Source organism: Paenibacillus sp. FSL M7-0802 (assembly GCF_038004945.1).
Lineage (GTDB): Bacteria > Bacillota > Bacilli > Paenibacillales > Paenibacillaceae > Paenibacillus > Paenibacillus polymyxa_B.
Genome location: NZ_JBBOSD010000001.1, coordinates 6,137,989 through 6,195,659, shown reverse-complemented (window position 1 = coordinate 6,195,659; position 57,671 = coordinate 6,137,989). Strand labels below are relative to the sequence as shown.

Sequence of the window (57,671 nt, the reverse complement as noted above, 5' to 3'; positions counted from 1 at the left end):
GGGGAAAGAAGTGGGCAGTATCATTCATGTGGATGCACCCATGGCTGTAATCAAATATGAGTTGCTTGAAATTAAGCTCACATAGTTCATTCCCGATTCCCTTATATGAGGGGGCCGGGATTTTTTTATTTCTCGCTACTTACATACCGTCCATGTGGAGCACAGTTGCACTCCACATACTGGACAGGATTTTCTTTACTCCGCTATAGCGCACTAAGTTAGTCCGTCATCAGGAAGCCTGCTTGCTCCAGTGCAGCGCAGGCATCGTTAATTTTATCTTCATCCGAGGCATTCAAGGTATGCAGGTGGATGCCTCCCGTCAGCTGGGACAAATAAGTGGCCTGGGTGGAACTGATTTTACGGATAAAATCGTCCACTTCCTTGCGAGTTCCAACCCGTATCGGAGCAGTTAGATCCCCGTATACCGGATGCTCAACAATAACATCCTGCACACTTACACCGTAGTCCACAATCAGCTTTAGTTCCTCTTCTGTCTGTTCAGGTCGATGTTTACACACAATAATACGTGAGGCTAAGGGGGCTGTCTGACCCGCAGGCTCCATATAAATGTATCCTTGACTCGTTGCAAGGATAGGCTCTTGGCTTGCTTTTAACAGGGAAATATCCTGTACAATTACTTGTCTGGAAACGGAGGATCTGCGTGCCAGTTCGCTCCCGGTCAGCGGTGATTCGCTCTTCAGCCACAACAGCAGCTGCTCGCGGCGATCCGTACCTGACCGCTTTAAAGATTCAGTCAACGGGATAAGCTCCTTTCTTGTCGATGCGTCAGGTCTGTCAAAATATCTACCAGTACATTCAATTCCTCGATGGTGGTTGCCCTTCCGAAAGAAATACGGATAAATTGTAATGCTTCACGGTCGGATGCTCCAAGCGCTTGTAAGGCAGGCGAAGGATCGTGGTGTCCGGCGGCACATGCGCTTCCGGTTGATATACAGACACCTCTGCGATTACATTCCAGCATAACATATTGTCCCTCGTAACCGTGAAAAAAACATCCAACTATATGATGAAGCACTGCTTTATTCTCGCTTTCCTGTACGACCCAACGTAACGGAATGGATCTTTCCTGAATTTTCCTAATAAAGTGTCTTCTCAGGGTAGCATATCGCTCCTGATGCGACTCCATCTGTTCGGTCATCATTTCTGCCGCCGCGACAAAGGCTGCAATCCCGGGAACATTAACCGTTCCAGGACGAAATCCGTTTTCATGTAGCGTATCAGGGTACACGGGACGCCACGGGGTTCCGGGTTTGAGATATGCAGCACCGACACCTTTGGGGCCATACACTTTATGGCTCGATACAGAGAGTGCATCTACTCCCATGGCTTCTACATCTAAGAGAATATTCCCAAATGTCTGTACCGCATCACTGTGCAGCAAAATACCCCGTTCGTGTAGCAGGGGAGATATGGCAGCAAGGTCCTGAACCAGTCCCGTTTCCGAATTGGCGTGTTGTACAGATACAAGTCCGGTGTTTTCTCTCAGGTGAGGTAAAAGAGCTTCGCGAGTCATTCGTCCTTCCCGATCCGGTTGCACAATGGTCAGTTCATAGCCCTGACGTTCCAGCAAAGTAGCAAGGTTGTACATCGAGTGATGTTCCAAAGCGCTCATGATCCAATGCTTTTTATGCGGCGGCAACCCGTTCAGGATTGATTGCACAATCAACATATTGGATTCTGTTCCCCCGGTTGTAAAATAGATGCCTTCCTTTTGCCCGCCAATCATATTTGCTATTCGTTGCCTGCTGTAATCCAGCGTGTAGGCTGCTTGACCGCCCGCATCATGGAGGCTGCTGGCATTTCCGAACATTTCCTTATTTAATACGTTATACATATTTAAAGCTTCGTCACACATAGGTGTGGAAGCGGCATAGTCCAGATAAATCACAGTAATTCCTCCCTGCTTAAAAATAATTCCATTCAAAAACTCTTGAGATTATTGTAGTCATGTGTAAATATAAGTGTCAAGACACTTGTAAACAGTTATGTACACAAAGCGGTTATCTGTTCGTGAGAGCGGAAACGATCAGCCGCATCGATATGGAGGGATTCTAATGTCTATGCTTGACATTTTACAAGGAAATAGAGGGCTTATACCAGAGCATTATAAGACACTGACGGTTGCTGACATGGAGCAGCGAGTGGCCGAGTTGAAACAAAAATGGGGACCCAAGCTGCTTATACCGGGCCATCACTATCAGAAGGACGAGGTTATTCAGTTTGCTGATATAACAGGAGATTCTCTACAGCTTGCTCAAATGGCTGCACAAAATCAGGAAGCGGAGTTTATTGTATTTTGTGGGGTACATTTTATGGCCGAGACAGCGGATATGCTGACTACTGATCGACAGACTGTTGTCCTGCCGGATATGCGTGCAGGCTGCTCGATGGCAGATATGGCGAATGTGGAGCAGACAGAACGAGCATGGAAGCATTTACAGGAATGGGTAGGAGATACGATCATACCGTTAACGTATGTAAATTCCACAGCAGAGATCAAAGCCTTTGTAGGGCGACATGGCGGGGCTACCGTGACCTCTTCGAATGCCAAACAAGTGCTGGAATGGGCGCTGAAGCAAAAGGAACGTATTTTGTTTTTGCCGGATCAGCATTTGGGCCGCAATACAGCTTACGATCTTGGAATTCCGCTGGCTGAAATGGCCGTGTGGAATCCCATGACCGATCAGCTGGAGACTGAACAGGACCCGGCAACCGTAAAAATTATTTTATGGAAAGGACATTGCTCTGTTCATGAAAAATTCACGGTAGATCACATTCGCAATGTCCGCGAGCGTGATAAGAACATCCGGGTCATCGTGCACCCCGAATGCTCTTATGAGGTCGTACAGCTCGCAGATTGCGCGGGCTCCACAAAATTCATCATCGATACCATTCGCGCGGCAGAGCCGGGAACCCAATGGGCTGTTGGCACAGAAATGAATCTCGTGCAACGAATCAAACAGCAGTACCCTGAACAGCAGATTGAATCGCTCAATCCCGATATGTGTCCCTGTCTGACCATGAACCGGATCGATCTTCCCCATTTGCTGTGGGCAATGGAGCAGTTTGATCGGGGTGAGCCTGTGGGTGTGATTCGTGTGGATGCTCAGATCAGACAGGATGCTGTACTAGCATTGAATCGTATGCTTGCTATCCGTTAACCTTTTGCTGTTCCAGCGAGAATGCTGCTTAAAATCTTTGGTCTTATTTTAAAGAAGCAGGGAGCTTGACGCCAAGCAGACGGTTTCCGCTTTGAATAAATATCATTCCACCGGATTTGAGCGTTGGACCGAAGGAGCGTGAGCCTGTGTTGACAGCAAACACGGGCTTTAAGCTCATCAAATCATAGCCATGAAATACGCCATCTGATTGCCCGACATAGACTCCTTTACCGAATACGTCAGCTTGAACGGTCGGATTATCGCCGTCGTAATGAATGAATTGACCTGAGGACAGCTTCATAGCAGTCAGTCTGGATGTACTAAAATCTTGGTAGAACATGCGACCTTCATGAATAGACAATAAAGGAACAAGTTGATCATAGCCATTTTGCGCCCACTTGCGAGCAGGTTTGCTATCTGGTTTATAGTTCCAGAAGTCATAGGAAGCTAGTATCTTTCCCTGAAAGACATAAAGGTCTTTACCGTACAAAAAAGCAGAACCGTATATGCCTCCAGATTGGAAAGTGCCATCTTTATTTTCAGCCTCAGTCCATCGGTACTGACGATCTCCTTTGGATTCACCTGTCTTGAGGTCGTACTGTGCTATCGTAACTTTTCGATTTACCGGGTCATCATCAATCATAAACGTATTGGCAACAGAGTAGACAATCCCGTCTTTAACGGCCAGTGGAAAAGAACTTCTGAAGCTGTCCCAAAGCTTTTTGCCGGTTTTAGCGTCATAGGCATTAATCTGTTCAAAGGTCAGGCTGCCCTGTACATTATAGTTGCGGATAAGCACACCGTCAGTTTCCATTATTTCGCCCAAACCACTGTATGAGTTCTTATCCTCACTGATTTTCCACTTCACCTTGCCACTGACAGCATCAATGGCAGCCGTTTGCACCGATTGCATAATATATATAGTTGGACCAATGCGCTGAATACCATATGCTTCAGTAAATCCAAGCGGAGTGGACCACACTTTCTTGCCAGCTTCTGTAACGGCATAGATAGAACCGCTTCGTGTCATTCCGTAGATGATACCTTTGTTGTACGTTAAAACAGGGGTAAGTTGATCACCATATTGCCACAATTTCCGACCCGAACTGGCCTCAAGGGCAACCAGTCTATGGTTCGAGTCAACCGCGAATACCTTACCGTTTTCCGCTATTGCTACCGCCTTATCTGGATATCGGTTTCTATCGATTGGGATAACGGGAAAAGACCAGGAAGGTTTGATCACAGGTGCCTGGATTGTGGTGCTATAAGCGGCGTTACTCATGGAGACTGCAGATTGCTCTGCACTTGCCTTTTCAGTGAATCCATCGCTGATTAAGGGCAGCCCAATGCTGGCTAACGCCAATCCTGTAAACAATGTGCTGTGTATCGTTTTTCTCATACGCGCTGGCTCCTTTAATGGTTAATAGGGGAGTAAGGCTTTATAGAAAGTCACCTTTGATTAGACTGTAAATAAACCCAAAAGTTTCATGTTGTATTTACATTTTGGTTGTTTTGAGCATAAATACTTAAATTCAGTTGCTTGTGTCCAACCTGTATCTCTAATTAAAGATTAGTCGCTTGTCCGGTTTTCGTGCTATAATTGTAGCAACAAACCGAAGGAGGTGAATCCCTTGTTTGAGCTCCAGGACCTACTCCCTTATTTATTTACAATCGGCTTGCTGTGCACAGTGACTTATGCATATCTCGCTCATTTGCACGGCAATGTACCCGAATGCTGGGTCGAAGGCGGGCCCGTAAGGTCGCATGCTTCTCCACAGATGCCGATGTCTGCCCGTGGACAGGACATGCCTGTCCGGCTGGCCCGACATATCCGGCGTAAGGAAGCGCCGGATGAAGATGCATCCGATTGTTCTCCCTCGTTGAACGATGGCACAGCCAATCAACGAGGAGGAACATATGAAACGATTCAAGGGATTCACCTTTTGGGGTAAAAAAGAACGGATATTAGGATTAATGGTAGCGTTGGCGGTGGTTATGCTGCTGTCTGGTTGTGGTGCGAATGCTGCGGAGATAAATGCACAGACACCCGGATTTTTTAATCATTACGTGGTGTTCCCGCTTTCTTGGCTTATTCAGCAATTGGCGCAATGGTTTGGTGGAAGCTTTGGGCTGGCGATTATGACTTTGACATTCATTGTCCGGCTGGCCTTACTGCCTCTTATGATGCGTCAAACGCGTGCCCAGCAGGGGATGAAGCGTAAGATGAGCGCCATGCAGCCCGACTTGGACCGAATTAAGAAGAAGTATGAAAACAAGAAAGATACCACCAGCCAGCAGAGTATGCAGCAGGAAATGATGTCGCTTTATAAAGAGCATCAATTCAATCCGCTTAATATCGGTTGTCTGCCTATTCTCATTCAGCTCCCGATCTTGAGCGGTATGTACACTGCAATCCGCTTAACCCCGGAGCTGGCGTCTCACTCCTTCCTATGGTTCCGGCTCGGACAGCCGGACTGGATTTTGGCAATCGTCGTCGCAGTTGTATACTTGGCACAGGCCAAGCTTTCTCAGCTTCAGATGACGCCTGACCAGCGCAAGCAATTTGCGATCATGGGCTATCTTTCACCGATTATGATGGCGGTCTTTTCCTTTAATGCCCCTTCTGCCATGCCATTATATTGGACAGTAAGCGGCACCTTTTTGCTGCTTCAGTCGCTGTGGTTCCGCAGACGCTATCCAATAGAGGAAGCAGAGAGTAAGGTTAAACTTGGAGAAGTCACACCAACCTAAATAGAAGATGATATTTGTTTAACTTAAGATTTGCGCTTGTAGTATGCCACGTGTAATCATAGGATGTCATTCGAGCCGTTTATAAGGCTTAGAATGGCGTCCTTTTTTGATGCTGCTTTTTCGCTACATTCCGCTTGTGATTTTGTAGTCAATATGAAATCCTTATATTATAAAATGATTCTTAAAGTTGGGAGAGGCTATATGAGAACTCCAACCACGTCCATAGAATGATATGATCATCAAATAAAGGAGGACGGATGCTATTGCATGAGAAGCGTGCAAAAAGCACCCGGCTATATACCAACAGGGATACCTCATGGGCGCCTGACCCCACCTTTTCCAAAAAAATGGGTTTCGACATGTGGAGGATGCACCTAGTCTTTGAATGAAATGATAACAGAAAAATGGGTAAAGTAAGATATATACGAAAGCTAATGCTGGACTTTGTTTTATCACGCAATGAATGTTATGGAGGAACTATAGAAAATGAAGAAAACACCAACAAAGCTGCCCATTTCCTTAGCACTGCTCACATGTATAGTATGTGCGCTCGGTTTTGGCTTAATCGCATTATGGGTGAGCGACAATCAAATACGGTATTTTGACCAGAAAATTATTACGGCTATTCGACAGCTGGAGTCGCCCGCCATGACCCGTCTAATGAAATTTTTCACCATGATCGGCAGCGGGATTCCAGTTGTGATCATCATTTTAATTGCCATGTTCGTGCTTTATAGAGTATTGGGACACCGCAGAGAACTGCTTTTTTTGGCGGCTGCTGTGTTGGGATCGGTAATGCTGAATACGATACTGAAATTGCTTTTTCAGCGTGCGAGACCGGAGATTAACCGTATTATTGAAGAGAATGGATACAGCTTTCCGAGCGGACATTCCATGACAGCTTTCAGCATGTACGCTGCGCTGACATTTTTAGTGTGGAAGCATGTTCCTTCTAGGCTGGGGCGTATCCTTCTTATTGTGCTCAGCAGTCTGCTGATTGTAGCAATCGGAACGAGCCGCATTTATTTGGGCGTACATTATCCGAGCGACGTTGTGGGTGGCTATTTTATGAGTGGCTGCTGGATGGCGGCTTGTATTTGGTTTTATCAGCGGTACGAAGAACGACGAATGCTGCCACTTCGCTCCAAATCGACAGCATAATAGGTAGCATAAATAAATGAAGCATATAAAAAAGCAGACGCTTTAGCGTCTGCTTTTCATTTGGACAGAGGAAGTGTGTTCAGTCATCTTAGTTCTGGCCTGTTCACCAGGATTGAGCCCCAGCTTCTGCTCCCATTTTCCATAAAATATAATAGCCGCCTGCATGAAGATGCCAGGAAGCTTCCGGCTTCGAATGAATTGATGAACGCCGACGGCACAACCTGCACCAATAAGCGCACCTGCCAAAATATCCGAGGGATAATGCACTCCGGTCCACACGCGGGATACTGCGATGAGTACAGCCAAGATAACCCAGAGAACACGGAATTTTTGATGATGAAGCCATAAAATGGAAGCCAGAGCAAACGCTCCAAGTGCATGGTTACTTGGGAATGAAGCATTAGGATCATGGTGAACAAGCTGAATGACTGAATGTCCGACAAAAGGTCGATCTCTGTAAAACAAATGTCCAAGGCCCCAACTAATTACAAAACCGATACAAACCGTTATAACGGCTTCTAAAACCATCATCCGATGCGGCATTTTAAAAGTGAACCAGTAAATCAGCAAAGCCACTCCGAATAAATATGGTGCATATTGCGCCAAGAAACGCATGGTTCCATTCAAAAAGGCGAGGGAATTAGCCAGTTCATTGATCCAGTGAAATAAAGCATAATCTACATTAATTAACATGAATAAATTACTCCTTAACATCAAAAAATTGAATAACAAAGTTATATTATAGAGCGACTACACGGATAAAAGCTTAAAATCAAATAAAAAATGAATGTCATTTCCATTACTCATTTGTTTTTTCTATAGAAAATAGGTGGTTTTGCGATGGAAAAGTCGGTGCTGGTCATTGATGATGAAGAGAAGATATCCAGATTGCTTCAGTTGGAGTTATCCCATGAAGGATATGCAGTTGAAATCGCACAGACGGGCAGAGAAGGATTGGAAAAAGCTCTAGCACGTACATGGGATATCATCATTTTGGATGTAATGCTGCCGGAGATGAACGGGGTCGAGGTACTGAAGCAGATTCGAAAAGTGGACAATCATACACCAGTAATTATGGTCACTGCACGTAACACGACTCCTGATAAGGTTTCAGGTCTGGATGAAGGTGCCAATGATTACATTACGAAGCCTTTTGAGATCGAGGAGTTATTAGCGCGGATGCGGGCCAGTATGAGGCATCAAATGGAGCCAACAGCTACCGCTTTACAAGAAGAGGACAAGCCGTCGTCTAGGCTCCAAGTGGATAGTTTGGTGTTGGAACGCAAAACTAGGTCAGTGGTGCGGGAAGGAAACCGAATCGAACTGACGCCAAAAGAATATGATCTGCTTCTTTATCTGATGGAGCACAAAAATCAGGTATTGCAGCGGGATCAAATGATTCAGGACGTGTGGGGATTTGATTTTGTCGGTGATACGAATGTCGTAGATGTGTATATCCGGTATGTTCGCAAAAAAATTGATCATGGATACAAAAAGAAATTGATAAAAACCGTGCGCGGTGTTGGGTACTTCATCCGGGAGGAAGACTAGTGAAGCTTCGGACCAAAATCACCCTGCTCAGTTCTATTTTAGTGATGTCGATACTCCTGTTTGTGGATGTTACAGTTCACCTATTGTTCGTCAAAATCGCTACGCGAAATGAAAGAGAAGTGCTGCAAAATAAGTGGACTGAAATCATTGCCGAAACCGGACCCACGATGATTCTGAAGAATGCATGGGGCCCCAAACTGAAAGATGAGCTTTCTGGAGATACCATTTTGAGGGTATTTGATCAGCAATCCCGACTTTTGTATGAAGTAAGTCGCCAGTCCCGCTTTAAGCTGGGCGATATACGTTTTAACACTTCTCAAAGCTCTCAACTGACAGATGTACAGGGTCATAAAATTCTGGTTATCCATCTGCCTGTGCTTTCTCTGGAGGGCAATCAGAAGGGGACGCTGGAGATCGTGGAAAAATGGGATGCACTCGAAACCAATCTCGATATTTTAAATACGATTCTCATCACATCGACTGTAGGGGCTATGTTGCTAAGCTTGGTAGGAAGCACGATTTTGGCGAATGCCATATTGCTGCCGATTTCCAGTAGTATTCAAACGATGCAGGAAATTGAAAGAAGCTTGAAATTTAAAAAAATCCCCGCTGGCAGTCATAATCAAGATGAATTGTCCCAAATGACCGCCACTTTTAACCGAATGATGGAGAGATTAGAAGAAAGCTTTCAGAGCCAGCAGCAGTTTGTTTCAGATGCCTCACATGAGCTGAACACCACTCTTATGATTATTGAGGGCTATGCCAACATGCTGCGGCGGTGGGGCACGCGTGACGAGGACATTCGTAAGGAATCCATTGAATCGATCTATGAAGAAACTCAGCGAATGCGTACGATGACACAGCAGTTGCTGACTCTTGCCTCCTCACAGCAGAAAGATCCTGAGCCGCATGAGCGGATAGAAATGATCGGTTGTTGTCAACAGGTGGTAGCGCATCTCAAGCCTGTACATGATCGTCAAATTTCTATTTTAACAGAAGAGAACGAAATTTGGCTGGATGCCAATCTGACAAAAATAAAGCAGTTGCTAGTGATCCTGCTGGATAATGCATTAAAATACAGCTCGGATGAGATCGAAATAGGGTTATCTACAGATGAAAAGGATGTCTATATCCAGGTTAAGGATTATGGGATCGGAATACCTGAGGGCGAGATCAAGCGGGTCTTTGAACGATTTTATCGGGTAGATAGCTCCAGGCATCGTAAAACCGGAGGAACGGGGCTGGGGTTGCCAATTGCCAAGGCAATTACAGATGCCCATCAGGGTACGATACGCATGGAGAGCGTAGAAGGAGAAGGAACGGTAGTCATCGTCACGCTGCCCCAAAGACAACAGGAAAGGCTGTCCCTCCAGTAGATATATCTACTAGCGGGACAGCCCTTTTTATCATCTGAAATTTATTCTAAAGGACACGACGTGCTGTTGTGTAATTGCGACTCCACCATCCGGAATTTAGATCTGTAACCGTTACGCCGCCTTTACCATACGTATGCAGAATTTTGCCGTTCCCCATGTAAATGGCTACATGATGAATTGGTGCATAGAAAAAGACCAAATCGCCTTTTTTCAGCTGACTACGCGGTACAAAAGTGCCAACAGTTGATTGCTGTCTAGACGAACGTGGTAGCTTAATGCCATTTTGTGCAAATACATATTGAGTGAATGAAGAGCAGTCAAAAGAGCTTGTATTGCCAGCTGGGGCTCCATGCTCATAACGCACGCCCATAAACTGGGAGCCTTTAGAAATAATCCGATCAGCTTTACTTGCCGAAGCAGCATGAGTGGTGGCTGGTCCAACGACGAAGCTCCCTGCGCTCAATGCCAAAGTCATAGTAAAGCAAATACCCATCCACAATTTTTTAGAAGTATGTTTCATATATAAATTCCTCCGTTATTCGTATTGTGTTGATGTCCTGAAATGACAATAACACAAATAAAATATCCGGAATTTACCACTCATGGTTACAAACCTGTTACCCCAACGCTTTGTCCTCATTTATTAGAAAACGATGAGAATTTTCTCCTTAATTTTGGCTTGACAAATTGTATAGGCTCCACTTATAGATAGGCTCGTATGACAAAAAGCGACTTGCAGACGATTGGCACAAGCAATCACGCAAAATATACATACCTATATACTACAATTTATAACTTGTACGGGAGTATGCTCTGATTCCCGTTGACATTGTAAGGATCACACCGTATTTCCGGTCAGGAAGGGGAATTCGTATGGCTTCAAAGCAGAATAAAGCACTCAAAAAACGGCGTCTAACCATTGTTCAGGTCATTTCCAACTATCCAGATGCACAGCCGGTACCCTCCAACAAGGGCGGAACGGAAAAGGTCGTGCATGAATTAACTGAGGAATTGGTGAGACGAGGGCATCATGTATCTCTTTTTGCCGCTCTTGGGAGCAGGAGCAGTGCGCGGTTGATTACCTATCCCAAGGGTTTGAAACATAGTCAGATCCCCCAATATGTACTCCGGCATATGCCTTCCGACACACATATCATTCATGATCATACCTTTCGTTCTGCTGTAGGGCGTAGGAAGCTGCCTTGTCCATCAGTATGCACCGTTCATCTTCCAGTGAAGAGACACGGTAAAAACCCGGTATATGTCAGTAAACGAGCACGTCAGCTGATGGGCAGGGGCAAAGGATTTTATATCTATAACGGCATTAACACACATGAATACGAGTTCAGCAGTGAGAAGCGTGGCTACTTGCTGTTCATGGGCAGAATTATACGAAATAAAGGTGTATTGCAGGCCATTCAGGTTGCAGAACGAACAGGAAAAAAACTGCTTATTGCAGGTCCTATCAAAGCTCCAGAATTTTTCCGCAAAGAGATTCAGAAACGAATTCAGCGTAATCCGAATATACGCTATGTGGGGGCAGTTGGAGGCGAGCAGAAACAGAAATTGCTGAAACATGCAGAGTGTCTGTTGTTTCCGACACTGTGGGAAGAGCCATTTGGACTCGTTATGGTTGAGGCCATGGCTTGTGGAACACCAGTGCTGGCATTAAAAAACGGCTCCGTTCCCGAGGTGCTCTCGGGCTTTCCACAGTTGATTTGCAAATCGGTTAGCCAAATGGCACGAAAAGCACAGCAAAAAAACTACCCGTCACCAGCGAAGCTGCGTTTGTATGTGACTCAAAGATTTACCAACAAACAGATGACCAGTAACTACTTAAGACTATACCGTGAAATCATCCGTCGGAGAGAACACAAGAGAGGACAACGACAGCCTACACGGAGGTGAGGGGAATGCAGGTTAAACGGTATATGCTCGGAAAGGGCTCTTGGGCAACTCCTTATTATATAGCCACAGGGGCACAGAAAGGTCCGTGTGTGATGGTGGTGGCGGGAATACATGGTAAAGAAATAGCAAGCATACGAGCTGCTGAGAAACTGGTAAAGCTTTTGAATCAGCAAAAACTGCGATTTAGCCAGGGTAAGCTTATAATTGTACCGATTGTAAATCAAGAGGCTTACCGCAAACGGATTAGAGGAATACCTGATCTTAATCGAACCTTTCCGCGCAAAAAAAAGCAGCTGGCAACACAACCACTTTCCGCTGCTCTATTCAAATTAACACAAAAGCATCAACCGGAATGGTATCTCGACTTGCATGAGGCTAACGGATTGTCACAAAAGGATTCCAAGGTGCTTGGTCAAACGCTAATCACCAACAAAGCCAATTCGGTGGTTCCTGCGGTTCGCCGGATTATTAAGCGAATGAATCGCTCCATCCAGGTGAGCGACCGACATTTCAACATTCGGCTGCATGAGCTCCCAGGTTCCTCCCGCACTGCTGCAGCCCGCATTTTAGGTGCACGCGCGGTTACCGTGGAAACGGGTTGGAGCCTGCCCAAGAAAGTACGCATACACTATCAGTTAGAGATTGTCCGGCATTTTTTAAAAGAAGCCGGAATAGTCAAAGGCAACGAGGTATATTTATCTGCCAAGGTTAGAACTATTATCTCAAGAAAATATGGCATCACAAAATAAAATCGCTTCTGGAGCAAGGATTTTTTCACCTTGCTCAGGAGCGATTTATTATGTGCGACCTCCGTTCAGCGTGCTATGTTATATCTGAGGATTTTGCAAAAATCTAATAAGCGACTTCCAATGAACAATATATAGATCGCAATGCTCTAGTTCGTCTATATATTGCACTTTGGAGCGACTGGAATCGAATTTTGCAAAATCCTGATCTATGTGTTGTCAGGCCTCGGATTTATAGAAGGCATTCACCAAGCTGTTCCCCAGACGTACCTCAATCAGCTCCAGTGGTGTATCCAGATCGGCACGGATCGTGTGATACGTATCAACCGGAATGCTAAATACAGAACCGCTTGCGGCAGCAAAACGCTCTCCGTTCAGCATGACCTCTCCACGACCGGACACAATCGTCCATACTTTAAGTCCACTGCCGTGAATACGGCCATTCAAGCGGTGATCTGGCAGTACCGTCAGCCGTATGGCCAGTATATCGTTCAGACTCCGATGATCAAACTCGTCCAGCACCCGGTAACTGCCCCAAGAGGTTTCACCATGCATGGGGTGAAGTTGAAGTTTACCTAGCTGCTCCTTGATTACGTGGGCATGGCTCTTGGACGCAATGAGAATGCCGTCGGGACTCGCAGCAGCAATAATATCTTCCACGCCAATGACATGAATTGGATAGGGCAGCTCATTGACGATGTGCGTACCAAGAGTCTGACCACTAATCTGTCCACGCCCGATCACTTGGCTGCTTAGCTGCTCTGTTAGGGCCTGCCAGTTGCCGATGTCGTGCCATTCGCCATCGTAGGGCAGGACGATGGCATGTTCGGCACGCTCTGCAATCTCCTCATCAAAACTGCGAACCGGGAGGCTATCATACATTGCGCATAATGCTTTATCGTTCAGCGGCAAATAACTTCGCTCCATACAGGACAGCATATACCGTAATGTAAAAGCGTAAACACCACAGTTCCACAGCGCGCCCTGATGAATAAGCTGTTGTGCCCCGGAGAGATCCGGCTTTTCTGTGAAGCGGGCAACTTGCGCATAAGAAGTTTTCCCTTCCCGTATCATTTGCAGACCCGGAACGACATAGCCGTATTGGTCGGAGGGATGAGTAGGCCTTGTCCCAAGCATAGCCAGATCGGCTCCGCTCTCAAGCAATAAGCCGGAGAGCGCTGCTATGCTATGGAAGAAATCCTCCCCTGCATACATGTCCGCTGGAGCAATGCAGAGAACTTCATCCAGCCCCGTGCCTCTGGTGTGAAAATAAGCAGCCGCCAGTGCAGCTGCGGTGAAGGTTCCCCGTTTGGCAGGCTCGCCTAGAACGGGCAGACGACCTTCTGTATGGCGAAAGGCTAGATTTACCTGACTCCGATGAGCCAGAAGCAGGGCTGAGGAATCCAGCCCGGCTAAGGTGAGCTGACGGTACACCCGGCTGAGCATAGATTCCTTTCGCCCGTCAGGAGCGGACAACAACCGGAGAAACAGCTTCGACCGGATTTCGTTGGATAGTGGCCATAGCCGTTTTCCGGCACCACCGCATAACAATACGATGCGCACGGACGTTTCCTCCTTCAATGCAGATCCATTGTACTGCATCATTTTGCAGGATTTTAAGAACTATTTTAGCGATGATTCAATCTTTGTTTTTGGAGCAAGCTGGTACACCTTGCGTTGATGAAAAGATAAGGAGCGATAGCTCTTGGCCAAGACATCCAATTGTTTTTGCGACAGGGAAGAAGCCCGACTATGAAGCGCTTTATTCAATGACTTGCGCAAAATCATCCGAGAGGGTTGATTGCTGTATAAATAGTTGGCATACGTTTCATATTCGGAAAACCCAAACTGTTTTGTCCGGTCTATACTGTGGATAATTGCGCTGTACCAAGGTTTTCCATGTCGGGCCTCGATAACTTGCTTGAGCTGGGTAAGCCGAGCTTTTTCAAAAAGCATATAGTGAGTAACAAAGGACTTTGGTGAGGGAGCTTTAACGCCTATCAGCTTGTGATAGGTGCGAAAATACTCAGGCTGGCTCCAGCTGCGGTAGTAAAAAATCGTTTTTCCGTCTTTACGGAACGTATGTGGACGAATCAAAATCGTGTCCGCGTCAATGACGAGAAAAAAAGAGGCTTTACTGATTTTGTCGCCATTCATTTTGAGCAATTGTTGATACAGCCAGCCTGAGCGGTCCCAGCGCGTTGTCCCGTAATGAATATGTTTTTTGGTGATGGGCAGCACCGTTTTTTCGTCTATAAATGTACATTTCTTGTTTACGCACAGACGGCGAATCCCGGTGCTTTGCGGTGAAACGATATAAATAGTTCCAATTCGGTGCTGCACGTGACGGCGCAGACTGTCAATCACCAGCGGTAGTGTGGCAATATCTTTATCAATTGCGGGAATCAGAATATCGATTGTAAGGGAACCCTCTCGTGGCCCATCCGATTGCGCTGACATGTTATTCACTCCCTATATGTGCAAATATACGCTCCCAGCGTCTCCCAATATCGTATGCTTGGACAGGCGTTTTCGACCGGGCAGGTCAAACGTCCATTTCTATGCAGGACAGGGCTGATGAAGCTTCGAATGGGGAGTTAGCGCATACGATAGATTGATCTTTTTTAACAGGAGCGTTCTACCTGAGAGTAGAGAGGAGAGGGGCAAGTGAATTCTTCACAAGCGCAGGCGTTGCGCAGCAAATGGCATAAAACCCAATTGTTGCTCCAGCATGGAAGCATCAAACCTTATGTACCAGAAACTCGCAAATATAACAAAGCAAATTTGAAGTCAATGCTGGAGAAATACGGTATGGTCTATGTAAAACCCGAGCGAGGTACCTTTGGTAAAGGTGTAATGAGAGTAGAGCAGGAGGCCGGCCAGCGTTTCGCCTATCAATATGAGGAAACGCGTCAAGAATTCAAACATTTGGATGCACTATATACCAGCCTATCGAAACATACGGGGAAGAAAAGTTATCTCATTCAAAAGGGAATCCATTTACTACGCCATCAAATGCGTTATTTTGATATTCGGGTTATGGTGCAGCGGAATGAAAAAGGGCTATGGGAGTCTACCGGAATTATTGGACGTCTTGGTCATCCTCGTAAAATCGTGACTAACTATCATAGTGGTGGTAAGCCGATGGCCTTGGAGCAGTTACTAAAATCCCATTTATCGCAAAGCAAACAGGCGGAGCTGGTCAAGAAACTAAATGAACTGGGTCTTACCATCGCCAAACAACTGCAAAAAACATATCCGAATTTCCGGCAAATTGGTGTGGACATTGGACTGGATCATCGCTTTATCCCGTGGATTATTGAGGTGAATACGAAGCCGGACCCATATATTTTTAACCAATTAACAGATAAGTCCATGTACCGTAAAGTGTTAAGCTATTGGCGACTGGCTAATGAAAAAAGGAAAGTCTCCGTCCCAAGCAAAGATACAAATAAAGACAAGAATAAAGATAAGAGTAAAGATAAAAATAAGAATGTAATTAAAGATTCAAAAAAAGAAAAAATATCTTGACCAGTAGATTGCTTCATTGCCAGCAGCTAATACAGAAAAAAGGATGAATATTTCATAATTCATCCTTTTTAATTAGGATATTTATTTTTAAACGCGCCAAGTACCCAGTTGTTTACGTATAAGTACGATTTGTCCACTATGATATGCATCGTGCAGCGTCCACCGCGATAATTCTGCACCGAGAGTTTCGGAGCCGAAAGGCTTATCCAGATCAGCATCAGTCAAAGCAGTAATGGCGACAAGCAGTTGGTTTACAATAGCTTCTGCTTCTTTCAGTGTCTTCTGCCATCCTTCATGGTCTTCAGTATCCCCTGGCGGACCGAATGTCTCATCGTTGCTTATTCCAGTTGAGCTTACAGGTCGGTCAGTTAAACGTCTCAAAATACGCTCATTGTAATAATTAATGTGACGAACCGTTTGCCAAATCGTGTTTCCTCCACCTGGTGGTGTCCAAGTGGCTTCCTGTGTATTCACACCGTGAAGTGCTGCGGCAAGAGGAACAATCCATTCTTCCTTATCCCATGAATTTTCTCTTTGCAATACCAGCATATTTACTCGATCTCGGCTCACCTAACCCAACTCCTTTTGTAGGGATGTAACTAGCTAAATGTAGAATAAATCGTTACAATTAATAATGTAGCATGACAAAATAAGATTTGCAACCAGTTAAAATGATTTTAGTGGTTACAGGCGGTAGGGGGAACTCTTTTGAATACACTTTGGACTGATTTTGTAAACAGCGAATGGCATGACTGGAGAGGTAGCGGGCGTTCAGAAGATCGTTTGTTGAAGCCGGAATGGCAAAATGACTTTCTCATACAGTGGCAATTTTCCGCTCCGGTCCCAGCCAGTGCAGAAGATATCGAAGAAATGCAAATTCTCCGGCGGGAATTGCGTAGCTTCGCTGAGCACCTGACTTCCGGAGGACAAATGACATCTGATCTGGTGGATACGATTAACCGGAAGATGATAGAAGGGGGGCCGGTCACTCGCTTATTAAAGCAACAGGATGAGCATTTCAACATTGTGCTGGAACCTGTGGCAAACGGCTGGAAAAAAGTGCTGGCAGAGGTGGTAGCCGATTTTGCCCAGGCATTCGTCAATAGCGGCGGCTCTAGAATTCGTATTTGCGATAATACCGATTGCCGATGGGTATTTTACGATGATACCCGAAATCGGTCAAAGCGATTTTGCGACGATAAGATGTGCGGTAATTTGATGAAGGTACGTCGATTTCGCGAACGTAAGAAACAGTAGATGAAGCGAGAGAATTTACATGAGCAGTACATGTTGAGCCCACTCCTATATGAACAATGGAGTGGGTTATTTAAAATTGAACAACCAGTGACCCTATGCTATGCTTACATGAAAGAGAAGCTAGACGTACTAACGATGATCTTTACTATGCGTATAAACATCTGATGATACGACGAATAGAAAGGATGTATGCCATGAATTCTGTCATTGAACTTAACAATGTAAGCTGGAAGAGAGATAACCGCACCATACTGGACCAAATCAATTGGCAGGTAGCTGAGGGAGAGCACTGGGCTGTACTCGGCTTGAATGGGTCAGGTAAAACAACGATGCTCAATATGATTAACGGTTACATATGGCCAACCACAGGTAGTGTCGGTGTATTGGGCCATACCTTTGGAGATGTGGATCTGAGGGAACTGCGCAAATCTATCGGTTGGGTCAGTTCCTCTTTACAGGAAAGAATTAATGGGAGTCAGCGTACGCAGGATGTTGTCATTAGTGGCAAATTTGCCTCCATTGGACTTTATGATCAGACGACGGATACAGATTATGAACAGGCCGTTCAGCTTATGACACAACTGGGGTGTGCTCATCTGGTGGATCGGTTGTATCAGGGATGCTCACAGGGAGAAAAGCAAAAAGTGCTTATCGCCCGTGCATTAATGGCCTCGCCCAAGCTACTGATTTTGGACGAGGCGTGTAATGGTTTGGACTTTTTCTCCCGGGAAGCATTGCTGGATAGCGTTCGCCAGTTATCGGAGTCGCCGGCTTCGCCGAATTTACTGTATGTTACACATCATATCGAAGAAATTCTACCGATGTACACGCATACGATTCTAATCCGCCGGGGCACGGTATTTGCCAAAGGTAAAACGACTGATATTCTAAGCAGTGAAACGCTTAGTGCTTTTTTTGAAACGCCTGTGCAAGTAGAATGGAGACAGAATCGCGCATGGCTCTCTATGGTGTAGAGAGTCTTTTTTGCTCGCTAACCTGCTACCAACATAATCAGAATAGGCAAAATCAGGAATGAGGCAAGCGTGCTCCACAGGATGCAGGTGGAAACCAGTTTTGGCGATGCATTAAATTTTTCTGCTAAAATGACAGCATTCACAGCAACCGGCATCGAGGCCAAAATGAAGAGAACGGAGAACAAAAGGCCTGAAATTCCCAGTATCAGCATAGCAAGACAAGCCGCAAGCGGCGAGAGTAGAAGCCGAATTGTTAGTCCGGCATAGCTGGCTTTTTTAATAGACGACTCCAGCTTGAATATTTTTACATAAGCCATCTGGGTACCAAGGATCGCAAGCACGACCGGAGAATAGGCGGCAGCAATCATCGAGACGCCTGACTGAATCCCTAAGGGAAGATGCCAGTCCAGCAACCGCAGTCCCATGGCAAGTAGAGCTGCATAGATCGCAGGAAGTGAAAACACCGACTTAACAGCACTTTGAACAGAAAATTCAGAGCGGGCTGCAAAGTAAACGCCAATGGTATTGACCATAATCATCTGGATGACGACATACACGGAGGCTTTATCCAGACCGAGCTGCCCAAAGGCAAGTAAAATAAGGGGCAGGCCATAATTTGCACTATTGGTCAGCGTAGAGATTAAGGTAAGTCCAGCCGTTTCCGGAGTGCTCAGTCTAAAGATTTTCCCCGCTAATTGTGCAATTCCCCACAACAGCAGCAGGTTCAGTATTGAAAAAGCGGCAGTCTGCGCCACATCATGCCAGGAAAGCTGTGCTTTGAGTAGCGTGTCCAGAATCATTGCGGGGCTTAAAAAATATAAATACAAAGTCGAGAGCGGTTTCGTTTCCAGCTTCATGAATTTGCCGAGTAAAAATCCGGCGATCACCGGAATGGACAGCGGAACGATAACGGATAATAGAGTTGAAAGTACGATTTGAATCATGAATTCCACCCATCCTTTCTGTAATGACATTTTCCATTATAAGACGCTACTTTCGAGCCCGTCCAAGATGAAAATACAATCAAGGTCATAGGTACATACTATGAAGCTTTCGACACTTATTGTGAAAACAACAAAAGGGATGCCCACAGCCATGTTGAACGGCTAATAGGGCATCCCTCTTGTTATAATGAACCAATGATGCTGCTAATTTATGCAGTAGCCACGGTTTCCGCTTTGATTCGGCAATCGTCAGAGCAATAGTGCTGATGCTGTTCTCCGCAATCCGGACATACGATATGCTGGAGATTGCACACCGGGCAATTGATATAATGATCGCTCGGCGTTTCACAATGGAAGCACTTGCCAACAATGACGTCCTCATCCGTATGATTGATCGGAATCGAGATTCGTTCGTCAAACACGTAGCATTTACCGTCAAATAAACGTCCTTGTACTTCCGGGTCCTTGCTGTAAGTCACAATGCCGCCATCCAACTGGCCTACATCGTTAAATCCTTCTTTGATCAGAAGACCGGACAACTTTTCGCAACGGATACCTCCGGTGCAGTACGTCAGGATTTTCTTGTCCTTGAACTGAGTCATATTGTCGCGAATCCATTGTGGAAATTCACGGAACGATTCGACTTCGGGGCGAATAGCCCCGCGGAAATGACCGATGTCATATTCATAGTCATTACGTCCGTCCAGAACAACTACATCTTCATCTTGAAGCTGTTCATAAAACTCCTTTGGTGACAGACGCTTACCGCTAATTTCATTAGGGTCCAGCTCATCTTCATGACGCAGCGTAACAAGCTCCTGACGATGGCGTACAAATATTTTCTTGAACGCATGACCGTCAGACTCATCTATTTTAATAACGATATCGTGGAATTTCGGATTGGCGCGCAAATCACGCATATATTGCTCCGTTTGCTCTACTGTACCAGACAGTGTTCCGTTGATTCCTTCCGCAGCAATCAAGATTCTTCCCTTGACGCCCAGCTCCTTGCAGTAAGCCAGATGCTCTGCCGTAAAGGTGGCAGGATCTTCAATGTTGACATATTTGTAAAACAACAAAATTCGATAAGCATGTTCACACACGTAAAATCACCCTCTGATTCAAGTCAAAGTTTTTTAACAAGCAATTTTAAATGTACCACATTCTTTAAGTTAGTCAACTTAAATGTATAAAAAGTGGAAATGGAAAAGATGACGAGCGACAAAAGTAAGGGTTTACATTATAATAGTAACGTAGTGATGAGGGGATTTTTAGTAGCAGGATGAGTTCTACTAGATGAAAGGATGAATGAAATGAAACATCATTTGACAGCGCATACACCCCCTATGGGGTGGAATAGCTGGGATTGCTACGGTGCAGCAGTACGGGAAGAGGAAGTACGGGGAAATGCTCAATATATGGCGGAGCACCTGAAGGAATATGGTTGGGAATATGTCGTGGTAGATATTCAGTGGTATGAGTCAGGAGCAGTATCTTCACAGTATCGCCCGTTTGTCCCATTGGAAATGGATTCATTTTCACGTCTTATTCCAGCGGTGAATCGTTTTCCTTCGGCAGCAGATGGACGAGGCTTCCAAGCTCTTGCGGAATATGTACACGGACTGGGATTGAAATTTGGTATACATATTATGAGAGGCATCTCCCGTCAGGCGGTGCACCAGGATACCCCGATTTTGGGAACCACAGCCACGGCGAGACAAATTGCGCATCCCAACTCTATTTGTCCTTGGAACACAGATATGTATGGGGTAGATGCATCCAAGGAGGGCGCACAGGAGTACTATAATTCATTGTTTGACCTGTATGCGGAATGGGGTGTGGATTTTGTCAAAGTAGATGACATTGCTGCATCACGTCTCTATGGTATTCATTTGGCGGAAATTGAATTGATTAGGCGAGCTATCGCCCAATGCGGACGTCCGATGGTGTTGAGTCTATCGCCTGGTCCGGCACCGCTGGAGCATGCATCCGATTTAATCGCAAACGCGAATATGTGGCGTATGACGGATGACTTCTGGGATGTATGGCCTTTACTGTATGGTATGTTTGAGCGCTGCGAAAAATGGGCGGAACATGTAGGTCCAGGTCACTGGCCGGATTGCGACATGCTACCACTGGGTCATCTGGGTATTCGTTCGGTAGATTCGGTAGATTCCGGCAGCCATGACCGATGGACACGCTTTACGAAGGATGAGCAGCTAACGATGATGACCTTGTGGAGCATTTTCCGATCTCCACTGATGTTCGGGGGGGAACTGCGGGATAATGATGCATGGACCCTTTCCTTGCTAACTAATGAAGAAGTGTTAAATGCTCATCGTAACGGTTTGAATGCGCGGCAGGTGTATAGAAAGGATGAACATATCGTTTGGACTTCACATAACGAGGAGGGTCATGTATATGTAGCTTTGTTTAATGCTGGAGATGAAGCTTCAAAGGTGCGTGTATCCTTAAAAGACCTTGGTATTGAAGGGCAGGCAAATGCCAGAGATTTATGGAACCATATAGATTTAGGTGTTTTAGCACAAGAACTGTCCGCAGATTTACCTCCTCACGGAGCAGCTCTATTTATTTTGAAATAATGTAAGGAAGAACTATGCGCAGTTCCAACCCAAGCACCTTATCGTAAAAGTGGAAGGCATCTTTACGATAGGGTGTTTTTTTGCATGTGTAACTTTAGGATATTTTAACGAACTCGACATTATTCTTGGGAATATGACATTTGGAACGTGTTAATTTTATATAGTGCCTATTTCTGTACAAATTTAAATCATTCTAACGAATAGACTCGAGAAAGGAGTCAAATGATGAAATTAAAAAAAATCCACAAAAATGAACAGGACGAGCCTTGGCCCTCTAGCAAACCAATATTATGTATCGGGGGGGCCAATCTGGATCGTAAAATCATGATTAAAGGTACATTTCAGCTTCATACCTCCAATCCGAGCAGTACAAGGCTGCAATCTTGCGGTGGGGTAGCACGAAATGTAGCCGAAAATTTAGGGAGGTTGAGTCAGCGGGTCAGCCTGCTAACTGCGGTTGGGGACGATGCGGAAGGTGAATTTATTATCGAACAATCCAGCCGTTACATGCACGTGGTTCCTCTACAAGTCAAAGGTGAACCGTCAACTGGGGTTTATACTGCCTTGCTGAACGAGCGTGGTGAACTGATTGTAGCGACAGCAGAAATGGAGATTTATGATCAGATTCGTCCTTCAGTAATTTTTGAAAATGCTCCTTTAATCGCCTCGTCCCGACTGGTTCTGCTGGACACTAATTTCTCTATGAACGTAATTGCGGCCACCATACATGTCTGCCATGAGCATCGGGTTCCGATTGTCGTTTCTTCGGTATCAGCCTCCAAGATGAGAAAGCTTCCCCGAAATTTGCATGGGGTGGAATGGCTGGTATGTAAACCGGTGGAGGCTGAAGCCTATTTGGGGCTAGAACTTACAGATGATCAGCATATGTTGGATGCCACCCGGATTTTTCACAAACTTGGGGTTCAAAATGTCATTTTTATCTGCGGTGCTGATCGTGTTTTGTACGCCTCTCAGGATGGAACTCATGGACAAATTCCTATGCATCCTGTTCAAGAGGTCATTGATGTCACAGGCGCAGATGATGCTTTTATTGCCGGGATGATTTATGGTATTACCCAAGGTTATCCTATGGAGCAAGTGTGCCAATTTGGAATTAGCTGTGTCGACTTGACCCTGCAAACGGATCGGACGGTTTCAGAGACCCTTTCTATGAATAAACTCCATTCTAGGTTTCAGGAGCTGTATGGCACACATTCGCAAAATTTTGTGTTTTTCAAGGGCGTGTATTTTAAAAAGAAAGATACATAAGTAATCAAGAGAACTCTACCCTACAACAACGCGTATTTGGAGCTTCACGTACGTAATGGCCTCAATTATTGAATTTGTAAAAGGAGCATGTTGTCTGATGGACAGTGTGAAATACGTAATTGTTTTTCTGCCACTGTGCCTCCTTTATTTGCTTTTAAAGGGAGGTTCTTTGGTAGTAGGTTTACTCTATCGATTGATCTATTCCATGCGGCCCTTACATGCAGGACAGGATAACGAGTTTCGTGCTGTGCAGCACGCTAAACGTATTATCGTGATCGGCTCGCCGGGAAGCGGTAAGACTTTTTTGGCCAAACGTCTTTCCATGTGGACTCAATTGCCGTATATCTCTTTGGATGATTTGTATTGGGGCCCGGAGTGGAAGCGGAGCACTGACAAACAATTTCTCAAACAGCTGGGTGAAGTGCTCCAAAGGGAAGAGTGGATCATCGAAGGGAATTATCATGAGCGTTATTTTACCGAGCGACTCCAGCGCGCCGATACGATCATTGTAATGGATGTTAGTACGCTTGAAGCAATAACAGGCGTTATCACACGTTCGCTCAACCGTTTTCTGTTTTCCAAGGAGCTACCTAAAGGAGTGAAGGAGGAAGCAGTTCGTATTTGGGATATTTCGCCTCGCTTTGTCCGTTTTGTTCTGGGTTTTCGCAGGCGTATTCGTCCTAAAATCTGGCCGCTCATTATGCAATATGGTAACCAACGGAATTTGATTATCTTGAAATCTAAATATCGTTCATGTCCCTGGACAGCTCCAGATAGACGATCATCTCCTTGACTAGAACTTACGTTTCGTGTAAAGTGGTGAAAATTGTAATATATAGGAATAGTGTAGACCAAGGATCAAAGGTTCAATACCCGCTGTACAGAGAAGAAACTCATGGGCTGAAAGGTTTCTCGCCGCGAATGAACGTTTCCCTGCCTTGCGAGCTGTAGCGGTTTGTAAGATAAACCGTTACCGGCTAGACGCCGTTATCTGATGAAGGACCGTTCCGTGTATGGTTACGGTCAAATTAAGGGTGGTACCACGACACATTCGTCCCTGACGGATGTGTCTTTTTGCGTACATTTTATCGTCCATATAAGGAGGTAGCTACACATGCGCCAAAGCCAATTATTACTGACAACCTTGCGTGAAGCACCCGCAGAGGCCGAAGTGATCAGTCATCAGCTTATGCTGCGGGGAGGATTTATCCGTCAACTGGCGGCTGGAATGTACACCTACATGCCACTGGGCAGACGGGTGCTCAGAAAAGTAGAGCAAATCGTACGGGATGAAATGGATCGCGTAGGGGCTGGGGAACTGCTGATGCCTGTATTGCAGCCAACGGAGCTGTGGCAAGAATCAGGGAGATACGATGTTTACGGTCCTGAGCTGATGCGTTTGCAAGATCGGCATGATCGGGAGTTTGCTTTGGGGCCTACACATGAAGAGGTCATTACGTCTTTAATACGAAATGAAGTGAATTCTTATCGCAAATTGCCTGTAACCCTGTATCAAATTCAAACCAAATTTCGGGATGAACGACGTCCTCGATTTGGCCTGCTTCGCAGCAGAGAATTCTTAATGAAGGATGCCTATTCGTTTGATGCACATTGGGAAGGACTAGATCATACCTATTGGACCATGTTCCAGGCATATCATCGTATTTTCACCCGCTGTGGTCTAAATTTTCGTGCTGTAGAAGCAGATGCGGGTGCCATTGGTGGCGAAGGTGAAACCCATGAATTTATGGCTCTAGCTGATATTGGAGAGGACACAATTGTAGCATGTACCTGCTGTGAATATGCAGCTAATCTTGAAAAAGCCGTGGCGCGGTCGACGGGGGAAATAGAAATAGCCCCAGTCTCAGATGAAAATGAACATGTCAGCCATCCTTCTTTCGATACAGCTAAAATGGAAAAATTCCATACTCCAGGTCTGCGCACAATAGATCAACTGGTTGAATCGCTTCACATAGAACCTGAAGAAATCATCAAAACACTGATTTATATGGCTGACGATCAACCTGTTGCTATAGTTGTCAGGGGTGATCATGAGGTCAACGAAGTGAAAGTTAAACATATTTTAGGTAGTGAAAAATTCGAAATAGCAAGTGCAGACACCGTATCAAAGGCGACTGGAACCCCCTCGGGGTTCATAGGCCCATGCGGATTGACGATCCCTGTGTGGGTAGATTACGCCGTTGTCCAAATGTCCAGCGGTATCGCGGGCGCGAACGAGCTGGATTATCATTATCGACATGTGAATCCAAGACGCGATATAGATCTTCGGCATGTAGCTGACTTGCGGAATGTCATAGAAGGGGATAGATGTCCTCGATGTGACGAAGGGGAATTGAAACTTCATCGTGGGATTGAGATCGGACACGTATTTAAACTAGGCACCAAATATAGTGAGAAGCTGGGTGCGACTTTTCTGGATGCTTCCGGAACTGAGCAAGCGATGATTATGGGCTGCTATGGCATTGGCGTATCCCGGATCCTTTCTGCCATTGTAGAGCAAAATCACGATCAGAACGGAATGATATGGCCTTATGCGCTGGCCCCATTTCAAGTTCAAATTATTCCGATTTCTGTGAAAGACACGCTTCAGATGCAAATAGCCGAGAAATTATATAACCAGCTGCAGGATCGTGGCGTGGAGGTGCTGCTGGATGATCGGGAGGAACGGCCCGGGGTTAAATTCAAAGACTCCGATTTAGTAGGTATTCCCGTGCGCATCGTCGTTGGTAAAGATGCCGAACACGGGAAAGTAGAGTTAGTGGAACGAAAAAGCTGCAACAAAGAGACGATTCATATCGAAGATGTAGAGAGACGAATATTGGAACTACACTAAGCATCTGTATCCCGTAGAATATGACCTTCTCCAAGTGTAATCTCATGAAAGTCCGCCATCTGACGTGCCTGAAACCGGATGGGCTTGTCCCGACCAATCATAATGATATTTTGAATGTCGGCAGCGCCTTCCGAGGGGAGCGAGAAAGTTGTGACATAGGCGAATTCTTCACGCAACGTTGTGTGAATGGCATTGATCAGGTGGTCGTGTTCACTTTTGCCCATTAAATTCATGATCAGGGAGCCTTCGGAATCCAGCTTTTCTTTGGTCATCTTGAAAAATTCCCAGGATATTAAATGCAAGGGTGTACCCTGCTCCGTGAAGGCGTCCAAAATAATATAGTCATAAGCATCCGGCGCTTCCTTCTCCAGAATGCGTCGTCCATCGCCAACAGTCACATTATCCTGATCGTATCCAAAGAATGTTCGGCTGAACTCTACGACTTGTGCATCCAGCTCGGCAATCTTAAAGCGTTTATCTGTAAAATGACCCGCTATTGTACCTATACCGTGCCCAATAACAAATACATCTTCAAATGACGGATCGTTCAGCTCCATGAGATGGATGATTGCTCTCGGATATTCGAACACAATGCGTTGCGGATGATTCAAGTCCACCGCGCCTTGGACGGCTGTATTTGAAAACTGCATTACTCGAAATAATCCCTTTTCACCATACAGCTCAGTGGTTTCGTATACTGTGATTTCATGATTATGGCTCAATTTTTTGTACAAGACATCCAAGTGAATGATCTCCTTCAAGTCAGACTTCCTCCTCATCTTAGAGATTGATAGGGGGATTGTCCATAGATGAGGAGAATTGAAAGTTCACATTTCCAAGCATCCCTAATTAGGTAGAATTGTTTATTTTTCCATAACGGAGTTGTTTGAACTTGTTCGTATGTCCTTTAGGAGATATAATATACAAGGATATAATGAAGTTCGTTGTGTATATTCATACAGGAAGAGAGCGGGATATTATGGGACGTAAGTGGAATAACATTAAAGAAAAGAAGGCATCCAAGGATGCTAATACGAGTCGTATATATGCTAAATTTGGCGTGGAAATTTATGTGGCAGCCAAACAGGGCGAACCTGATCCTGAATCCAATCGGGTATTAAGAGTCGTTTTAGAACGTGCAAAAACGTACAATGTACCCAAAGCAATCATTGACCGTGCTATTGAAAAAGCAAAAGGTGCTGGCGATGAAAACTACGTAGAGCTTCGTTATGAAGGTTTTGGACCGAACGGTTCCATGGTCATTGTAGATGCACTGACCAATAACGTTAACCGTACAGCATCAGATGTGCGTTCTGCTTTTACTAAAAATGGCGGTAGCTTAGGCGTGAGTGGATCTGTAGCCTACATGTTTGATTCAACAGCAGTTATTGGTCTGGTGGGTAAAACCGCAGATGAAGTGCTGGAGCTGCTGATGGAGGCAGATGTAGAGGTACGTGACATCATTGAAGAAGATGAAGCCGTCATCGTATATGCAGAACCTGATCAATTCCATGCTGTGCAGGAAGCTTTCAAACAAGCAGGAGTGACTGAGTTTACCGTTGCGGAGCTCACCATGCTTGCCCAAAATGATATTTCTCTTCCAGAAGATGCACAGGTTCAATTCGATAAATTGATTGATGCATTAGAAGATTTGGAGGATGTTCAGCAGGTTTACCACAATGTAGACTCTGAGGAATAGTCTTTGTTAGTTAGTTTATAAAAACACCGTATTCCGATACGGTGTTTTTTTTGTATAGTCATCACCGGACCTCAGTCGCTAATCTTTAGCGGAGTGGCTGAGATTATCGGGAAAGTAACAGGCCAACCGATTCAGCATATCTCGTTGTCTGATGAAGAGTTGGAAGTGGGAATGGTTCACGCTGGAATGCCTGAAGAGTATGCAGATATGTTGGCGGGATTGGATAGAAGGATACGTGAAAATGGAAGTAATAATGAAGGGGGCAATTGAATCAACCTGTCATATTCAAAAAGAAGGTTCACTGATCTAGTGGCGAGCGTGATACCGTTCCCGGTTATTTCTTTTTAGGGTCATAAGAATAACCAGGATATTTGACGACGGGCCATTTTACCTTTCGTAAATTAGAGATCACATCAGTACCTACATGTAAATTACTCTGAATCAGTTCTGTGGGGGTAAGAGCCATCCATTGATTTAGTGAAACATCCGCAAAACGGTCACTCTTAAACATTTCAAGAAACCATAGTGAGCTAGAGCCAGTATTTTGAATATAATGACCGTAAGCAAAAGGCACATATCCGACATCTCCGGCTCTAAAATCAAATGTGCGGGCCGCGCCATTACCACCAAAGACAGTCATCCGTCCTTGCCCTGTAAGATAGTATTGCCATTCGTCATTATTGGGGTGCCAGTGCATTTCTCGCATGGCTCCGGGCTCAATCTCAACAAGGGCGGCTGCGATGGTTTTGGAAATCGGAAAATTGGAGGAGTCAACGATTCGTACGCTTCCGCCCGGCGTTTTGATTGGGGGCTGGGCTAGTAATTCATGCTTGAAGGATTGGGGCAATGTCCCGTAAGGAGAGGGAACCGCTTGGCTTTGGATTGAACCGGGAACGGAATCCTGATAGATGTATACTTGATCTTGAGGAATCGCTGCAAAATCAGCTTCTGGTACACCAAAATTTGCAGAAAGTACGTCTTTGGGAGTATGTGCGAACCAATCCGAGATGGATAGGGTGTTCAGATCGGAGAAACTGCCATCATCAAAAACCAGCAAAAATTCGCACCCATCCTCAAGCCCCTGTATAGAGTGCGGAATGCCAGGAGGAAAATACCAGAGATCCCCGGGACCCACATCAGCAATAAAATTACGTCCATTTTGGTCAACTGCCGTAATGCGAGCACTTCCCAACAGCATATATGACCATTCCGCCTGCTGATGCCAGTGAAGCTCACGTACACCACCCGGTGTTAAACTCATATTCACCCCGGCAAGGGTTGTAGCAATAGGTAATTCCCTTACTGTTACTTCTCTTGACCACCCACCATGATTAAGCTGCATATGAGCATCAGAAAAAGAAAATCTCATATTCGGAATGAGACCATTGTCCGTTACGGGGGGAACCAGCATATCAGGATTCTGTAGATCCCTCATCACATCACGTGGACCCTTGTCGATACCCCCAGCACCATCACTTCTGATGGGTTGGGGGATTCTTGCATTTTTCGGGCAATCATTATGCATCATTAGATCTTCCTCTCCAGGTTGAAGCTTGATGAAGTATGGGATAAGAGAAAATACGCATAAAGATTTTATGATCATGTGGTGAGTTTTATGCTGTATGCGTCAGATCTGTAAACTGTGCCTGAATGATTAGAGCTAAATCGTGTGGACTCAACTCCAGTTGGGTCCCAATTTTCCCACCGCTCACAACGATGGCTTCCAGTTCCAATGCAGGCTGGTCGATAAAAGTGGGGTAGAGCTTTTTCATTCCTATGGGGGAGCAGCCACCGCGAATATATCCCGTATACTTTTGCAAATCCTTAACTGGAAGCATTTCAATTTTTTTCTCTCCCGCGGATTTGGCTGCTTTTTTGAGATCAAGCTCTTTATGTACAGGAATCACAAAAACAAACAGATTTTGTTTGCCATGTGCAACCAAAGTTTTGAAAACCATTTCCGGGGCTCTCTCGATTTTCTCAGCCACATTCATCCCGTCTATTTTTCCGTCTTGATGATCATAACTCAAAATATTGTATTGTATATGTTGCCCGTCCAATATGCGCATGGCGTTTGTTTTGCTGGCACTCATCTTATTTCTTCCTTTCTTTAGAGTTTTTCCAAGTGATCCACATAATCCTTTGCATCCTTAAGGGAAAGATCCTTAGCGGTTCTCAGCTCTTTTATGGCTTGAATCTTTTTACCTTCCCTAATTAGCAGGAGCAACCTTTCATTGATATCTTCTGAAGCTCCTGCATCTAGAATATGTGGAGGAGTGGCAGCGATGGTACCTGACAGCGATGCGCCTTGTATTCCTGAACGATTTTCAAGACGCTCCACGTCGGATTTCAAGTCATTAAGCCGAGATTGAAGGCTGTAGACCTTAATTAAAAGTATGACGGAGAGGAGCAACGCGATTATTGCTATATACTCAATAGCTGACAACAGAATCCCCCCAATTTCACTTAGTTTCATCGCAAAGATGCCGCACTAAAAATTTGATTCTTATTTCTAGTATAGCATGATGATCGAAGAGAAGAGGAAAATGTGTACAAATTGACTTTTTGCAGGCAGAGCGTTATATTACAACTTATTATAAACCTTTTAATAAATACTGGAAAAGGAGTGTATTCAAATACAACCAGTCTCCAATAATACCATTCGGGTTAAACAAATTAATGTAGAGTTAGTTAAAAACACACTGAAATCCAAGGAATATGCAACCAAGTCATCCATAGCCAGTATCACAGGTCTTAGTGTGGCAACTTGCGGAAATATTCTGAATGAGCTTCTTCAAACCGGGGAAGTATTAGAGACGGAATTGGAAGAGTCGAATGGCGGACGTCCGGCTAGACGTTACAAATATAACGCTGACTATTCTTATATTATCTGTTTAAATGTGAAAACGGAAGGCGGTATACATTCTCTTACTTATGCTGTTGCCAATTTGCTTGGTGATATCATCATCGAGAATACTTCCAATGTACCTCATATTGATTATGAGGTCATAGAAACCCAAATTGGAGAGCTGATTAATAACTATGGAAACGTCAAAGCCATTGGGATTGGCATCCCCGGGGTTGTTCATCAAGGGATTATCGATGTTTGTGATCTCGACCTGCTCATAGGAGTCCCTGTAGGTCCACGGCTTCAAGATAAATACGGATTAGAAGTTACCATTGAAAATGATATGCATTTGACAGTCTACGGATTTTATAACATGCAGAATTATGATGAGGATAAAACCTTTGCTATTGTTACGTTTCCCAAAGACAATTTCCCCGGCGCGGGTTTTATTGTCGATGGACATTTGTTAAAAGGAAATACCAAATTTGCTGGGGAGGTTTCCTTCTTACCCTTTGATTTAACAAGAGAGGAACAGCTTAAACAGTTAAATAGCACAGAGGGATTTGTTCCTTTGGCGATCAAAACGATAACTTCCATTATTGCGATTATAGATCCTGTATCTATCGCTTTGACTGGAGAGTTATCCAAGCCGACTCTGTTGGACGATATTTATAACGGCTGTCTAAAAGATGTACCCAAAGAACATATGCCCGAGATTTTTGTGAAAAACGATACGCATGATGAATACATGCGTGGGTTGATTTCGGTGACCCTTGAAAGTCTGACGTACAATTTGCAATTGGTGGAGAAAAGGAAATAGGGCATCGTTTAATAAAGCATGAGAGGATGAGATTAATGACTCAAAAATCGATTGCATGGACTACAGGGACATGGACTAATCACCCTGTATCATCCATAGAAGAAGATCAGTTCCTTAAAGTTGAAACCAGAGAAGGAAGCGACTACTGGGAAAAAACTTTGTATGGATTTGAACGCAGTAGCGGACATTCCCTGCTTACAGACTGGGAAGAAGGCTCTGCCATCGAAGTCACGTTTCAATTAGGCTCATTTACGGAGCTCTACGATCAGGCAGGTATAATGCTGTATCAAGGACAGCAAAAGTGGATTAAAGCCGGAATCGAATTAAATGATGGAATTCCTCAACTGGCAGTCGTAGTCACGGATGGCTATTCCGATTGGTCATTAGCTCCTGTACCTGATTGGGTAGGGAAAAATGTGACGATTCGTGCTTCACAGCTACAGGATGCAGTTATCATTAGAGCCCGAACCGAAAATCAAAGCTGGCGCACCGTACGTGTAGCACGTTTTCCTTATGAAACGGGACAACAGGCGGGTCCTTTTGCCTGCGCGCCGACTCGAGCCGGTTTTCAGGTTATCTTTACTCGCTGGGTAAGCACTGAACCAGATAGAGACATTCATGTAGATCCGCCATTTGAAGAATAGCCATTTTACTCAATAATAGAAGAGTTATAAATATGGGGGTAATTATTGGAGATAATACAATTATAAGCTCTGGAAGTTTTTAAAATAATACTTGACATGAAACGCGTTACAAACCTTAAGATTCAGTTAGAAGTACTTTATAACACATTAGCATAGAGGTAACGTATTTCTATCCTAGTTAATGAAAAACATCAGCAAAGGCGGAGAAAATATGAGTACACAGTTTCCAAAAGATTTCCTGTGGGGCGGAGCAGTTGCTGCTAATCAGCTCGAAGGCGCTTATCAAGAAGATGGAAAAGGCTGGTCCATTCAGGATGTAACTCCTCGTGGTGGCTGGGGGCCCGTTACGGATGTACCAACAGAAGATAACATGAAGTTGATCGGTATTGATTTTTATCATCATTATAAAGAAGATATCAAACTTTTTGCAGAAATGGGCTTCAAAGTATTCCGTACTTCTATCGCATGGTCACGTATTTTCCCTAAAGGTGACGAACTGGAGCCTAACGAAAAAGGCTTGCAATTTTATGATGATTTGTTTGATGAACTTCACAAATATGGAATTGAGCCACTCGTTACATTATCTCACTATGAAACACCTTTACATTTGTCCAGAGAATACGATGGTTGGGTAAACCGTAAGCTTGTTGATTTTTATGAGCGCTATGCTACAACTGTATTTAATCGCTACAAAAATAAAGTTAAATACTGGTTGACTTTCAATGAAATCAACTCCATTCTTGAAGCACCATTCATGAGTGGAGGAATTAGCACACCAAAAGATCAACTTAGTGAGCAAGATCTTTATCAAGCTATTCACCATGAGCTTGTAGCGAGTGCAAGAGCAGTAAAAATCGGTCATCAGATCAACCCTGATTTCAAAATTGGCTGTATGGTGCTGAGCATGCCTACTTATCCGCTGACACCTAATCCGGACGATGTGATTGCTGCGATGGAATTTGATCACAGAAACATGGCATTTGCCGATATTCACGCAAGAGGTCAATACCCAGGTTACATGAAACGTTTCTTTAAAGAAAACGGAATTTCTATTCACTTTGAACCAGGTGATGCCGAAGATTTGAAGCATACCGTTGATTTTATCTCGTTCAGCTATTATATGAGTACTTGTGAGACAGCTGACGAAGCTAAAAAAGTCAAAGGTAAAGGTAACATCCTTGGTGGTGTCAGCAATCCGCATCTCGAGGCAAGTGAGTGGGGCTGGCAAATTGATCCGCAAGGTCTGCGTTATGTCCTGAATACATTCTATGATCGCTTCCAAAAACCACTGTTCATCGTTGAAAATGGCCTGGGCGCCGTTGATGAACTGATCACGAATGAAAAAGGCGAAAAAACGGTTGAAGATGACTACCGAATCAACTACCTGAATGATCATTTGGTTCAAGTTGGAGAAGCTATTGAGGACGGAGTAGAGGTTTTGGGCTACACGTCTTGGGGATGTATTGACCTTGTCAGCGCATCGACCGCTCAGCTTAAAAAACGTTATGGCTACATTTACGTAGACCGTCATGATGATGGCAGCGGTACACTTGAAAGATATCCGAAGAAATCGTTCCATTGGTACAAAGAAGTTATTGCTACGAACGGTGAAAGCTTGAAACGTTAATTTATAAATAAACCAGTGATTAAGTATTAAATTTACAATGAAGGCTTATAGATAGCGACCGCTTCTTCTCTTTTACGAAGCGGTCGCTAATTTTTTAGGGGTATTAGCAACCGGGTTACAAGCTGAGGACGAAAGAGCTTTCATGAATGATTCGTAAGCGTTATTTATTGGTAATTGATGATAAATAGATTGGACAAAAATTAATTACTGAGATATATTGAGACTTATTAAAACGTTAATAATAACGATGTTAAAAATTGAGTCCAGTATAAATTAATGATGAGGGCTGCAGAAGGAGGAAAATAATGAAGATTGAGCATGTAGCGATCTGGGTGAGAGACTTAGAAAAGATGAAAAGCTTTTACGAGCAATATTTTGATGGAAAATCTAACGATAAATATTATAACGCTACAAAAGGATTTGAGTCCTATTTTATCACCTTTGAGGATGGAGCAAGGTTAGAGGTTATGCGTAAAACGGGAGTAGATCATTCACCACAGATAAATATTACGGGCTGGGCTCATGTGGCATTTTCCGTTGGAAGTAAAGCACGGGTGAATGAAAAGACAGAGCAGCTCATGCATGCAGGATATGAAGTTGTGGGTCAGCCAAGATTGACAGGTGACGGCTATTATGAAAGCGTAATTAAAGATCCAGAAGGTAATTTGGTGGAAATTTCAATGTGAGTAGCTTTCCAGTTCTGAAGAGTGAGCATGTGGAATCCTACAATGAAGCTTTAAAAGAAATCTGAATTCTGTATCTAAATAAGCAAAGCGAGGATGGACATGACAGAAAAAGAAAAATCACAACTAGGACTCCTATACAATGCTAATTATGATGAAGAGTTAATTGAAGAACGTTTACACGCTAAAGTTCTCTGCCACGAATATAATCAGCTCCATCCTAGAAATATCGAAGAACGAGAAACACTCATCAAAACTTTACTTGGGAAAACAACTGATAGATTCTTGATTGAGCAACCTTTCGTATGTGACTATGGCTATAACATTGAAATCGGTGAAAATTTCTATAGTAACCATAATCTAGTTATGCTTGATGGGGCAAAAATCGTTTTTGGTGATCATGTGTTCGTTGCTCCTAACTGCGGCTTTTATACTGCGGGTCATGCTCTTGATGTAGAACAACGTAATGAGGGATTGGAGATTGCATTTCCAATTACAGTCGGCAATAATGTGTGGATCGGTGGTAATGTCAGCGTTCTGCCTGGTGTTACTATAGGCGATAACTCCATTATCGGTGCAGGAAGTGTTGTTACCAAAGATATCCCTTCTGGTGTGATTGCTGCTGGAAACCCTTGCACGGTAATCCGTAAAATCACCGAAGATGATAAGACCAAGTATAAAAGGAACTAACAATAAACTACAGCTCACTCGGAGCTGTAGTTTATTTTCTTAAAAGAGTATTATCAAACGAGAGAAAATTTTTGCACAGATTTGTTCAGGGAATAATGCAATAATGTACTTAAGTGGAATGTTTTTAGCCTATTCAGAAAGGAAAGAACAATCATGAAATTGATGTTTATTTCAGATATTCACGGCTCGCTGCACTGGTTGCAATTGGCACTGGAAAAGTTCAGGGAGGAGAAAGCCGATCGTCTTGTCTTGCTCGGAGATTATATGTACCACGGACCACGTAATCCGTTACCAGAAGGGTATAATCCGGCAGAAGTGGCCGCTCTGCTGAATAAGTACAAGTCCCACATTGCGGTTTCTGTGCGCGGGAATTGCGATGCAGAGGTGGATCAGATGCTACTTGAGTTTCCTATGATGGGTGATTATGCTTGGCTGTACCATGAAGGACGGAGAATCTATGTCACGCACGGACATGGCTTTAGTATCGGAAATTTACCACCACTGGAAGCGGGAGATGTGTTCATCCAGGGACATACTCATATTCCGGTAGCGGATGTGGAAAATGGGGTCTTTATACTGAACCCCGGCTCGATCTCGCTGCCAAAAGATAACTATCCATCCTCTTACGGTGTGCTGGAGGGAGCACATTTCACTGTGAAGGATTTTGATGGGAATACGGTGAAAGCAATCACGTTTTCAAAGTAATTTACCCAAATGTGATTGTAAATTGTTAAAACTTTTCCGCTTCGATTGAGACAAAGATCATATTATTGTATGATAGGAGCGGAGTCTACATTATGAAAAAGAAAGAGAGCTTCAATACATGCAAATTAAGGATTCACATTATAAGATGCCGCCTGAATGGGCGCCACATGAACGCACGTATATTTCTTGGCCTGTAAAATCTTCAATGGTTTACCCGAATATGCATGCTGATGTATGCAAGGGCTATGCCGGAATTGTACGCGCCATGGCGGAATTTGAACCAGTTACTGTGGTCGTAAATCCGGATGATCTGGAGAGCGTTAAGGCGCTTGAACTTGGGGAACGTGTAGAACTGCTGCCGATTGAACACAGCGATGCGTGGCTGCGTGACAATGGCCCTACTTTTCTCACAGACGAGCATGGTCAGCTGGCAGGTGTAAACTGGAAGTTTAACGCCTGGGGTGGTAAATACGCTCCATGGGACCTGGATGATCAGGTTGCGCCGCAAATTTTGGACAAACTTGGAGTTCCACGGTTTGATGCACCGCTTGTGATGGAAGGCGGCTCACTGCACGTAGATGGCGAAGGCACACTGATTACAACCGAAGAGTGTTTGCTCAATTCTAACCGAAATCCGGAATTAAGCAGAGAAGAAATTGAACGGTATGTATGTGAGTATACAGGTGTAGAGAAAATAATTTGGCTAAAACGTGGTCTTAGTGGCGACGAAACAGATGGCCATGTGGACAATATTGCTTGCTTTGCAGCTCCTGGCAAGGTCATTATGCAAGTATGTGATGATCCTGAGGATGAAAATTACGAAATCACGCAGGAAAATCTGCGTATTCTGGAACAAGCAACGGATGCCCAAGGCCGTAAGCTGGAAGTGATTCGGATCGGTCAGCCGCCGCGTGTGGATTATGAAGACAGCCGATTGACACTGAGCTATATTAACTTCTACTTTGTGAATGGCGGTATCATTTTGCCAGTGTTTGGCGGCACTGCCGCTGAGAGCGATCTTGCAGCTGAGCAAGTGCTGGAAAATGTATTTCCAGATCGCACCATTCGGACTGTAGACGGTATGGCGGTCATCCGTGAAGGCGGTAACGTACACTGTACGACCCAGCAGATGCCTGCTTTAAAGCGTTGAACGATACAACATCTAAAAGGAGGACTAAAGTGAGAAAAGTAAAAGTGGCAGCGACTCAAATGAGCTGCTCTACCAATATCGAAGAAAATATAAGCAAAGCAGAGAAGCTAGTACGTGGAGCGGCTGCGCAGGGCGCACAAATTATTTTGCTGCAGGAGTTGTTCGAGACTCCATATTTCTGTCAGAAGGAAAAGTCTGATTATTATTCATATGCAACTGAGCTGGAGCACAACAAGGCGGTTAACCATTTTAAGAAGATCGCCAAAGAATTACAGGTTGTGCTGCCCATCAGTTTTTATGAAAAGAAAAACTACGCGCGCTACAACAGTCTTGCTGTCATTGACGCAGACGGTGAAGTGTTGGGTAAATACCGCAAAAGCCATATTCCGGACGGTCCTGGGTATGAGGAAAAATTTTATTTTAATCCGGGCGATACCGGTTTTAAAGTATGGAATACACGTTATGCCAAAATTGGGGTAGGCGTGTGCTGGGATCAATGGTACCCTGAGGCGGCCCGCTGTATGGCGCTTATGGGCGCAGAACTTTTGTTCTATCCGACAGCTATTGGCTCGGAACCGCAGGATTCTGCCATTGATTCCAAAGATCACTGGCAGACTTGTATGCTGGGTCATGCTGCTTCCAATCTGATTCCAGTCATTGCTTCCAATCGGATCGGAACTGAAACAGACGAGGACTCCAGTATTACATTCTACGGTTCATCCTTTATTGCCGGGCATCAAGGTAACAAGATCGCAGAAGCGGGTCGTACCGATGAGGAAGTGCTTACTGCTGAATTTGACCTGGATGAGCTGGAAGTAGGACGGATTGAATGGGGCATTTTCCGTGACCGTCGTCCTGAACTGTACAATATGATTGCCACCTATGATGGTGATTTAAAAGTATAATCTAGACAAGTCTCCCTTGACGTCAAGCTGAGGTGTTTCCTTTCTTTGGACTCACCCGGCTTTTCGGGCAGGGGATTTTTGGTTTCTGAATGGAATACTTCTAGTGATGGATAGGAGGAAGGAAAATAGAAATGAGGCGTAAGGGTATAGACCAATCGCTCGCACAGTTCACAACTTCGAATCTCTCCTAAAGCCACAGCCTACGTACCTTTATTCAGAAAAAATGGATATGCCACAATGTGTGGGCTGCTGGACAGATATGTTAGGGAAGGGATTTTGGAGCGTGTACCCAACGGTTTCAAAAGAACGGATCGGTAGATGGTCCGGAATATAAGCATGATTTTTCACACTAAAGGAACATTTCTCATAGGATTGTTCCTTTTTTATGTCTAAATCCAGTTAATCTATAGACTGAAACTATGATTTGATACATAAAATAGCATTAGAATTTATGGATTAGATGATATAAAATCAAGTCATAAGGAATGATCGTACTCAATAACATCTCGATATTCCCAAAAGTGAAAAAAATCACATATGAGAATGCTTTAATGGAAGCTTGAACATGAAATTTGTAAACTCGCAAGGAGGAAGAACAATGAACCACTATCCTGCTATCTTTGAACCTCTAACCATACGACGCATGACCTTGAAAAATCGGATTGTTATGCCCCCGATGGGAACTAACTTTGCTGCCATGGACGGAAGCTTTGTTCAGGATCATATTGACTATTACGTGCAACGGGCCAAAGGTGGTACCGGCTTGATAACAGTAGAAAATGTTTGTCTGGATTTCCCGATGGGTACAAACGGAACAACCCAGTTGCGTATGGATAACGACCAGTTTATTCCCGGACTGTTTAGATTAACAGAAGCCCTGCACTCTTATGGAGCCTGTGTTTCTGTACAAATTAACCATGCGGGTGCTTCGGCTTATGCGGGACGACTGAACGGAGTTCAGCCTGTATCTTCTTCGAATATTCCTTCTAAAAAGGGCGGAGCTATTCCAAGACCTCTGCAAAAAGAAGAAATTTACGCCATTGTGCGCAAATACGGAGAAGCAGCGGGAAGAGCGCAACGAGCAGGATTTGACTGTGTTGAAATTCATGCGGGACACTCCTACTTGCTGAGTCAGTTTCTTTCACCGATGTATAATAAACGCACGGATGAATTTGGCGGAAGCGCAGAAAACCGTACTCGTTTTGCCAGATTAGTCATTGATGAAATTCGTTCAGTGGTCGGCCCATTTTTCCCTATTTGCTTACGTTTTAGCGCGGAAGAGTTCACAGAAGGTGGGAACACACTGGAAGATACACTCGAGTTATTGGAGTATCTTAATGATGAGGTAGATATTCTGAACGTTTCTGCTGCTCTGAATGATTCGATCCAGTTCCAGATTGACGGGATGAACCTGCCGGATGGTTGGCGCTCATATATGGCTAAAGCGGTAAAAGAAAAATTCGGGAAGGTCACGATGACCTCAGGTAATATTCGGAGCCCACAGGCTGCGCAGGATATTTTGGAGAGAGGTGACGCTGATCTGCTGGCTATGGGTAGAGGGTTGATTGCAGAACCGAACTGGGTGCTTAAAGTGCAAAACGGCTACGAACATTTGCTTAGAAAATGTATCTCTTGCAACATTGGTTGTGCCGATCATCGTATCTCCAAAAGTAAACCGATTTGCTGTACGGTAAATCCGGATCTGTTCAAGGAAGCTGAATACCGGAAACAACGTGTTAAAAATAATGTTCAGGTTGTTGTTATTGGTGGGGGCACTGCTGGCATGGAAGCAGCATGTACGGCAGCTGAAGTAGGCTGCAAAGTAACCCTCTTTGAGGAGAAACCAGAGTTGGGCGGCTTGGCTCGTGATATTGCCCGCTTGCCGGACAAAACACGTATCAATGATTTCCCTGATTATCTGATTCAACGCACCAAACAGTTAACAAATCTTAACATTGTAACAGGGACCCGAGCCGATTTGGCGATGATTAGTGCCCTGAATCCTGATATTATTGTCAATGCGACGGGGGCCACACCACTTCTTCCGCCAATTGCAGGTTTGCATGAACAACTGGGCAAACCGGGCACAAAAGTGTTCTCTATCTTTGATCTTTTGCACAACATGGAGAAATTCCAGGAGTTTGAAGGTAAACGCATTGCTGTAGTTGGTGGCGGAGCTGTGGGACTGGATGTTGTCGAATATTACGCAGAGCGTGGGGCACAAGAGGTTTCCATCATTGAGATGATGCCGCTACTGGGTAAAGACCTGGATATGATTACTCGCATTTCTATGATGAAAATGGTAGAGGAGCGGGAAGTGAACGTCCATACGGAAACAGCTTTGACAGAAGTGTGCAGCGACCGCTTCAAAGTAAAGCATGGAGAACAGGAGTTTGAGATTCCTTTTGACCTTGGATTCGTATGCTTGGGTATGCGTTCGTACAGTCCGCTGATGGACAGCTTGCTCGAATATGGTAAAGAACATCAAGTAGAAGTTATTAATATCGGGGATAGTAAACAAGCTCGTCGTATTATTGATGGCACACGTGAAGGTCGCAATATTTTGAAAACCATTCAACGGGTTGACGAATTTAAACATGAGTTTTCTTATTCTTACTGATTTGACAATACAAGTGATGGGTGTTCACGATGGCAACTCAGTGAATATTGAGGTTGAAGAGACGACTTGTCTTTTCAGCCTTTTTTATTTGAGTTTTTCCTGGAAGAAGATTGATTCCTCTGTCATTTCAAAGGTAAACTATGGAAAGCAAATATAGTAAGTAAGGCTATCTTAACGTGGGGGGATGAGCGTGAATCGACTCTTTAGTGAAATACCGGGTGCCAGCATGTGGAGCAGCGTGGAAGAGATTCATAAAGGCTGGTCTAGTGACAAAAAATATTATATTCAAACCACTGACGGTAGGGAATTGCTGCTAAGAATGGCGAATATGGTTCATTATGATAAAAAGAAACGCGAGTTTGAAGCTGTAACAAAGCTGGATCACGTGGAGAATCTGTTCATGTCCAGGCCGCTTGAATTTGGGATTTGTCATGATGGTCAATCTGTGTATTCTCTGTTCACCTGGATCGAAGGGAAAGATGCTGAAGAGATTATCCCCACGTTAACCGCAGCACAACAGTATCAACTCGGAGTTCAGGCAGGAGATGCACTAAAAAAAATGCATGAGATTCATGCGGAGCAAGATCGAGTCCCATGGGCTGAACATTATAATGCCAAAATCAACAGATATATTACAAACTATAAGTCATGCGGTATTCCCCTAAAGGGAGCAGATCAAGCCATAAGCTTTATTGAGAAAAACCGCCATCTATTAGAAAATCGTCCCCAGACTTTTCAGCATGGAGATTATCATGTAGGCAACATGATAATCCTTGCTGTAAATTACCTCGGAAATCCTTATGTATCAAGGGATTCGTATCTCTAACTTAATCTTTGTGGTCACACTGTTGGTCACACGAATTTTCTTCAATTTCTACTAGTTCGGGTTCTTTATCTTTGTTCAACAAATTGCTTAGTCCATCTGCTGCATCTGATTGTATATTTTTTAATAAATGTGAATAAGTATCCAGTGTCAAAACTACACTACTATGACCTAATCTCTCTGATACGACTTTTGGATGGATACCGATTGACAGCATAAGAGAAGCGGAAGTATGTCTTAGATCGTGAAATCTAATATATGGTAACCCCAATTCTCCAATCTTTTTTTTCATCTTTTTAAAGAGGTTGGCTGACAATAATGGCCTACCAATTTCCGTGCAACACACTAAATCATTGTCCTCATACATTTTTCCAGCTAAATCCTTCTCCAAGCAGACTTTTTCGTATTGTCTCTGTAACACTTCAATTACCTCATCCGAAACAGCGATTGGACGAACCCCCGATGAAGTCTTTGCTCCTTGTTTAATACGCTTACCATCATGTTCTAAAGTTTGGGTTACTGTGATTACATTATTTTGAAAATCAACGTTGCTCCAAGGTAGCCCAAGTATTTCTCCCTGTCGCATTCCTGTGTGTACCGCCAGATAGAAGACGATGTAATGTCTGCTATCTTTTAAAGAGTCTAAAAAGCTTTGGATTTGCTCAACTGTCCATATTGACAGTTTTCTTTTTACTCTTTTAGGTCTATCAATTTTATTAGTTGGATTTACTTTAATCATTTCACCTTTAACTGCATAATTTAAAGAGTATACTACAATGTCGAAAATTCGTTGGACATAAGATTCTGCAAACTCTTTATTCTTTTTTGTTTTCTTTTTTCTAATATAACTTACAAATTTTTTAATATCATTTGAATTCACCTCGCCTAAAGCTTTATCATTAAAGAAAGGAGAGATATGATTGATGATTGTAGACCGATATGACTCTGCTGTTAATCTAGACATGTGTTTATTTTGTTCTTTCTCTTGTATCCACACATCCAACATATAATCAGTGAATTTTATCTTGCTTGGTTCGATGTATTCTCCTTTGTTCACCTGAGCTAATAATTCCGTCATAGCAGCGTAAGCGTCCTTTTGCCTTTTGAATCCTCGCTTTTTTTTCTGGTTTCGTGGTTCTCCTTCCTGAGCAACATCCACAACATAATAATATTTGCCAGTCTTTTGGTCTAGTTTTACAGATCCTTTTGCCATTTGGAACCTCCTAAATAATTAAATATAATGAATGTTTTAAACAAATATAATCATATCACACATAGATATTTTTGCAATAAGAAATGATAAGATGTTAATTTGAATCACATGTAAACAACGTAATAGAATAAGGATAACAACGTATCAAGGAGACTAGAACTATTGAATTCATCCAAAAATAAACTCTCAACCACACAAACAATACTTTTGATAGTAGTTGTACTCTATTTAATCTATTTTTTCTCAAACTATCCTGAATCAGCAAATGAACTTTCGAGTTTTTTTGAAAAAATACTGAGATGGATATCAGGTACATAAAGTCATCCTTTTGATTAGGTTTTTTGCTGTCACAATTTACAAATAGTCACCCCTCATGTCACATGGTACATTTATCCTATACGACACCAAGGGGTTGACACACCATGAAGAAATTTTGGGAAGAATGCAAGGAAGAGTTTAAACGTGTTGCAAGTGAATTTAAAAAGTTGACAATGAAAGAATGGCTATTAATCGTAGCAATGTTACTGTTTTGCGTTGTTGTAATCTGGTTTGCAGACTATACGGATTATGTTTTGCCTATTAAACCTGAACTACATAAGGATTGAGATGCTTCATTATGCTATAATCTCCCTACATTGATTGGAGGGTAGGGGAGAGATGAACGCAGTATCCATTATAAAGAATGGTAGAGACGATCATATTGTCATTGTGTGGGACGTTAACGAGTTGCAAGGCAATTCCTTCACCTTTACTACTCAAGAGCCTAGAATCGAAGTTCTGCTGCATCACAAAGAGAAATATGTGTCGCTGGTCGTTAACTATAAACAGATTGAGCTTGTTGTTGATTTAACTTTAGTATTTAATCGAATAGCATTAGAACATATAGCAAAGCATTGCAATATCATATTTACAAGCGCTGAGTATAGGCAAATTAGTCCACAATTTAATTCCGAGACATATCTATTATTCATGCAATATGGCAGCTTAAACTGCAAGGTAGGCGCTGAGGTAGCAAATATATTGGACACGTTTCTGAAGGTGTATGAGTAGGGTTTTCTCATTATGTGAAAAGAAATTCGTGGAATATAGATGAACGGAATTCTCTGTTGGTTTAATGCTGAAGTAATTTCAGTATTAACACCAGTCATATCAATGGTTTTGTTAACTTGTTAAAAGCCAATTGAACATTCAGTATAAAGTAAAAGAGGACTCCTGGTTATTTGGAATCCTCTTTTTTGGATGTTTTTTTAATCATGTTGTAATATTTGTTACCAGAATAATGTTCTTCCAATAACTTTTTCATTGTTTTTGCAACTAAGTTTTCAAAAATATATAAACTTTTCTCTGTTTTAAATGGTTCATTAATAAGCTCCATATATTTCGATTCTTGCTCCCCTTCACCCAATAGTAACCAATCTAATGAAACGCCAAAGAATTTAGCTATTGCTATAGCCATATCAACATTGGGGCGATGCTTACCCTTTTCTAAATTTGATATCGATGCTTTACTTATGCTTTTATATTCGATTATTTCGCCAGTTTCTTTATCATATACTGGTAATTTCAACTCAGCAGCAAGTTCTTCCATATTTAATTTACTTTGTATCCTCAATAATCTAACTCTTTCCCCTAAACTGTCCATTCTATTATCTCCTTTGGCAATCCAATTCCTTACTAACATTATAGCGATATTCCGATAAAAAATACACAAGATTATTTAGTTTTTTAAACAAAGTAAAAATTGTTTGACAGAACATGAGGAGTATGATTTAATATGGATTGTAAAGAAAACTAAACAAAAGTAACGTATGTTGAATTTAATAAAACAATTTGAACAAAAAGGAGGTCTACAACCAAAATTCAAAAAACGTACCAAAAAAGTCCGCAATATAGCCAAAAACCACCCCTTCATTTTAGGGATGGCATTGTATGATTTATATTAGTCATTTGTCAAAATATCAATCATGTCGATTATTTTTCTTTTAGTGTTAGCATCAATAAGCCTACCTCTAAAAGTTAGAAAATCAGTATCTTCTATCATGTCTTCCAAATCGTTGCTGTTGCTGTCACTTATTTTTTTATTCGATGCATAATATGCTTTTGATTCTTCGATAGTCATATATCGAGATTTACCGGGATTATCCAAATCAAAGGCAAGTTGATCGCCAATATAACCAGCATACATCAAAAGTTTTCCTGTAGATTCTTCATAAGCTGCTGCAAATTTTTCTAAAATTTCAGGTGAAATCTTTGGAGGTTTATCGGTATTTGGATGAACACCTTTTTCAATTAAGCTGATATAGGAGACGCTGACACCGACTTCTTCAGCAGCCTTTCGTAACGACCAGCCTTTTTGTTCTCTGAGGTGTCGAAGATAAGTATAAATAGCACTATTCATAGAAACTCCTTTCATTTCTTGACATAACAAATAAAGCAGTGTACATTACTATTGTAGACACGTTCACTATTGTAATACAAGATGAAATTTATGGGAGGGAGGTTCAAGGTGTCCACTTTATGTAGCACTTATTGATGATCGTTGATATCTGAAATCATATCCATTTTTGCTTTGTGTAGTTTTCGTACTCTAGTTAATGCTTTCAAGCGAATCATTCTGTTGTAAAGCTTCTCTGTTTCTTCTACAATTTCGGCCAAGGCAATATCATCATCAGAGTTATGAAATATTGAATCTGACCATTCTTTTCCGGTCAACAACCAATCTGTTGACACATTAAAATATTGAGAGAGAGCCACAATAGCTTCTGCATTTGGAGATACTTTATCAGATTCAATATTACTGATCGTTGATTGAGATATTTTTATGTTAAGGTTTTCGGCTAGTTCATTCATTGAAACATTATGTTGTATACGTAGAAGCTTAACTCTTTTTCCGATGGAATCAAGGCTAGGATTCATTATCATACCCACTTTCTGTCCAGTATCCTCATTATATGTGTAAAATATTAATAATGCAATTTCTGAATTGTCCATAATTATAATAAAATATTAGTATAATGGTTGACTATTATTACTATATTGGATATAATTCATTTATCGAATTAAACAATTCTGAATCGAAAGGAAGATACATAATGACCATCACATTGAAAAAACTCACAACTAACGACAAAGGAGTGTCTACCATGCAAACTCCATACCACCACGACCTGACAATTGAAAAGCTCTGCTACTTCCTTGATATCTCACCTAAAGCAACTATCCTCATCAACGGCATGCAGTTTATGTTAAACACTGTCGAACGCCTTAATGAATTCCTTCAGCGCTCCACATTTGCTAATCATCCTCATTCTCTATTGGTAAAAATGCGTAAAGAACATATCGACTTAAACGGTTACACTTTCAAAGCTGACTTTGTATACGACTACTACCGCAACAAGAAAGCAGCGCTAGAGAAATTGTTTCAAGAGGAGATGCCAGTTTGGAAAGTAAATCGCTTCAAAACAGACGATCCTGAACTAATTTATGATACTTATATTGAACGAGGTAAATATTCAACAGCAGGAGAAGTTGCGTTGTTCATCTAATCCAATAATACATAGCAGGGCAGACAACTACATATCGCATTATAGGCTGTGTCTGTCTCGCTATATCACATAACAACGTAATAATAATATTTGATAAGCTTCGGTATTCCTTTTTAGGGCTTTTAGTACCTATATAACTATAGTTAATATATAGAGAATAATATAGGTCACAAAACCCCCATGACACAAAATTTATAGTGAAGGTGATGATTACAATTGGTCACACAACTTTATAAATGGATTGACGATTATGACCGTTTATCTAAGAAAGAACGTAAAAAGTGGAAAGCTAAAGATTACTTGTTAATGCGTCAAATGTTGGTGAAATACTTTCCTGAATATAACACAACAACATTGCTCTATATTTCGTATCTGGAGAAAGCAAAGGAGAAGATTCCTAAGCTACAGACAATCATTGATTGCTTGGACTCGAATAAGCCACCATATTCAAGTGAACAAAATTATCTTGAAAGTCTCAATGTAAACATATGGGATGCACTCATAACGTATAAAGAAGAATTGCAATCAATGTAAAAGAACAATTTTATTCGCTATAAGATGCGAAAGTTATTCCCAACAAGTTGGGAAAGGAGCTAACCCCAAAATTGGGGTGAGTAACAACCTTTTCACCTGCGTAGGCGTAAAGTAACAATGTATTGGAACGAGCAACATTGTATTGGAACAAAGTAATTATAAATATTTAATCAACGGAAAATTCCGCTCGTTGGAGGAAGTGAGTCAATGAAACATTTAACGATTAGATATATCCTGATACCACTTAACAATCTAACTATATTCACACTAGAGAAGATGATTAATCATATACCTGAGTCAATTCACAATAATGTTGTGCTGACCGCAATAACAAATAAATTGTTTGAAGTAGCTGAAATATTGAGTCCATTATGCGACAAGGGGGATGAAATTTGTGACATTTGATAATAACGCCGCAATGGGTTATACCGCTATAGCTATGGAACAACTAGGATATGAAATGATTGAGATACAGCGCGTTATAAACAGAATGTACGGTGTGTTTGATCGTGTGAGCGTAGATGAAGCAAAGAACCACTATAATACGTCTGATTACTGAAAAGGGGAACAATATGGATAATAAGAATGAATTAGATATTTCAATTGTATTGGGATATGTCTCTTTAGCTTGTCAAAAGATAGGCTATAGCGATAACAAAACAAAGCAGTTGATAAATGTCATTAAGCACATATCAAGTGAAGTAGCCGGAGAGCAAGCAAAATTACATTATGAACAAAATGACTTTTTAAACAATAGGAACAATAAGGGGAATCCGATGTATAATGAAAAACTTTTTGAACACAACATAAGAAAGAAATTCTATCCTCATGGAGCCAGTAGTAAGCAACAAGAAGTATTGAAGGAATTTAACGCAGCGTTAAAACAAGCCTATCAAGCAGGATATGAAAAGGCTGGTTATTTAGGCTATCAGGAGTTTAGTGTCGAGGGAATGCTAGGCTTAATTATTACGGGCATGAAAGACCACAACAGAAGCGACAAACAAATTGTTAAAACTCTATTTGATGTGATCGATGTTATTGAACATGTGTCAATAGAAAAGGCCATTGATACATATGAAAATAGTGATTATAGAATTGATTTAAAAAGGATGTTGGCGAAACAACAATAAAGAGCCTTATTATGGCTCTTTTTAATTTTCTTCATATATTTCATCCACAATAAACAATTCCTCAATACTTACGCCTAATGCTCTTGATATCATAAACAAAGTCTTTATATGGAAAGCCTTATTTTTGTCAAACTTATTAATTGAATGCTGCGATAGTCCATGTTGCTTGCAAAATTGTAGTTGACTGGTATATCCATGTTGTTTTAACAATTCATTTAGTCGTGGCTTTATATTCATGATGTTAGATATATCATCCTTGTTTAATCAAGTTTATGATTCATTTTGTTCGTCTGGTATTTCTTCGATAGTAAACAATTCCTCAACGTTGACACCCAATGCCCTAGCTATAGTAAATAGTGTTGTACTTTTATGTTGAACACTTTTATCAAATGAATTGACAGCTCTTTGATTGATACCATGTTCATTGCAGAATGACAATTGAGATGTGTAGCCTTTTTCTTTCAATACCTCTCCTAAACGTGGTGTAACTTTCAACATAGTTTTGTATTCCTCCATAATGTTCTTGAATCTATTATACAAAAAATAAATGTGATTAACAATAAAATACTACTTGCTAAACACTAATGGTTAATGTATAATAAAGATATCAAAGGGAACACAAAAGGAGCGAATAACAAATGACAAAGTTAACTCAAACGCAAGCTGTAATTGAAGCCATGAAGCAAAAGGGTGGATATGCAACTTTTAAAGAACTGTATGTGGATGCTCGACAAGTTGAAGAAGTAGAATGGAAAACTAAAACTCCTGACGCAACTATTAGACGTATTGTTCAAAATGAAAAGTATTTCTTTAAAATCAGAGCAGGACTTTGGGGATTAAATGAAATGAAAGATAGCTTGCCTTTGGAAGTAATCGAAAATAATGAATCGAACTAATAAAAATAATTATAAGGAGAGATACATAATGAATCATATGCCAATAGGTACAGTTGCACAGATTAAAGCCAAAGAAGTTGAAACTGCATTCCCAAATTTAAAGGTGGCTGGATTACCGTATGTTTCTCACAATGAAGTCATAATAAAGATATATGACATATCCCCAAACACAGTACAGCAAATCAAACAATACATAAATAATAATGGTGTGGATACTGGATATGATATTTATTTTGAGTCAGTGTTGTCAGATGCTTTTGAACGAATCATGAATGACGAATGTGAAAGACAAGGCATCAAGTATTATATGAATGGAAATGAAAGAAGCTATATGTATTTTGACCGTACAAGGGTCATAGATGAATTATTAAATGTGCTAGATGCTGCTAACAACGTATTTAGTGTTGATTCTATTAATCCTATAGCATTCCTAAAACAGCACCAAAATGCAATGGTGTAGGAGTGTGAGCGCATTGAAGCATATACGTGTAGTCAAAAAGGATGGAACTGTGATCATACATTCACTTGGAACGGATCTGGACGTATTGGAGTTAACAACAGCGTTTCAGACTGACCGTGTTGATTATCAAGGAAAGTACACCTATATACATTTGAAAGGTTAGTGATTGAATGAAGTGGAGAATGAAAGATAAAGCAACGCTGATTAGTTGTATAGCGTTATGGATGTTCATTGTAATTAGGGTAATGTATTGAATATATTGTAAAGTGGATAACCTGTAAAATGGTTGTCCTTTTTGCCTGTGTATTTAATATGATTTGTCAGGTTCGTTACAGACCTCGCAAAAGTTGTACGCCGTGTACAACAAGTAAGTTGGACGTTGTGTCCAACAAGTGATGGTCAGTTTGACCACTATTAATAAGCAAAATAAAGAGCCTAGACTAACCATCTAGGCTTGTTTGTGTTTTATTATCTTACTTTTCTTCCTCAACGTTAAAGCCTATTCTTATGGCTGGCTTTTCAGGATCAAGCTTTTTAGCAGCCGTAAGCAAGAAACTAATTTGGGAGACGTGCTGAATCAACTCAACTGGTGAACCATCTTCAAGCTGTCCATAAAAGCGTATCAAATATGGATTATAATAACCAATGTCTTGGACATGGAAGGTTACACTTTGACCAAATGAAACAAGTCTCATACCTACCTCTTGAGTATCGTCTAATTCGCTTTCAAAGTCTTTTATCATTTCGATTATACGTTCGCAATAATCCTCTGCGTATGACGATTTTCTATCTAGTTTAGCATTTGCTTCCATAATCATTTTTCCCATATCCTTTAATGATTCGCTCATGTTATCCCATCCTATCAATAGTGATAGCTATATTGTACCATAAGATGCGTATAAAAATGGTAATTCAATACTGCAAATAGTATTGTCAAATGGTTGTTATACATAGTTGTCATTGGTCAGGTGTCATATTGCTTGTGTGCTATGATGCTGCATTTATTTATTCTTTCTGTAACGGACAATACTAATCAGACATAAGATGATAACCATTGTAATTGCTGTACGTGCAATGATACCTATTGGATATGGGTAGCTAATGAATAACCAAGGTACGAGAAAGGCGGCTAATAGGACGTATGTAAATGGTATGTTTTTGATGAATCTTTTCATGGTCATTTTCCTCCTTTATATTGTCTATAGTCAACGCTTATGATAATATGGTGGTGTGGTTCTAAGGGAATCATTTCGATTCCCCTAGTTGATAAGCTTTAACGTTTAAGGTGCGTCTCCTTGCGAGGGGGTAACGTGCCTTTTTCGTATTCAGCTTTATTTAGCTTGTCCAGTAGTTCCAGCCTTTCCTTTCGTCTCGCTCGCTTTTCGTCAAAGACGATTTTGGTTATGGTAGCGATAAGTCCCAGAATGCTGACTACTAGACCAGCGTAAGGTATGTATTCTTTCATGTTGTCACCACCTCTCTTCCTTACATATATAATTATATCATATGTGATTATATTTGTATATATTAATTCATTATTTTTATTTGTTTAAATGTCACAGTAGTATTGTTATGTGTAGTTGTTAAGTAGGTAGAGGTGAGCGTAGATAAGACAAGGATAAGGTAAGAGTATGACAATAAAGTTAGTGAATCCTAACTATAAGACAAACGTTCCGCGATTCTTATTATTATGGGCGATGCGTTTACGACTAATACAGATTAAAAAAATACTATAACAGTTTCATTTTCATTCACAATAATTTGAAATATTTTACAATTTAATATGCATGATTCTGTTCATATGTCAACGATTTTCACCAAATTTAATGTCAAAAGCTAGATACTACACAACAATACTTATATACCTTCTAAATGGGCTACAACTATGGTTTTATACCATTTAGAATAGGCTAGTGGGGGGTATTTAAAATCATAATTAATGTGATAATTCCCAAATAATGCTGTAGCACTTCCATTCCGGGACTCAACAATAATTTCCATCATTACTCACTGTAAACTGTATTACTCTTATTTACGTCACAATATGGTACAGATTTATCCTACCTGTATCGACACCCTCATCGAAAACACCTATATAAACACTATCTTTTTACTTCATCATTTTATTATTTTTATGTGTATTCCCCTCAATATCACTCCAAAACTGTCCAAAAACTCAATAATACCAATAGTTTTCTCGATACTACTGACACCATAATCGAGTTTCTTCCTTTATATATGTGCGTTTTTTAACCTTTTAGTCCAATTTCTCGATACGGGTTTTTGTGTGTCACGATCAACTGCAACTACATTCAATTCAAACAAATAAAAATAATGAATTGCTATATACAAATATAATCATTTATGATAATATGAATTCAGGGTGATATTACCCTTAATAAAAAACAATCATAAAAAAGGAGAAATACATAATGAAGAATATTGAAGCTGTACTAATTGGTGAACAAGCAAAGAAATTTCGTGAAGCTGCTGGTATAACTTTGGAGGAATTGCAAAAGTACAATCAAGAAATAACTGTAGATTTCAAAGCTTTCGAGGATGGGAAAATATACTCACCAGAGACAATCAATGAGTTGCAACAATTATACAATCGAACAATAGAAAATTTGTACATTGAAAAAGGACAATCCTTTATAGGCTTCTTAGAGAAGTACTCCCTAGAAAATGGACTCGATAGCGAATCATTGATTGATACATACTACTATTCAATTGCTGATTCCATCGTTAATAATGAAGATAAAAAGAGAACGGTGAACATTGTGAAACAACTTATGATAAACACCAACAGAAGCATAGAGAACTATTATTCTTCGCAAGACAATGCGAAACAATTAAAGTTAATGTTTAATGAATTGATGGATGTCACTAAGGATTCAATTCAGAGTAACAAAATAGCTAATGAAGAATGTCATTCGCACATGGCTATGGCTGACATCTTAATACGGATTGTATCAGCTTCAGACCATAAAGATGAAATTATTAATAGTGTTGAGGAAGATATGAAACTATACGGGGAAGAGGACTTTCCAGAGTATGACGAAGAATCATATGTGAAATTGATTAATGAACTAAAAACCTATTGGGATGTAAATCTATATAAGTGAATATAATAATATTATTGACAATGATTTTAATGCGTCATATTATTAACATACAGGCTTGGCAAACCTGAGCACAAGAAAGGAGAGGCAGAGGATTAAATTACTACTACATAATGCAGCCTACACCAGTAAGCCATCAAGAGAGGAAGTAAGGGACGTAATCAGTAGGGGTTTAATGAAGAATCCTGTTGATATTACTCCTAAACAACTAGCTCATGAAGTAACACAGGGCAAAACGTTTGTTCCAGCATATATAGCAACCAGAGTAAAAGGTGTTCTTGCTAGGAGGGATATGTGTTGGACTTCTCAACAAATTGTAGCACTAGATTTTGATAACAGTATCTATAATAGTAAGTTGAAAAAGACAGTTAAGGATATAAAGTTGACTTGGGATCAGGCTAAACAAGAATTTATAGGTAAAGCAATGTTCATGTACAAAACGTTCAGTTATAAGGATGATTGGCCTAAGTTTAGAGTTGTCTTTGCATATAGTGAGCCTTTCACCAATATAAATATAATGAGTCTACATAATCAGGAATTGTTTAATTCATATCCCTATGTTGATGAATCTACATTCCAGCCTAATAGACTATTCTTTGGCGGCTACGATCTACACGTTTTTGATTACGCCAATCGTTTACCTGTTCATGACCCTCAAGGGGGTTTTTATGACCTATATAACTTTAGTTATAATATAGATAATAATATAGGTGCTAAAACCCCCTTGGAGAAGAGTAAGCTCAAATCTAATTTACCTTTAATCATAAATAGAGATAAATCAGTTAAGCAATATATGAATGATAATTATCCAGAGACTATATGTTGTTCAACAAATGAAGCATTCCAATATCTAAAGAAGATCAATCTTCATGACTATCTAGGTATACATAGTAAAACTACATTTGATATATTCCATACAGAAAGGAATCCTTCAGCTAGTATATATAAAGATCCATCTACAGGTTATTGGTGGTATAAGTGTTGGAGTGCTAACCATCCGTGGAAAGGTACTATAATAGATGTGACTGAACGCTTAACAGGATTATCTAACAGTAAGAGTTTTAGGTATCTTATGGAAGTGTTTAATATCAAGCTAATGAAGTCAGATTGGCAACAAGAGCAAGAAGAAATATTTAATCTGAACAAACAATTATTGCTCGATGAATTTTATATTGAAGAAGCGTATCCAAATTTATATAGTATAATACGCTCACCACTATATTATTCGATTTTGAGAGAGTTACACGACATAGCAATTGAAAATATACACAACCTAATTAAGCAGCCTGACGGAAGTGCCGTATTCTTTGCTTCCATACATTATATTATGCATAGATTGAATAGATTCGGAAATTTCGAAGAGTTTAGAAAGAGAAAGGAGAAATGGTTTAGAACAGCTATTCCTTTACTTGTATATCTTGGACTTGTTCAGAGAGTTGGTAGCGAACATCTTCCATCTGCATATATAAAGAAAGCTAAATCAGAAGCAAGCATAAATGCAAAAGACAATGGATTTCAAAAGAAATTGATTACGTTTTTCTCGTTACCATCATATGATGCTGTACAAATGATCGATGTTGAGGAATTAGCGAAGCAGTTTAAGGAATTGGGAATGACAATAGGCAACTTTGATAGGCAAATGGTTGTGAAGACTCTTGGTGTAGATGAAACAGACAGGATTTTTCCTGAACGTAAAGGAGAAAAGCTGTCTGAGTTAAACGAAAGTACATGTAGACTACTTGAAGAGACATTGATCAAATACATAGATGAGTTTGGATATGCAACAGAGGAAAAGATTATATTGAATACACATTTGAGTGTTGATGTGGAAGCAGAAATCAGAAAAAGAGATAAGAAGGTCAAAGAATCGGATGTTATTGACGACGAAAAAAAAGAAAAATGGCTGTTTGAATTTAAAAAGAGACAGTTAAAAAAACAAATCGGGGGTTTGTTAACCAAGTACAATCTGAAAAGAGAAACTTTGAGTAACAGGTTAATGGAGGAACAGGAAATACCGATTCACTATAATGAAAACGGAAATCAATCGTTTCCAAAAGTTATATATAAAGATAAACATAATTAATTAAACAGTATAATGAACGGAGGAAGTAATTATTGAAAACTAAAACTATCCAATATAATATTATCAAAATCCACATTGATCAGCTCATTGAATCAGATTACAACTTGTCTATAGACTATTCTGATTATCGTCATTTGTTTGTTGAACAGCAGAACAACGCTGTACTTCAATTTATAATGAATTATCATAGATTAAATAATCAGAAAACAGACTGTCAAAACAGAAAGACGACTTATCACCTGTCTAAGAGGTATAAACATTTTCCGCTAATTAATTACAGTGATTTGAAGGTCAAAAAGAAGAAGCGAATTATACCTTACATAGATGATATGATTTTTGTCGAAGCTCCAAAAAACAAGAAAAAAGAAAAACATCTGGAACATATCATTCGTAGTGGTTTCATTTTCAATAATAAGAAATATGTACGTTATAGTATTGGAAGTGAAGGAGTTACTAATTTTGTTGTCGAGGACATAAGCGCAGATTTAATTGAAGCCAGCCAATTAGGTGTTACGCCTGATACAGTAGTCACAAGTAAATATGAAGCACAGAGAAATCTATTATTTACCTCCTGTACGTTTGTAGAAGGAAAACCTCCTTACATAGTGATTGTTGATGAATATAAGAAGACGCTCAAAAACCAGTACATTAGATATGTTAAGTTGACACCAATGACTGGTATAGATAAAAAAACAGGAAAAGAGTACAACTTCACGGACAAGAAGATTGAGGAAGGCTATCATGATGTTGAGATTTCACCATTTGATGGATTCGGCATACATAAACCCCATGTTTCAAAAATGTTTAATGCAGTATTGGGGCAAATAAGAAAACCTTTTATGAAAGGTGTATCTGTTGAAGCACCCATAGATGAATATTATGCTGAACGTGGTGTGACTCATATTACTGATGTGTTTGGTAAATCGCACAGCGTGGAAGAGATTGATTGCATATGGAATACGGCAATGTGGAAGGCGTATGGACTATTTAAAAACACATTTCCCAACACAATGGGAAAAACACCTTGGGACGAATATTTAGAACGGACACATAAGTATGGGCTAGATCAAATTGGTATAAGTAAGTATTCACATGATAAGTCTAAGTCTCCACTCAAAAGCAGAATGAACTTTCAATATTTACAGTGTCTTGATTTGGATAATCCCAAATATGTTGAGAGCTTTAATAATAAAGAAAAAGAATATGACATTCTCGATAATAAGAATGATGGTAAGATGATCGAGTTGGCAAGGTATACAACTGATGTGTTTGAAAAAATAATCAAAGGTGATTTATTTTATACATTAAAACTATTGGGGATTGGAGATACGCAAGGGTACACTTCAACAAGCAATTATATCAATGCTATTTTAGTAAATCCTATTATGATACACGATCCTTCAGTTAAATCTTCCGTTCGTCGATTATTAGACAAACAGATAAAAGAAGCAAAGCAGGGCAAAATTTATGCTAATGGATTTTACCATACTGGAGTTGGTGACATTATAGGGTATCTAGAATATGTGGCTGGACTTCCAGTTGTAGGCTGCTTAAAAGCAGGAGAAATTTTCGTAAAGACTTTGCCAGTTGGGGAAGTGGTCTCATTTAGATCACCGCTAATGGATGCAAGTGAAGTAAATAAGGTAAATATAGTGGAAAACGATATGACTAGAAAATACTTTAACTACTTTGCTAATCAGGACATTGTAATGTTTAATATGTACGATCTTTCTTTACCCCAGCAGGGTGGCGCAGATTTGGATGGGGATGGATTCTATTTATGTAATAATAAGGTAATTATTAATTCAGTAATTCAACGTCCTATTGTGATTGATATTGATGATAAAGTAACAGCTAAATCAGTGAAATATAATATGGATGCCATAGTCAAGTTTGAACTGAATAGTCGTGACAGTAGAATTGGGGAAATCACTAATGTGGCAACATCCCTTATTAATCAAAGACCAATCAATGGTACAGATGAAATCGATAATCAGTATATGCCGTTACTGAGAATTTATCAAGGCAAAGAAATAGACGCGATCAAGACAGGACTAAGATGGAGTATTCCGAAATGGATGAAAAACAAAGCCAAGAAGCTGCCACACTTTTTGATTTATAAATATCCAAAAAAGAAAGAAGAGTACGAAAAAATCAAAAAGAAAAATAAAGAGTTCAAGGAAAAGGGAGTTGATAAGAGGTTGCCATATAACGTTTTCGATTCACCTTCTGCGATGAATGAACTATGTCGATTTATAGAAAAATGGTATTGGGAAAGGGGAACATGGAAAAGTTTTGATGTAGTCAATAATGGACACTTATTAATAGATAAAAAGGTTGAGTCGAATTTGACTAATAAAGAGTTGATGAAGGAAATAAAAACAATCATTTCAAATTTTAATGCAAAATATAAACAGTTAATTAATCAGGGTGAAAGAGGTAAAGCACTAAACAACATATTTACCGAATATGAAGAATTACTGTATTCCATACATAGAAATAAAAAAGAGCTTGCTAATTATGTTATCAAGGTTTCTTATGCAAGTCTATCAAGTGATAAAGTATTATGCTGGTCGTTGTTTGGGGATGAAATGTTGTCTAACCTTCAGCAAAATACAGATAGTAAGTATAGATATCAAATTGAAGAATGTAGCAAGGAAGTCGAAGGCGCTAGAGAATATCTAGGCAGATATTATACTTTTACAGAAACGGTAAAGGAGAAATGATGATTTGAAATTATTGTCCACAATACTAGAAGAATACACTGAAACACATGACCTTGCTCTAATTGAAGAATTCAAAGAAGCTCTATGGGGAAGCAAATTAAAACTAAAGAAAAGAAAGTTGTCCTATAAATACAAGGTAGTTGATTCTCTGTTACAAAATGATTCGGAATTGATTGGAATGTTTGATAAGCATAAGAAAGTCGAATACTTCAACAACCAAAACAGATATAGTTATGATGAATTAGAATACATCGACTTTATTAGAATCAGGGTCAACAATCTGTATGCCTATCATTTTGATAGTGAACTGTACTTGGACAAGGAGTATTATCGACTGTTAAGCACAGCAGCAAATAAATATTATGAAGTAATTGGACAGCTAAAACAAGATGGAAATATACATATAGACACAAAAGAAATAGACGAAGATATTAAACGATCCTTTGATTTAGCAGAACAAGTAAAAACAAACTCACCAAATAAAAAAATGACATTAACCTGGGATAAATATGTTAAATTGGTGAATGGCTGGATTGACCATTTGTTTGATTTGTATAAAACACCAGAACGATATGAACAAGAACATGGATGGGAATATAGGAATGAAGTAATATTCACAGAAGAGAATTGGGTAATTAATT

Annotated in this window: 63 protein-coding genes (2 of these 63 only partly in view); 41 read left to right on the top strand and 22 right to left on the bottom strand. The window is 41.4% G+C overall.

The window, feature by feature from the left end:
- Positions 1-85, top strand: partial view of a transcription elongation factor GreA gene (greA, locus tag MHB54_RS28300; protein ID WP_013310174.1) — the 3' end only. 395 nt of this gene lie to the left of the window's left edge; 85 of the gene's 480 nt are visible here — the last part of the coding sequence; its start codon lies beyond the left edge, outside the window; it ends in the stop codon at positions 83-85.
- 133 nt (positions 86-218) lie between these two features.
- Here greA and MHB54_RS28295 read toward each other — a convergent pair whose 3' ends face one another.
- Together MHB54_RS28295 and MHB54_RS28290 are read right to left on the bottom strand one after the other, a co-directional pair.
- Positions 219-758 carry a transcription repressor NadR gene (locus MHB54_RS28295; RefSeq protein ID WP_028541390.1) on the bottom strand — a complete coding sequence of 180 codons (540 nt, stop codon included), beginning with the start codon at positions 756-758 and terminating at the stop codon, positions 219-221.
- Positions 755-1,909, bottom strand: a complete 1,155-nt coding sequence (locus MHB54_RS28290) for an IscS subfamily cysteine desulfurase (RefSeq protein WP_028541389.1) — start codon at positions 1,907-1,909, stop codon at positions 755-757. The genes MHB54_RS28295 and MHB54_RS28290 overlap by 4 nt, the downstream gene beginning before the upstream one ends.
- A gap of 166 nt (positions 1,910-2,075) precedes the next feature.
- On the opposite strand from MHB54_RS28290, the gene nadA reads away from it, so the two are divergent.
- Positions 2,076-3,182, top strand: coding sequence for a quinolinate synthase NadA (nadA, locus tag MHB54_RS28285; protein WP_068938718.1), 1,107 nt, complete (start codon positions 2,076-2,078; stop codon positions 3,180-3,182).
- 43 nt (positions 3,183-3,225) lie between these two features.
- Here the strand turns inward: nadA and MHB54_RS28280 are convergent, their stop codons facing one another.
- Positions 3,226-4,581, bottom strand: a complete 1,356-nt coding sequence (locus MHB54_RS28280; RefSeq protein ID WP_023988456.1) for an outer membrane protein assembly factor BamB family protein — start codon at positions 4,579-4,581, stop codon at positions 3,226-3,228.
- Between the two features lie 232 nt (positions 4,582-4,813).
- Here MHB54_RS28280 and MHB54_RS28275 point away from each other — a divergent pair, with 232 nt between their 5' ends.
- The 3 genes from MHB54_RS28275 (at position 4,814) to MHB54_RS28265 (ending at position 7,094) form a co-directional block, all read left to right on the top strand.
- Positions 4,814-5,134 carry a hypothetical protein gene (locus MHB54_RS28275; protein WP_023988457.1) on the top strand — a complete coding sequence of 107 codons (321 nt, stop codon included), beginning with the start codon at positions 4,814-4,816 and terminating at the stop codon, positions 5,132-5,134.
- A complete protein-coding gene (gene yidC, locus MHB54_RS28270; protein WP_023988458.1) occupies positions 5,100-5,933 on the top strand; it encodes a membrane protein insertase YidC in 834 nt (277 codons plus the stop codon). The genes MHB54_RS28275 and yidC overlap by 35 nt, the downstream gene beginning before the upstream one ends.
- Before the next feature lie 486 nt (positions 5,934-6,419).
- Complete coding sequence (locus tag MHB54_RS28265) at positions 6,420-7,094, top strand: phosphatase PAP2 family protein (RefSeq protein ID WP_264453823.1); 675 nt, start codon at positions 6,420-6,422, stop codon at positions 7,092-7,094.
- Positions 7,095-7,136: 42 nt separating this feature from the next.
- Here MHB54_RS28265 and MHB54_RS28260 read toward each other — a convergent pair whose 3' ends face one another.
- Positions 7,137-7,787: an undecaprenyl-diphosphatase gene (locus MHB54_RS28260; RefSeq protein WP_075154155.1), complete on the bottom strand. Its 651-nt coding sequence runs from the start codon at positions 7,785-7,787 to the stop codon at positions 7,137-7,139.
- Between the two features lie 147 nt (positions 7,788-7,934).
- On the opposite strand from MHB54_RS28260, the gene MHB54_RS28255 reads away from it, so the two are divergent.
- Positions 7,935-8,645, top strand: a complete 711-nt coding sequence (locus tag MHB54_RS28255) for a response regulator transcription factor (protein ID WP_264453822.1) — start codon at positions 7,935-7,937, stop codon at positions 8,643-8,645.
- Complete coding sequence (locus MHB54_RS28250; RefSeq protein ID WP_028541385.1) at positions 8,645-10,021, top strand: sensor histidine kinase; 1,377 nt, start codon at positions 8,645-8,647, stop codon at positions 10,019-10,021. Before MHB54_RS28255 ends, MHB54_RS28250 begins: the two co-directional genes overlap by 1 nt.
- 46 nt (positions 10,022-10,067) lie before the next feature.
- On the opposite strand, the gene MHB54_RS28245 is transcribed toward MHB54_RS28250, so the two are convergent.
- A complete protein-coding gene (locus MHB54_RS28245; RefSeq protein ID WP_028541384.1) occupies positions 10,068-10,541 on the bottom strand; it encodes a C40 family peptidase in 474 nt (157 codons plus the stop codon).
- A 353-nt stretch (positions 10,542-10,894) separates the two neighbouring features.
- Here MHB54_RS28245 and MHB54_RS28240 point away from each other — a divergent pair, with 353 nt between their 5' ends.
- The gene (locus tag MHB54_RS28240; protein WP_264453821.1) at positions 10,895-11,929 is read left to right on the top strand and encodes a glycosyltransferase family 4 protein; all 1,035 of its coding nucleotides are present in this window, start codon (positions 10,895-10,897) and stop codon (positions 11,927-11,929) included.
- 5 nt (positions 11,930-11,934) lie between these two features.
- Positions 11,935-12,678: a succinylglutamate desuccinylase/aspartoacylase family protein gene (locus MHB54_RS28235; RefSeq protein ID WP_264453820.1), complete on the top strand. Its 744-nt coding sequence runs from the start codon at positions 11,935-11,937 to the stop codon at positions 12,676-12,678.
- 216 nt (positions 12,679-12,894) lie between these two features.
- Here MHB54_RS28235 and MHB54_RS28230 read toward each other — a convergent pair whose 3' ends face one another.
- Positions 12,895-14,238 carry a sugar phosphate nucleotidyltransferase gene (locus tag MHB54_RS28230; protein WP_023988467.1) on the bottom strand — a complete coding sequence of 448 codons (1,344 nt, stop codon included), beginning with the start codon at positions 14,236-14,238 and terminating at the stop codon, positions 12,895-12,897.
- Positions 14,239-14,298: 60 nt separating this feature from the next.
- Positions 14,299-15,135, bottom strand: a complete 837-nt coding sequence (locus MHB54_RS28225; RefSeq protein WP_023988468.1) for a DUF6492 family protein — start codon at positions 15,133-15,135, stop codon at positions 14,299-14,301.
- Between the two features lie 207 nt (positions 15,136-15,342).
- Between MHB54_RS28225 and MHB54_RS28220 the strand changes: the two genes are divergently transcribed.
- Entirely contained in the window at positions 15,343-16,206 is an 864-nt protein-coding gene (locus tag MHB54_RS28220) for a YheC/YheD family protein (protein WP_023988469.1), read from the top strand.
- An 87-nt stretch (positions 16,207-16,293) separates the two neighbouring features.
- Here MHB54_RS28220 and MHB54_RS28215 read toward each other — a convergent pair whose 3' ends face one another.
- Positions 16,294-16,776 (bottom strand): DinB family protein, encoded by a 483-nt coding sequence (locus MHB54_RS28215; protein ID WP_023988470.1) that lies wholly within the window; start codon positions 16,774-16,776, stop codon positions 16,294-16,296.
- Positions 16,777-16,914: 138 nt separating this feature from the next.
- Between MHB54_RS28215 and MHB54_RS28210 the strand changes: the two genes are divergently transcribed.
- Positions 16,915-17,463: a CGNR zinc finger domain-containing protein gene (locus MHB54_RS28210; protein ID WP_023988471.1), complete on the top strand. Its 549-nt coding sequence runs from the start codon at positions 16,915-16,917 to the stop codon at positions 17,461-17,463.
- A gap of 194 nt (positions 17,464-17,657) precedes the next feature.
- Entirely contained in the window at positions 17,658-18,437 is a 780-nt protein-coding gene (locus tag MHB54_RS28205) for an ABC transporter ATP-binding protein (RefSeq protein WP_023988473.1), read from the top strand.
- A gap of 17 nt (positions 18,438-18,454) precedes the next feature.
- Here MHB54_RS28205 and MHB54_RS28200 read toward each other — a convergent pair whose 3' ends face one another.
- Complete coding sequence (locus MHB54_RS28200; protein ID WP_069080113.1) at positions 18,455-19,381, bottom strand: AEC family transporter; 927 nt, start codon at positions 19,379-19,381, stop codon at positions 18,455-18,457.
- A 209-nt stretch (positions 19,382-19,590) separates the two neighbouring features.
- On the bottom strand, positions 19,591-20,484 hold the full coding sequence (trhO, locus tag MHB54_RS28195; RefSeq protein ID WP_264453818.1) for an oxygen-dependent tRNA uridine(34) hydroxylase TrhO: 894 nt from the start codon (positions 20,482-20,484) through the stop codon (positions 19,591-19,593).
- 210 nt (positions 20,485-20,694) lie between these two features.
- Between trhO and MHB54_RS28190 the strand changes: the two genes are divergently transcribed.
- The 4 genes from MHB54_RS28190 (at position 20,695) to MHB54_RS28175 (ending at position 26,107) form a co-directional block, all read left to right on the top strand.
- Positions 20,695-21,984 carry a glycoside hydrolase family 27 protein gene (locus MHB54_RS28190; RefSeq protein WP_075154161.1) on the top strand — a complete coding sequence of 430 codons (1,290 nt, stop codon included), beginning with the start codon at positions 20,695-20,697 and terminating at the stop codon, positions 21,982-21,984.
- 225 nt (positions 21,985-22,209) lie between these two features.
- Positions 22,210-23,253 (top strand): carbohydrate kinase family protein, encoded by a 1,044-nt coding sequence (locus MHB54_RS28185; protein WP_023988477.1) that lies wholly within the window; start codon positions 22,210-22,212, stop codon positions 23,251-23,253.
- Positions 23,254-23,350: 97 nt separating this feature from the next.
- A complete protein-coding gene (locus MHB54_RS28180; protein WP_076160904.1) occupies positions 23,351-24,046 on the top strand; it encodes a hypothetical protein in 696 nt (231 codons plus the stop codon).
- Between the two features lie 321 nt (positions 24,047-24,367).
- On the top strand, positions 24,368-26,107 hold the full coding sequence (locus tag MHB54_RS28175) for a proline--tRNA ligase (protein WP_023988479.1): 1,740 nt from the start codon (positions 24,368-24,370) through the stop codon (positions 26,105-26,107).
- Here the strand turns inward: MHB54_RS28175 and MHB54_RS28170 are convergent.
- Entirely contained in the window at positions 26,104-26,868 is a 765-nt protein-coding gene (locus tag MHB54_RS28170; RefSeq protein ID WP_028541373.1) for a spermidine synthase, read from the bottom strand. The genes MHB54_RS28175 and MHB54_RS28170 overlap by 4 nt on opposite strands.
- Before the next feature lie 218 nt (positions 26,869-27,086).
- Here MHB54_RS28170 and MHB54_RS28165 point away from each other — a divergent pair, with 218 nt between their 5' ends.
- The gene (locus tag MHB54_RS28165; RefSeq protein ID WP_013310214.1) at positions 27,087-27,806 is read left to right on the top strand and encodes a YebC/PmpR family DNA-binding transcriptional regulator; all 720 of its coding nucleotides are present in this window, start codon (positions 27,087-27,089) and stop codon (positions 27,804-27,806) included.
- Positions 27,807-27,899: 93 nt separating this feature from the next.
- Entirely contained in the window at positions 27,900-28,076 is a 177-nt protein-coding gene (locus MHB54_RS28160; RefSeq protein ID WP_226887860.1) for a hypothetical protein, read from the top strand.
- A gap of 64 nt (positions 28,077-28,140) precedes the next feature.
- Here MHB54_RS28160 and MHB54_RS28155 read toward each other — a convergent pair whose 3' ends face one another.
- From MHB54_RS28155 to MHB54_RS28145, 3 genes are all read right to left on the bottom strand, one after another.
- Positions 28,141-29,331, bottom strand: a complete 1,191-nt coding sequence (locus MHB54_RS28155) for an oxalate decarboxylase family bicupin (RefSeq protein ID WP_023988481.1) — start codon at positions 29,329-29,331, stop codon at positions 28,141-28,143.
- A gap of 88 nt (positions 29,332-29,419) precedes the next feature.
- The gene (gene ybaK / locus MHB54_RS28150; protein WP_023988482.1) at positions 29,420-29,899 is read right to left on the bottom strand and encodes a Cys-tRNA(Pro) deacylase; all 480 of its coding nucleotides are present in this window, start codon (positions 29,897-29,899) and stop codon (positions 29,420-29,422) included.
- Between the two features lie 17 nt (positions 29,900-29,916).
- Positions 29,917-30,282, bottom strand: a complete 366-nt coding sequence (locus MHB54_RS28145; RefSeq protein WP_068938727.1) for a ribosomal protein L7/L12 — start codon at positions 30,280-30,282, stop codon at positions 29,917-29,919.
- Between the two features lie 283 nt (positions 30,283-30,565).
- Between MHB54_RS28145 and MHB54_RS28140 the strand changes: the two genes are divergently transcribed.
- The 10 genes from MHB54_RS28140 to MHB54_RS28095 all read left to right on the top strand — a co-directional run bounded on the left by MHB54_RS28140 (position 30,566) and on the right by MHB54_RS28095 (position 41,324).
- Positions 30,566-31,474, top strand: coding sequence for an ROK family protein (locus tag MHB54_RS28140; RefSeq protein WP_025721092.1), 909 nt, complete (start codon positions 30,566-30,568; stop codon positions 31,472-31,474).
- 35 nt (positions 31,475-31,509) lie between these two features.
- Entirely contained in the window at positions 31,510-32,118 is a 609-nt protein-coding gene (locus tag MHB54_RS28135) for a DUF1349 domain-containing protein (RefSeq protein WP_013310225.1), read from the top strand.
- A 211-nt stretch (positions 32,119-32,329) separates the two neighbouring features.
- Positions 32,330-33,745, top strand: coding sequence for a glycoside hydrolase family 1 protein (locus MHB54_RS28130; RefSeq protein ID WP_023988485.1), 1,416 nt, complete (start codon positions 32,330-32,332; stop codon positions 33,743-33,745).
- Positions 33,746-34,050: 305 nt separating this feature from the next.
- Positions 34,051-34,431 carry a VOC family protein gene (locus tag MHB54_RS28125; RefSeq protein ID WP_023988486.1) on the top strand — a complete coding sequence of 127 codons (381 nt, stop codon included), beginning with the start codon at positions 34,051-34,053 and terminating at the stop codon, positions 34,429-34,431.
- A gap of 99 nt (positions 34,432-34,530) precedes the next feature.
- On the top strand, positions 34,531-35,118 hold the full coding sequence (locus tag MHB54_RS28120) for a sugar O-acetyltransferase (RefSeq protein WP_076160911.1): 588 nt from the start codon (positions 34,531-34,533) through the stop codon (positions 35,116-35,118).
- A 153-nt stretch (positions 35,119-35,271) separates the two neighbouring features.
- Positions 35,272-35,823 carry a phosphodiesterase gene (gene yfcE / locus MHB54_RS28115; RefSeq protein WP_023988488.1) on the top strand — a complete coding sequence of 184 codons (552 nt, stop codon included), beginning with the start codon at positions 35,272-35,274 and terminating at the stop codon, positions 35,821-35,823.
- A gap of 118 nt (positions 35,824-35,941) precedes the next feature.
- Positions 35,942-36,973, top strand: a complete 1,032-nt coding sequence (locus MHB54_RS28110) for an agmatine deiminase family protein (protein ID WP_076295886.1) — start codon at positions 35,942-35,944, stop codon at positions 36,971-36,973.
- A 29-nt stretch (positions 36,974-37,002) separates the two neighbouring features.
- Positions 37,003-37,878, top strand: coding sequence for an N-carbamoylputrescine amidase (gene aguB / locus MHB54_RS28105; protein ID WP_264453817.1), 876 nt, complete (start codon positions 37,003-37,005; stop codon positions 37,876-37,878).
- Between the two features lie 598 nt (positions 37,879-38,476).
- Positions 38,477-40,498 carry an NAD(P)/FAD-dependent oxidoreductase gene (locus MHB54_RS28100; RefSeq protein WP_025721079.1) on the top strand — a complete coding sequence of 674 codons (2,022 nt, stop codon included), beginning with the start codon at positions 38,477-38,479 and terminating at the stop codon, positions 40,496-40,498.
- Positions 40,499-40,688: 190 nt separating this feature from the next.
- Positions 40,689-41,324 (top strand): aminoglycoside phosphotransferase family protein, encoded by a 636-nt coding sequence (locus tag MHB54_RS28095; protein ID WP_340982128.1) that lies wholly within the window; start codon positions 40,689-40,691, stop codon positions 41,322-41,324.
- Between the two features lies 1 nt (position 41,325).
- Here the strand turns inward: MHB54_RS28095 and MHB54_RS28090 are convergent, their stop codons facing one another.
- Positions 41,326-42,534, bottom strand: a complete 1,209-nt coding sequence (locus MHB54_RS28090; protein WP_340982127.1) for a site-specific integrase — start codon at positions 42,532-42,534, stop codon at positions 41,326-41,328.
- 422 nt (positions 42,535-42,956) lie between these two features.
- Between MHB54_RS28090 and MHB54_RS28085 the strand changes: the two genes are divergently transcribed.
- Complete coding sequence (locus MHB54_RS28085) at positions 42,957-43,139, top strand: hypothetical protein (protein ID WP_340982126.1); 183 nt, start codon at positions 42,957-42,959, stop codon at positions 43,137-43,139.
- 52 nt (positions 43,140-43,191) lie between these two features.
- Complete coding sequence (locus tag MHB54_RS28080) at positions 43,192-43,584, top strand: hypothetical protein (RefSeq protein ID WP_340982125.1); 393 nt, start codon at positions 43,192-43,194, stop codon at positions 43,582-43,584.
- Between the two features lie 166 nt (positions 43,585-43,750).
- On the opposite strand, the gene MHB54_RS28075 is transcribed toward MHB54_RS28080, so the two are convergent.
- From MHB54_RS28075 to MHB54_RS28065, 3 genes are all read right to left on the bottom strand, one after another.
- Positions 43,751-44,176: a helix-turn-helix domain-containing protein gene (locus MHB54_RS28075; protein WP_340982124.1), complete on the bottom strand. Its 426-nt coding sequence runs from the start codon at positions 44,174-44,176 to the stop codon at positions 43,751-43,753.
- Between the two features lie 297 nt (positions 44,177-44,473).
- Positions 44,474-44,932, bottom strand: coding sequence for a helix-turn-helix domain-containing protein (locus tag MHB54_RS28070; protein ID WP_340982123.1), 459 nt, complete (start codon positions 44,930-44,932; stop codon positions 44,474-44,476).
- A 128-nt stretch (positions 44,933-45,060) separates the two neighbouring features.
- The gene (locus MHB54_RS28065) at positions 45,061-45,450 is read right to left on the bottom strand and encodes a helix-turn-helix domain-containing protein (protein ID WP_340982122.1); all 390 of its coding nucleotides are present in this window, start codon (positions 45,448-45,450) and stop codon (positions 45,061-45,063) included.
- 176 nt (positions 45,451-45,626) lie between these two features.
- On the opposite strand from MHB54_RS28065, the gene MHB54_RS28060 reads away from it, so the two are divergent.
- From MHB54_RS28060 to MHB54_RS28045, 4 genes are all read left to right on the top strand, one after another.
- On the top strand, positions 45,627-46,079 hold the full coding sequence (locus MHB54_RS28060; RefSeq protein WP_340982121.1) for a hypothetical protein: 453 nt from the start codon (positions 45,627-45,629) through the stop codon (positions 46,077-46,079).
- A 216-nt stretch (positions 46,080-46,295) separates the two neighbouring features.
- Positions 46,296-46,613, top strand: a complete 318-nt coding sequence (locus MHB54_RS28055; protein ID WP_340982120.1) for a hypothetical protein — start codon at positions 46,296-46,298, stop codon at positions 46,611-46,613.
- 394 nt (positions 46,614-47,007) lie between these two features.
- On the top strand, positions 47,008-47,172 hold the full coding sequence (locus MHB54_RS28050; RefSeq protein WP_340982119.1) for a hypothetical protein: 165 nt from the start codon (positions 47,008-47,010) through the stop codon (positions 47,170-47,172).
- Between the two features lie 13 nt (positions 47,173-47,185).
- A complete protein-coding gene (locus MHB54_RS28045; RefSeq protein WP_340982118.1) occupies positions 47,186-47,743 on the top strand; it encodes a hypothetical protein in 558 nt (185 codons plus the stop codon).
- A gap of 21 nt (positions 47,744-47,764) precedes the next feature.
- Here the strand turns inward: MHB54_RS28045 and MHB54_RS28040 are convergent, their stop codons facing one another.
- Both MHB54_RS28040 and MHB54_RS28035 read right to left on the bottom strand, forming a co-directional pair.
- On the bottom strand, positions 47,765-47,980 hold the full coding sequence (locus MHB54_RS28040) for a helix-turn-helix transcriptional regulator (protein ID WP_340982117.1): 216 nt from the start codon (positions 47,978-47,980) through the stop codon (positions 47,765-47,767).
- Positions 47,981-48,013: 33 nt separating this feature from the next.
- Entirely contained in the window at positions 48,014-48,241 is a 228-nt protein-coding gene (locus MHB54_RS28035; protein ID WP_340982116.1) for an XRE family transcriptional regulator, read from the bottom strand.
- 140 nt (positions 48,242-48,381) lie between these two features.
- On the opposite strand from MHB54_RS28035, the gene MHB54_RS28030 reads away from it, so the two are divergent.
- Genes MHB54_RS28030 through MHB54_RS28020 form a run of 3 tightly spaced genes read left to right on the top strand, consistent with a single transcriptional unit; the run spans position 48,382 to position 49,262 of the window.
- Positions 48,382-48,639, top strand: a complete 258-nt coding sequence (locus MHB54_RS28030) for an HTH domain-containing protein (RefSeq protein WP_340982115.1) — start codon at positions 48,382-48,384, stop codon at positions 48,637-48,639.
- A gap of 28 nt (positions 48,640-48,667) precedes the next feature.
- Positions 48,668-49,099 carry a hypothetical protein gene (locus MHB54_RS28025; RefSeq protein ID WP_340982114.1) on the top strand — a complete coding sequence of 144 codons (432 nt, stop codon included), beginning with the start codon at positions 48,668-48,670 and terminating at the stop codon, positions 49,097-49,099.
- 13 nt (positions 49,100-49,112) lie between these two features.
- Positions 49,113-49,262, top strand: coding sequence for a hypothetical protein (locus MHB54_RS28020; protein ID WP_340982113.1), 150 nt, complete (start codon positions 49,113-49,115; stop codon positions 49,260-49,262).
- A 310-nt stretch (positions 49,263-49,572) separates the two neighbouring features.
- Here the strand turns inward: MHB54_RS28020 and MHB54_RS28015 are convergent, their stop codons facing one another.
- Together MHB54_RS28015 and MHB54_RS28010 are read right to left on the bottom strand one after the other, a co-directional pair.
- The gene (locus MHB54_RS28015) at positions 49,573-49,947 is read right to left on the bottom strand and encodes a DUF6173 family protein (RefSeq protein WP_340982112.1); all 375 of its coding nucleotides are present in this window, start codon (positions 49,945-49,947) and stop codon (positions 49,573-49,575) included.
- A gap of 425 nt (positions 49,948-50,372) precedes the next feature.
- The gene (locus tag MHB54_RS28010; protein WP_340982111.1) at positions 50,373-50,564 is read right to left on the bottom strand and encodes a hypothetical protein; all 192 of its coding nucleotides are present in this window, start codon (positions 50,562-50,564) and stop codon (positions 50,373-50,375) included.
- A gap of 967 nt (positions 50,565-51,531) precedes the next feature.
- On the opposite strand from MHB54_RS28010, the gene MHB54_RS28005 reads away from it, so the two are divergent.
- The 4 genes from MHB54_RS28005 to MHB54_RS27990 form a co-directional block, all read left to right on the top strand.
- Complete coding sequence (locus tag MHB54_RS28005) at positions 51,532-52,224, top strand: hypothetical protein (protein ID WP_340982110.1); 693 nt, start codon at positions 51,532-51,534, stop codon at positions 52,222-52,224.
- A gap of 172 nt (positions 52,225-52,396) precedes the next feature.
- On the top strand, positions 52,397-54,304 hold the full coding sequence (locus MHB54_RS28000) for a hypothetical protein (RefSeq protein WP_340982109.1): 1,908 nt from the start codon (positions 52,397-52,399) through the stop codon (positions 54,302-54,304).
- A 32-nt stretch (positions 54,305-54,336) separates the two neighbouring features.
- Positions 54,337-57,030: an RNA dependent RNA polymerase gene (locus tag MHB54_RS27995; RefSeq protein ID WP_340982108.1), complete on the top strand. Its 2,694-nt coding sequence runs from the start codon at positions 54,337-54,339 to the stop codon at positions 57,028-57,030.
- A gap of 4 nt (positions 57,031-57,034) precedes the next feature.
- Positions 57,035-57,671: the 5' portion of a hypothetical protein gene (locus tag MHB54_RS27990; RefSeq protein ID WP_340982107.1), read on the top strand. It continues 200 nt past the right edge of the window; 637 of the gene's 837 nt are visible here — the first part of the coding sequence; its start codon is at positions 57,035-57,037; its stop codon lies beyond the right edge, outside the window.

Bases quoted from the DNA above. Each gene is read 5' to 3' on its own strand.
- nadA (WP_068938718.1), top strand. From the start codon at position 2,076: ATGTCTATGCTTGACATTTTACAAGGAAATAGAGGGCTTATACCAGAG.
- MHB54_RS28280 (WP_023988456.1), bottom strand. From the start codon at position 4,581: ATGAGAAAAACGATACACAGCACATTGTTTACAGGATTGGCGTTAGCC.
- yidC (WP_023988458.1), top strand. From the start codon at position 5,100: ATGAAACGATTCAAGGGATTCACCTTTTGGGGTAAAAAAGAACGGATA.
- MHB54_RS28265 (WP_264453823.1), top strand. From the start codon at position 6,420: ATGAAGAAAACACCAACAAAGCTGCCCATTTCCTTAGCACTGCTCACA.
- MHB54_RS28260 (WP_075154155.1), bottom strand. From the start codon at position 7,787: ATGTTAATTAATGTAGATTATGCTTTATTTCACTGGATCAATGAACTG.
- MHB54_RS28255 (WP_264453822.1), top strand. From the start codon at position 7,935: ATGGAAAAGTCGGTGCTGGTCATTGATGATGAAGAGAAGATATCCAGA.
- MHB54_RS28245 (WP_028541384.1), bottom strand. From the start codon at position 10,541: ATGAAACATACTTCTAAAAAATTGTGGATGGGTATTTGCTTTACTATG.
- MHB54_RS28240 (WP_264453821.1), top strand. From the start codon at position 10,895: ATGGCTTCAAAGCAGAATAAAGCACTCAAAAAACGGCGTCTAACCATT.
- MHB54_RS28235 (WP_264453820.1), top strand. From the start codon at position 11,935: ATGCAGGTTAAACGGTATATGCTCGGAAAGGGCTCTTGGGCAACTCCT.
- MHB54_RS28225 (WP_023988468.1), bottom strand. From the start codon at position 15,135: ATGTCAGCGCAATCGGATGGGCCACGAGAGGGTTCCCTTACAATCGAT.
- MHB54_RS28205 (WP_023988473.1), top strand. From the start codon at position 17,658: ATGAATTCTGTCATTGAACTTAACAATGTAAGCTGGAAGAGAGATAAC.
- MHB54_RS28200 (WP_069080113.1), bottom strand. From the start codon at position 19,381: ATGATTCAAATCGTACTTTCAACTCTATTATCCGTTATCGTTCCGCTG.
- MHB54_RS28190 (WP_075154161.1), top strand. From the start codon at position 20,695: ATGAAACATCATTTGACAGCGCATACACCCCCTATGGGGTGGAATAGC.
- MHB54_RS28185 (WP_023988477.1), top strand. From the start codon at position 22,210: ATGAAATTAAAAAAAATCCACAAAAATGAACAGGACGAGCCTTGGCCC.
- MHB54_RS28180 (WP_076160904.1), top strand. From the start codon at position 23,351: ATGGACAGTGTGAAATACGTAATTGTTTTTCTGCCACTGTGCCTCCTT.
- MHB54_RS28175 (WP_023988479.1), top strand. From the start codon at position 24,368: ATGCGCCAAAGCCAATTATTACTGACAACCTTGCGTGAAGCACCCGCA.
- MHB54_RS28165 (WP_013310214.1), top strand. From the start codon at position 27,087: ATGGGACGTAAGTGGAATAACATTAAAGAAAAGAAGGCATCCAAGGAT.
- MHB54_RS28155 (WP_023988481.1), bottom strand. From the start codon at position 29,331: ATGCATAATGATTGCCCGAAAAATGCAAGAATCCCCCAACCCATCAGA.
- ybaK (WP_023988482.1), bottom strand. From the start codon at position 29,899: ATGAGTGCCAGCAAAACAAACGCCATGCGCATATTGGACGGGCAACAT.
- MHB54_RS28145 (WP_068938727.1), bottom strand. From the start codon at position 30,282: ATGAAACTAAGTGAAATTGGGGGGATTCTGTTGTCAGCTATTGAGTAT.
- MHB54_RS28135 (WP_013310225.1), top strand. From the start codon at position 31,510: ATGACTCAAAAATCGATTGCATGGACTACAGGGACATGGACTAATCAC.
- MHB54_RS28130 (WP_023988485.1), top strand. From the start codon at position 32,330: ATGAGTACACAGTTTCCAAAAGATTTCCTGTGGGGCGGAGCAGTTGCT.
- MHB54_RS28125 (WP_023988486.1), top strand. From the start codon at position 34,051: ATGAAGATTGAGCATGTAGCGATCTGGGTGAGAGACTTAGAAAAGATG.
- MHB54_RS28120 (WP_076160911.1), top strand. From the start codon at position 34,531: ATGACAGAAAAAGAAAAATCACAACTAGGACTCCTATACAATGCTAAT.
- yfcE (WP_023988488.1), top strand. From the start codon at position 35,272: ATGAAATTGATGTTTATTTCAGATATTCACGGCTCGCTGCACTGGTTG.
- MHB54_RS28110 (WP_076295886.1), top strand. From the start codon at position 35,942: ATGCAAATTAAGGATTCACATTATAAGATGCCGCCTGAATGGGCGCCA.
- MHB54_RS28100 (WP_025721079.1), top strand. From the start codon at position 38,477: ATGAACCACTATCCTGCTATCTTTGAACCTCTAACCATACGACGCATG.
- MHB54_RS28090 (WP_340982127.1), bottom strand. From the start codon at position 42,534: ATGGCAAAAGGATCTGTAAAACTAGACCAAAAGACTGGCAAATATTAT.
- MHB54_RS28085 (WP_340982126.1), top strand. From the start codon at position 42,957: ATGAAGAAATTTTGGGAAGAATGCAAGGAAGAGTTTAAACGTGTTGCA.
- MHB54_RS28080 (WP_340982125.1), top strand. From the start codon at position 43,192: ATGAACGCAGTATCCATTATAAAGAATGGTAGAGACGATCATATTGTC.
- MHB54_RS28075 (WP_340982124.1), bottom strand. From the start codon at position 44,176: ATGGACAGTTTAGGGGAAAGAGTTAGATTATTGAGGATACAAAGTAAA.
- MHB54_RS28070 (WP_340982123.1), bottom strand. From the start codon at position 44,932: ATGAATAGTGCTATTTATACTTATCTTCGACACCTCAGAGAACAAAAA.
- MHB54_RS28065 (WP_340982122.1), bottom strand. From the start codon at position 45,450: ATGAATCCTAGCCTTGATTCCATCGGAAAAAGAGTTAAGCTTCTACGT.
- MHB54_RS28060 (WP_340982121.1), top strand. From the start codon at position 45,627: ATGACCATCACATTGAAAAAACTCACAACTAACGACAAAGGAGTGTCT.
- MHB54_RS28045 (WP_340982118.1), top strand. From the start codon at position 47,186: ATGGATAATAAGAATGAATTAGATATTTCAATTGTATTGGGATATGTC.
- MHB54_RS28040 (WP_340982117.1), bottom strand. From the start codon at position 47,980: ATGAATATAAAGCCACGACTAAATGAATTGTTAAAACAACATGGATAT.
- MHB54_RS28035 (WP_340982116.1), bottom strand. From the start codon at position 48,241: ATGTTGAAAGTTACACCACGTTTAGGAGAGGTATTGAAAGAAAAAGGC.
- MHB54_RS28030 (WP_340982115.1), top strand. From the start codon at position 48,382: ATGACAAAGTTAACTCAAACGCAAGCTGTAATTGAAGCCATGAAGCAA.
- MHB54_RS28025 (WP_340982114.1), top strand. From the start codon at position 48,668: ATGAATCATATGCCAATAGGTACAGTTGCACAGATTAAAGCCAAAGAA.
- MHB54_RS28015 (WP_340982112.1), bottom strand. From the start codon at position 49,947: ATGAGCGAATCATTAAAGGATATGGGAAAAATGATTATGGAAGCAAAT.
- MHB54_RS28010 (WP_340982111.1), bottom strand. From the start codon at position 50,564: ATGAAAGAATACATACCTTACGCTGGTCTAGTAGTCAGCATTCTGGGA.
- MHB54_RS28005 (WP_340982110.1), top strand. From the start codon at position 51,532: ATGAAGAATATTGAAGCTGTACTAATTGGTGAACAAGCAAAGAAATTT.
- MHB54_RS28000 (WP_340982109.1), top strand. From the start codon at position 52,397: ATGAAGAATCCTGTTGATATTACTCCTAAACAACTAGCTCATGAAGTA.